Annotated in this window: 53 protein-coding genes (2 of these 53 only partly in view); 22 read left to right on the top strand and 31 right to left on the bottom strand. The window is 76.4% G+C overall.

The annotated features are described in order from the left end of the window. From BM165_RS02795 to BM165_RS02815, 5 genes are all read right to left on the bottom strand, one after another. Positions 1-342 carry the beginning of a DUF881 domain-containing protein gene (locus tag BM165_RS02795; RefSeq protein ID WP_143107988.1) on the bottom strand. The gene continues 582 nt to the left of window position 1, outside the view, so the window shows 342 of its 924 coding nt (coding positions 1-342); its start codon is at positions 340-342; its stop codon lies off the left edge, out of view. After that, on the bottom strand, positions 339-1,061 hold the full coding sequence (locus tag BM165_RS02800) for a cardiolipin synthase ClsA (RefSeq protein WP_083426962.1): 723 nt from the start codon (positions 1,059-1,061) through the stop codon (positions 339-341). Before BM165_RS02800 ends, BM165_RS02795 begins: the two co-directional genes overlap by 4 nt. 166 nt (positions 1,062-1,227) lie before the next feature. Next, positions 1,228-3,297, bottom strand: a complete 2,070-nt coding sequence (locus BM165_RS02805) for an elongation factor G-like protein EF-G2 (RefSeq protein ID WP_075011947.1) — start codon at positions 3,295-3,297, stop codon at positions 1,228-1,230. Positions 3,298-3,422: 125 nt separating this feature from the next. Continuing rightward, a complete protein-coding gene (locus BM165_RS02810) occupies positions 3,423-4,301 on the bottom strand; it encodes a PP2C family protein-serine/threonine phosphatase (protein ID WP_177225071.1) in 879 nt (292 codons plus the stop codon). Positions 4,302-4,401: 100 nt separating this feature from the next. After that, a complete protein-coding gene (locus BM165_RS02815; RefSeq protein ID WP_075011949.1) occupies positions 4,402-5,412 on the bottom strand; it encodes a zinc metalloprotease in 1,011 nt (336 codons plus the stop codon). Between the two features lie 212 nt (positions 5,413-5,624). Between BM165_RS02815 and BM165_RS02820 the strand changes: the two genes are divergently transcribed. Then, positions 5,625-5,834 carry a hypothetical protein gene (locus tag BM165_RS02820; protein ID WP_075011950.1) on the top strand — a complete coding sequence of 70 codons (210 nt, stop codon included), beginning with the start codon at positions 5,625-5,627 and terminating at the stop codon, positions 5,832-5,834. 88 nt (positions 5,835-5,922) lie between these two features. On the opposite strand, the gene BM165_RS02825 is transcribed toward BM165_RS02820, so the two are convergent. Continuing rightward, positions 5,923-7,422, bottom strand: a complete 1,500-nt coding sequence (locus BM165_RS02825; protein WP_075011951.1) for a sensor histidine kinase — start codon at positions 7,420-7,422, stop codon at positions 5,923-5,925. 110 nt (positions 7,423-7,532) lie between these two features. Between BM165_RS02825 and BM165_RS02830 the strand changes: the two genes are divergently transcribed. Next, on the top strand, positions 7,533-10,079 hold the full coding sequence (locus tag BM165_RS02830; protein WP_075011952.1) for an HAD-IC family P-type ATPase: 2,547 nt from the start codon (positions 7,533-7,535) through the stop codon (positions 10,077-10,079). Here BM165_RS02830 and BM165_RS02835 read toward each other — a convergent pair. Together BM165_RS02835 and BM165_RS02840 are read right to left on the bottom strand one after the other, a co-directional pair. Further along, entirely contained in the window at positions 10,042-10,623 is a 582-nt protein-coding gene (locus BM165_RS02835; protein WP_143107989.1) for an AAA family ATPase, read from the bottom strand. The two genes, BM165_RS02830 and BM165_RS02835, sit on opposite strands and share 38 nt — an antisense overlap. A gap of 151 nt (positions 10,624-10,774) precedes the next feature. Further along, positions 10,775-11,362: a hypothetical protein gene (locus tag BM165_RS02840; protein ID WP_075011954.1), complete on the bottom strand. Its 588-nt coding sequence runs from the start codon at positions 11,360-11,362 to the stop codon at positions 10,775-10,777. A 171-nt stretch (positions 11,363-11,533) separates the two neighbouring features. On the opposite strand from BM165_RS02840, the gene BM165_RS02845 reads away from it, so the two are divergent. From BM165_RS02845 to BM165_RS02855, 3 genes are all read left to right on the top strand, one after another. Beyond that, positions 11,534-12,559, top strand: coding sequence for a serine hydrolase (locus BM165_RS02845; RefSeq protein WP_075011955.1), 1,026 nt, complete (start codon positions 11,534-11,536; stop codon positions 12,557-12,559). Between the two features lie 63 nt (positions 12,560-12,622). Further along, positions 12,623-13,234 carry a hypothetical protein gene (locus BM165_RS02850; protein WP_075011956.1) on the top strand — a complete coding sequence of 204 codons (612 nt, stop codon included), beginning with the start codon at positions 12,623-12,625 and terminating at the stop codon, positions 13,232-13,234. A gap of 57 nt (positions 13,235-13,291) precedes the next feature. Beyond that, positions 13,292-14,107 carry a PadR family transcriptional regulator gene (locus BM165_RS02855; protein ID WP_075011957.1) on the top strand — a complete coding sequence of 272 codons (816 nt, stop codon included), beginning with the start codon at positions 13,292-13,294 and terminating at the stop codon, positions 14,105-14,107. 30 nt (positions 14,108-14,137) lie between these two features. Here the strand turns inward: BM165_RS02855 and BM165_RS02860 are convergent, their stop codons facing one another. Further along, on the bottom strand, positions 14,138-15,028 hold the full coding sequence (locus BM165_RS02860; protein ID WP_075011958.1) for an alpha/beta fold hydrolase: 891 nt from the start codon (positions 15,026-15,028) through the stop codon (positions 14,138-14,140). Between the two features lie 129 nt (positions 15,029-15,157). Between BM165_RS02860 and BM165_RS02865 the strand changes: the two genes are divergently transcribed. Together BM165_RS02865 and BM165_RS02870 are read left to right on the top strand one after the other, a co-directional pair. Beyond that, positions 15,158-15,340, top strand: coding sequence for a hypothetical protein (locus BM165_RS02865; RefSeq protein ID WP_075012126.1), 183 nt, complete (start codon positions 15,158-15,160; stop codon positions 15,338-15,340). 80 nt (positions 15,341-15,420) lie between these two features. Beyond that, complete coding sequence (locus tag BM165_RS02870) at positions 15,421-17,082, top strand: CocE/NonD family hydrolase (protein WP_075011959.1); 1,662 nt, start codon at positions 15,421-15,423, stop codon at positions 17,080-17,082. 122 nt (positions 17,083-17,204) lie between these two features. Here BM165_RS02870 and BM165_RS02875 read toward each other — a convergent pair whose 3' ends face one another. From BM165_RS02875 to BM165_RS02895, 5 genes are read right to left on the bottom strand one after another with little or no spacing between them, the layout of a single operon-like run. Further along, entirely contained in the window at positions 17,205-18,449 is a 1,245-nt protein-coding gene (locus BM165_RS02875; RefSeq protein WP_075011960.1) for an ABC transporter substrate-binding protein, read from the bottom strand. Further along, positions 18,446-19,738, bottom strand: coding sequence for a branched-chain amino acid ABC transporter permease (locus tag BM165_RS02880; RefSeq protein WP_083426964.1), 1,293 nt, complete (start codon positions 19,736-19,738; stop codon positions 18,446-18,448). Before BM165_RS02880 ends, BM165_RS02875 begins: the two co-directional genes overlap by 4 nt. Then, entirely contained in the window at positions 19,731-20,621 is an 891-nt protein-coding gene (locus BM165_RS02885) for a branched-chain amino acid ABC transporter permease (protein ID WP_075011961.1), read from the bottom strand. Before BM165_RS02885 ends, BM165_RS02880 begins: the two co-directional genes overlap by 8 nt. Continuing rightward, positions 20,618-21,568, bottom strand: coding sequence for an ABC transporter ATP-binding protein (locus tag BM165_RS02890; RefSeq protein ID WP_075011962.1), 951 nt, complete (start codon positions 21,566-21,568; stop codon positions 20,618-20,620). Before BM165_RS02890 ends, BM165_RS02885 begins: the two co-directional genes overlap by 4 nt. Next, entirely contained in the window at positions 21,556-22,341 is a 786-nt protein-coding gene (locus tag BM165_RS02895) for an ABC transporter ATP-binding protein (RefSeq protein WP_075011963.1), read from the bottom strand. Before BM165_RS02895 ends, BM165_RS02890 begins: the two co-directional genes overlap by 13 nt. 235 nt (positions 22,342-22,576) lie before the next feature. On the opposite strand from BM165_RS02895, the gene phaZ reads away from it, so the two are divergent. Together phaZ and BM165_RS02905 are read left to right on the top strand one after the other, a co-directional pair. Then, positions 22,577-23,821, top strand: coding sequence for a polyhydroxyalkanoate depolymerase (phaZ, locus tag BM165_RS02900; RefSeq protein ID WP_075011964.1), 1,245 nt, complete (start codon positions 22,577-22,579; stop codon positions 23,819-23,821). Between the two features lie 37 nt (positions 23,822-23,858). Continuing rightward, positions 23,859-24,239, top strand: coding sequence for a hypothetical protein (locus tag BM165_RS02905; RefSeq protein ID WP_075011965.1), 381 nt, complete (start codon positions 23,859-23,861; stop codon positions 24,237-24,239). A 5-nt stretch (positions 24,240-24,244) separates the two neighbouring features. On the opposite strand, the gene BM165_RS02910 is transcribed toward BM165_RS02905, so the two are convergent. Continuing rightward, positions 24,245-24,514 carry a dodecin gene (locus tag BM165_RS02910; protein WP_244273975.1) on the bottom strand — a complete coding sequence of 90 codons (270 nt, stop codon included), beginning with the start codon at positions 24,512-24,514 and terminating at the stop codon, positions 24,245-24,247. Positions 24,515-24,673: 159 nt separating this feature from the next. On the opposite strand from BM165_RS02910, the gene BM165_RS02915 reads away from it, so the two are divergent. Genes BM165_RS02915 through BM165_RS02930 form a run of 4 tightly spaced genes read left to right on the top strand, consistent with a single transcriptional unit; the run spans position 24,674 to position 28,095 of the window. After that, positions 24,674-25,186 carry a sigma-70 family RNA polymerase sigma factor gene (locus tag BM165_RS02915; protein WP_143107990.1) on the top strand — a complete coding sequence of 171 codons (513 nt, stop codon included), beginning with the start codon at positions 24,674-24,676 and terminating at the stop codon, positions 25,184-25,186. Then, a complete protein-coding gene (locus tag BM165_RS25965; RefSeq protein WP_280140675.1) occupies positions 25,170-26,291 on the top strand; it encodes a hypothetical protein in 1,122 nt (373 codons plus the stop codon). Before BM165_RS02915 ends, BM165_RS25965 begins: the two co-directional genes overlap by 17 nt. 29 nt (positions 26,292-26,320) lie before the next feature. After that, entirely contained in the window at positions 26,321-27,253 is a 933-nt protein-coding gene (locus BM165_RS02925; RefSeq protein WP_244273976.1) for an ABC transporter ATP-binding protein, read from the top strand. Next, positions 27,253-28,095, top strand: a complete 843-nt coding sequence (locus BM165_RS02930; protein WP_075011966.1) for an ABC transporter permease — start codon at positions 27,253-27,255, stop codon at positions 28,093-28,095. The genes BM165_RS02925 and BM165_RS02930 overlap by 1 nt, the downstream gene beginning before the upstream one ends. 47 nt (positions 28,096-28,142) lie before the next feature. On the opposite strand, the gene BM165_RS02935 is transcribed toward BM165_RS02930, so the two are convergent. Then, entirely contained in the window at positions 28,143-28,994 is an 852-nt protein-coding gene (locus BM165_RS02935; RefSeq protein ID WP_075012132.1) for an MEDS domain-containing protein, read from the bottom strand. A 231-nt stretch (positions 28,995-29,225) separates the two neighbouring features. Between BM165_RS02935 and BM165_RS02940 the strand changes: the two genes are divergently transcribed. Both BM165_RS02940 and BM165_RS02945 read left to right on the top strand, forming a co-directional pair. After that, positions 29,226-30,194, top strand: a complete 969-nt coding sequence (locus BM165_RS02940) for a sensor histidine kinase (RefSeq protein WP_075011967.1) — start codon at positions 29,226-29,228, stop codon at positions 30,192-30,194. 82 nt (positions 30,195-30,276) lie between these two features. Beyond that, positions 30,277-30,747: an ATP-binding protein gene (locus tag BM165_RS02945; protein ID WP_244273977.1), complete on the top strand. Its 471-nt coding sequence runs from the start codon at positions 30,277-30,279 to the stop codon at positions 30,745-30,747. A gap of 17 nt (positions 30,748-30,764) precedes the next feature. On the opposite strand, the gene BM165_RS02950 is transcribed toward BM165_RS02945, so the two are convergent. Beyond that, a complete protein-coding gene (locus BM165_RS02950) occupies positions 30,765-31,247 on the bottom strand; it encodes a RidA family protein (protein WP_075011968.1) in 483 nt (160 codons plus the stop codon). A 74-nt stretch (positions 31,248-31,321) separates the two neighbouring features. Between BM165_RS02950 and BM165_RS02955 the strand changes: the two genes are divergently transcribed. Next, positions 31,322-33,565, top strand: coding sequence for a diguanylate cyclase domain-containing protein (locus BM165_RS02955; RefSeq protein ID WP_075011969.1), 2,244 nt, complete (start codon positions 31,322-31,324; stop codon positions 33,563-33,565). A 27-nt stretch (positions 33,566-33,592) separates the two neighbouring features. On the opposite strand, the gene BM165_RS02960 is transcribed toward BM165_RS02955, so the two are convergent. Together BM165_RS02960 and BM165_RS24615 are read right to left on the bottom strand one after the other, a co-directional pair. Next, the gene (locus BM165_RS02960) at positions 33,593-36,967 is read right to left on the bottom strand and encodes a pyruvate carboxylase (protein WP_075011970.1); all 3,375 of its coding nucleotides are present in this window, start codon (positions 36,965-36,967) and stop codon (positions 33,593-33,595) included. A gap of 88 nt (positions 36,968-37,055) precedes the next feature. Further along, positions 37,056-37,307: an ester cyclase gene (locus BM165_RS24615; RefSeq protein ID WP_177225072.1), complete on the bottom strand. Its 252-nt coding sequence runs from the start codon at positions 37,305-37,307 to the stop codon at positions 37,056-37,058. A gap of 280 nt (positions 37,308-37,587) precedes the next feature. On the opposite strand from BM165_RS24615, the gene BM165_RS02970 reads away from it, so the two are divergent. After that, positions 37,588-38,901, top strand: coding sequence for an alpha-amylase family glycosyl hydrolase (locus BM165_RS02970; RefSeq protein ID WP_075011971.1), 1,314 nt, complete (start codon positions 37,588-37,590; stop codon positions 38,899-38,901). Here BM165_RS02970 and cydC read toward each other — a convergent pair. Genes cydC through BM165_RS02990 form a run of 4 tightly spaced genes read right to left on the bottom strand, consistent with a single transcriptional unit; the run spans position 38,891 to position 44,694 of the window. Next, positions 38,891-40,537 (bottom strand): thiol reductant ABC exporter subunit CydC, encoded by a 1,647-nt coding sequence (cydC, locus tag BM165_RS02975; RefSeq protein ID WP_075011972.1) that lies wholly within the window; start codon positions 40,535-40,537, stop codon positions 38,891-38,893. The genes BM165_RS02970 and cydC overlap by 11 nt on opposite strands. Next, positions 40,534-42,219, bottom strand: coding sequence for a thiol reductant ABC exporter subunit CydD (cydD, locus tag BM165_RS02980; RefSeq protein ID WP_075011973.1), 1,686 nt, complete (start codon positions 42,217-42,219; stop codon positions 40,534-40,536). The genes cydC and cydD overlap by 4 nt, the downstream gene beginning before the upstream one ends. 13 nt (positions 42,220-42,232) lie before the next feature. After that, positions 42,233-43,267 carry a cytochrome d ubiquinol oxidase subunit II gene (cydB, locus tag BM165_RS02985; protein WP_075011974.1) on the bottom strand — a complete coding sequence of 345 codons (1,035 nt, stop codon included), beginning with the start codon at positions 43,265-43,267 and terminating at the stop codon, positions 42,233-42,235. A gap of 2 nt (positions 43,268-43,269) precedes the next feature. After that, complete coding sequence (locus BM165_RS02990) at positions 43,270-44,694, bottom strand: cytochrome ubiquinol oxidase subunit I (protein WP_075011975.1); 1,425 nt, start codon at positions 44,692-44,694, stop codon at positions 43,270-43,272. A gap of 247 nt (positions 44,695-44,941) precedes the next feature. Here BM165_RS02990 and BM165_RS02995 point away from each other — a divergent pair, with 247 nt between their 5' ends. Together BM165_RS02995 and BM165_RS03000 are read left to right on the top strand one after the other, a co-directional pair. Then, positions 44,942-45,931 (top strand): ATP-binding cassette domain-containing protein, encoded by a 990-nt coding sequence (locus BM165_RS02995; RefSeq protein ID WP_143107991.1) that lies wholly within the window; start codon positions 44,942-44,944, stop codon positions 45,929-45,931. Next, positions 45,928-46,770: an ABC transporter permease gene (locus tag BM165_RS03000; RefSeq protein WP_075011977.1), complete on the top strand. Its 843-nt coding sequence runs from the start codon at positions 45,928-45,930 to the stop codon at positions 46,768-46,770. The genes BM165_RS02995 and BM165_RS03000 overlap by 4 nt, the downstream gene beginning before the upstream one ends. 26 nt (positions 46,771-46,796) lie before the next feature. Here BM165_RS03000 and BM165_RS03005 read toward each other — a convergent pair whose 3' ends face one another. Beyond that, positions 46,797-47,636, bottom strand: coding sequence for a phytanoyl-CoA dioxygenase family protein (locus tag BM165_RS03005; protein ID WP_075011978.1), 840 nt, complete (start codon positions 47,634-47,636; stop codon positions 46,797-46,799). Between the two features lie 41 nt (positions 47,637-47,677). On the opposite strand from BM165_RS03005, the gene BM165_RS03010 reads away from it, so the two are divergent. Beyond that, positions 47,678-48,427, top strand: coding sequence for a helix-turn-helix transcriptional regulator (locus BM165_RS03010; protein WP_075011979.1), 750 nt, complete (start codon positions 47,678-47,680; stop codon positions 48,425-48,427). Positions 48,428-48,492: 65 nt separating this feature from the next. Beyond that, positions 48,493-48,987 (top strand): GNAT family N-acetyltransferase, encoded by a 495-nt coding sequence (locus tag BM165_RS03015; RefSeq protein WP_075011980.1) that lies wholly within the window; start codon positions 48,493-48,495, stop codon positions 48,985-48,987. A gap of 36 nt (positions 48,988-49,023) precedes the next feature. Here the strand turns inward: BM165_RS03015 and BM165_RS03020 are convergent, their stop codons facing one another. Both BM165_RS03020 and BM165_RS03025 read right to left on the bottom strand, forming a co-directional pair. Next, a complete protein-coding gene (locus BM165_RS03020; protein WP_075011981.1) occupies positions 49,024-50,214 on the bottom strand; it encodes an MFS transporter in 1,191 nt (396 codons plus the stop codon). Positions 50,215-50,368: 154 nt separating this feature from the next. Further along, the gene (locus tag BM165_RS03025) at positions 50,369-51,226 is read right to left on the bottom strand and encodes a LysR family transcriptional regulator (protein WP_075011982.1); all 858 of its coding nucleotides are present in this window, start codon (positions 51,224-51,226) and stop codon (positions 50,369-50,371) included. Between the two features lie 104 nt (positions 51,227-51,330). Here BM165_RS03025 and BM165_RS03030 point away from each other — a divergent pair, with 104 nt between their 5' ends. Beyond that, entirely contained in the window at positions 51,331-52,347 is a 1,017-nt protein-coding gene (locus BM165_RS03030) for an EamA family transporter (RefSeq protein ID WP_075011983.1), read from the top strand. On the opposite strand, the gene BM165_RS03035 is transcribed toward BM165_RS03030, so the two are convergent. The 5 genes from BM165_RS03035 to BM165_RS03055 all read right to left on the bottom strand — a co-directional run. Further along, positions 52,266-52,922, bottom strand: a complete 657-nt coding sequence (locus BM165_RS03035) for a cupin domain-containing protein (protein WP_075011984.1) — start codon at positions 52,920-52,922, stop codon at positions 52,266-52,268. The two genes, BM165_RS03030 and BM165_RS03035, sit on opposite strands and share 82 nt — an antisense overlap. Further along, positions 52,846-53,982, bottom strand: a complete 1,137-nt coding sequence (locus BM165_RS03040) for a DUF6807 domain-containing protein (protein ID WP_075011985.1) — start codon at positions 53,980-53,982, stop codon at positions 52,846-52,848. The genes BM165_RS03035 and BM165_RS03040 overlap by 77 nt, the downstream gene beginning before the upstream one ends. After that, entirely contained in the window at positions 53,979-55,082 is a 1,104-nt protein-coding gene (locus BM165_RS03045; RefSeq protein WP_075011986.1) for a Gfo/Idh/MocA family protein, read from the bottom strand. Before BM165_RS03045 ends, BM165_RS03040 begins: the two co-directional genes overlap by 4 nt. A 298-nt stretch (positions 55,083-55,380) precedes the next feature. Next, positions 55,381-56,490: an NAD(P)-dependent oxidoreductase gene (locus tag BM165_RS03050; protein WP_075011987.1), complete on the bottom strand. Its 1,110-nt coding sequence runs from the start codon at positions 56,488-56,490 to the stop codon at positions 55,381-55,383. A 12-nt stretch (positions 56,491-56,502) separates the two neighbouring features. Further along, positions 56,503-57,461: the 3' portion of an MFS transporter gene (locus BM165_RS03055; protein WP_075011988.1), read on the bottom strand. It continues 223 nt past the right edge of the window; the window shows 959 of its 1,182 coding nt (coding positions 224-1,182); its start codon lies beyond the right edge, outside the window — the gene reads right to left on this strand; its stop codon occupies positions 56,503-56,505.

Raw genomic sequence — 57,461 nt, forward strand, 5'->3', positions numbered from 1 at the left:
CAGCTGCTCCAGCTCGGCGGTGAGGTCGTCGGTGGTGGCGGAGGCGACCTGGATGTCCTCCACCAGGCCCGCGCGCACCGCCTCGCGGCCCTCGGCCCGCGACGCCGCCTGGTCGTAGGTGACGGCGAAGAGCACACCGGCGAGGGCCATGGTGGCGGCGACGGCCAGCGGCCCGAGCCGGTCGCGCTTGGCCGGGGGGTCCGGCGGCCCGCCGGCGGCCGACCGCTCCTGCCGGGCCTGCGCCGCGCGGGCGTAGGCGGGGTCGAGGGTCTCGGCGAGGACCTGGTCGAGCAGCGAGGCGCCCATCGAGCGCGGGCCGCTGCCGCGCCGGGCGCCGGTCACGGCTCCGGACGGGCCCCGGCGCCCGCCGCGGGAACGGGCGGCGCGGCCCGGTCGGCGCGGACCAGCCCCACGACCTGGACGACGTAGAGGACGCCGGCCAGCACGTACAGCGCGCTGCCCCAGATGGTCAGCGCCCAGGCCACCGGCGCCACCCACGCCCAGGCACCGCCGCCGTCGCCGAGCAGGAGCAGCGGGAAGGCGTACAGGAGGAGGAAGGTGGCCGCCTTGCCCAGGTAGTGCACCTGCAGCGGCGGGTAGCCGTGGCGGCGCAGCACCAGGAGCGCGATCCCGAGGACGACCTCGCGGCCGACGAGCACGGCCACCATCCACAGCGGGACGACGTCGCGCAGGACGAAGGCGACCAGGGTGGTGACGATGTAGAGGCGGTCGGCCGCCGGGTCGAGCAGCGCGCCGAGGCGGCTGGACTGCCCGAGCACGCGGGCGAGCTTGCCGTCGGCCCAGTCGGTGACGCCGGCGACCATGAGCACGACCACGGCCCAGCCGTCGGCCTCCGGGCCCAGCAGCAGGTACAGGAACAGCGGCACGCCGAGCAGCCGCAGCACCGACAGGGCGTTGGGCAGCGTCCAGACGCGGTCCGGCAGCTGGTTGCGGTCGGTCACCAGCGGACCCGGGTCGTCCTGCTCCGGCGACCCCGCCCCCGCGGCGACCCGGTCCGGGGACGCCGGGACGGCGGCCGACGGCCCCTGCGACGACGTCACTGCTCCTCCAGCCCGCTGCACACCGTGCCCGAGGCTAGTCGAAGGACCCCGCTGCCCCCGTCACTCGCCGGCCCGTGGCGGGCCCTCCGCCGCGGGGCCGTTCCCCCACGTCACCCGGCCCTCACCCGCGGGCCCGGAGCGGGCCCCTCCGCAGCGGGGCCGACCGTCAGGCCGGGACGGCGACCAGCGACGCGGGCGCCGGCTCGTGGCCCAGGGGCCGGCGGCCGAACGAGCCGGTGCCGTGGCTGACCGAGCGCAGCGCCCCGGCGTACCCGAGCAGCTCGATCTCGGGGACCTCGGCGCGGACGGTGGTGCGGTCGCGCAGGGGGTCGGCGTCGGTGCCGGTGACGCGGGCCCGGCGGGCCGACAGGTCGCTCATCACCGCGCCGACGTGCTCGCCCGGGACGACGACCTCCACCTCGCACCACGGCTCGAGCACCCGGGTGCCGGCCGCGGCGGCCAGCTCCCGCACGGCCAGGGCACCGGCGGACTGGAAGGCGGCGTCGGAGGAGTCCACCGAGTGCGCCTTGCCGTCGACGAGGACGAACCGGACGTCGACCAGTGGCCGGTCGGCCTCCACCCCCTTGGCGCACTGCGCGCGGATCCCCTTCTCCACGCTGCCGTGGTACTGCGTGGGCACCGCTCCCCCGACCACGCGCTGCTCGAAGGAGATGCCCGACCCGGGCTCGCCGGGCTCGGCCTCGACCACCACGACGGCGTACTGCCCGTGCCCGCCGGACTGCTTGACCAGCCGCCCGGTGGCCCGCGCGGGCCCGGCGAGGGTCTCCACCATCGGCACGCGGACCGGGACGACGGTGACCGCGACGCCGTGCCGGGTCCTCAGCCGCTCCAGCAGCACCTCACCGTGGGCCTCCCCCACGCACCACAGCAGCAGCTGCCCGGTCTGGCGGGACCGCTCGACCCGCAGGGTGGGGTCCTCGGCCGCGAGCCGGGTCAGCGCGGGGCCGAGCCGGTCCTCGTCGGCGCGGGAGGTGGCCTCGACGGCGACCGGGTGCTGGGGCACCGGCAGGTCCCACGGCGGTACCAGCCGCGGGTCGCCGGGTGAGGAGAGGGTGTCGCCGGTCTCGGCCGACGTCAGCCGGGCCACCGCGCAGACGTCGCCGGCCGGGGCGGAGGCGACCGGGCGCAGCGCCGCCCCGAGCGGGGAGGAGACGGCCCCGATCCGCTCGTCGGCGTCGTGGTCGGGGTGGCCGCGGTCGGCGCCGCCGTGGCCGGAGACGTGCACGGGCGTGTCGGGGGTGAGGGTGCCGGAGAAGACACGCAGCAGCGAGACCCGGCCGAGGTAGGGGTCGGTCGTCGTCTTGACCACCTCGGCGACCAGCGGGCCGTGCGGGTCGCAGGACAGCGCCGGGGCCGGCGACCCGTCGGGGCGGGTGACCGGCGGGCAGCCGTGCTCGCACGGGCAGGGGAAGGCCGAGACGAGCAGGTCCAGCAGCTCGGTCACGCCGACGCCGGTGAGCGGGGCGACGCACAGCACGGGGTGGAAGGAGCCGCGGGCGACGGCGGTCTCGAGGTCGCTGACGAGGTCGGTGACGGGCACCTCCTCCCCCGCCAGGTAGCGGTCCATGAGGGTCTCGTCCTCGCTCTCGCCGATCACCCCCTCGATGAGTTCGGCGCGCAGCCGGTCGGCCTCGGCGTCCTCGCCGTGCGGCTCGAGCAGCGACACCAGGCCGGTGACCGCGCCGTCGGGGCTGCGGCTCACCAGGTGCAGCGGCGCGACGCCGGCGCCCAGCTCCTGGCGGCACAGCCGGACGGTCTCCTCGACGTCGGCCCGCGGCCGGTCGAGCTGGGTCACCACGACGGCGCGCGGCATGCCGACCGCGGCGCACTCCTCCCAGAGCTGGACGGTGGCGGCGTCGACGCCACCGGCGGCCGAGACGACGAAGAGCGCGGCGTCGGCGGCGCGCAGCCCGGCGCGCAGCTCGCCGACGAAGTCGGGGCTGCCGGGGGTGTCGAGCAGGGTGATCCGCGTGCCGGCGTGCTCGACGGTGGCCACGCCCAGGGTGACCGAGCGCTGCTGGCGGGCCTCGACCTCGTCGCTGTCGAGGCAGGTGGTGCCGTCCTCGACGCGGCCGGCCCGCGGGAGGGCGCCGGTGGCGACGAGCAGCGCCTCGGCGAGGGTGGTCTTGCCGGCGCCGGAGCGGCCGACGAGTGCCACGTTGCGCACCCGTGTCGCCTCCCGCGGGGCCGGCGCGGGAGTCACCTCCCTACCCACGGGAGGGCCCCGGTCGGTCGCCGTCGGAGTGGGGTGCGGGCACGGGGACCTCCCGGGGTCGACGGGCTGTGGTCTGTGTCACACCCTGCCCCCGGACGTCGCCGTGCGGCAAGACCCCCGGGGGCTCAGTCGGCGGCCGCGGCGCCGACCAGCACCGGCCCGGCCGGGTCCGCCCACCCCGCCGGTGTCACGTCGGCGACGACGGCGGTGACGTCGTCGCGGGTGCCGGCGGCGAGGGCGGCCATGACGAGCCGGGCGGCCGCCGCGGCGGGGCGGCGCTCGGCGGCCAGGACGCGGCGCAGGGTGTCGTCGGGGACGACGCCGGACAGGCCGTCGGAGCAGAGCAGCAGGCGGTCGCCGGGCTCGGCGCGGATCGCCAGCAGGTCGGCGGGCCCGGGGTCGGCCGAGCCGCCGAGGGCGCGCAGCAGGACCGAGCGCATCGGCGAGGCGGCGGCCTGGGCGGTCGTCAGGTCCCCGGAGGCGACCAGCGCCGCCACCAGGGTGTGGTCGGTGGTCAGCCGGGTGAGCACGCCGGAGCGGAGCACGTGGGCGCGGCTGTCGCCCACGTGCGCGACGACCACCCGGCCGTCGCGGGTGAGCACCGCGGCGGTGCACGTGGTGGCCATCCCGGCGAGCGCGGGGTCGGCCGACGCGGCCCTCCGCACGGCGGCGTCGGCGGCGGCCACGGCCCCGGCCAGGCCGGCGTCCTCCCGGGCGTCGTCGCCGGCGGCGAAGGCCGCGGCGATCCGCCGGCCGACCTCGTCGACGGCGACCCGGGCGGCGACGGCGCCACCGGACCCGCCGCCCACGCCGTCGGCGACGACCAGCGCGGCGGGCCCGGCGCAGCCGGCGTCCTGGTCCTGGCCGCGCGGCCCGGCCAGCGAGACCGCGGCGGGGTCGAGGACGAACCGGTCGAGCGGCCCGTCCGCGCGCCGCCGTCCCGGGGCCGCGCCCGGTGCCTCGGCGGCCGGGAACCACGGCAGCGGGACGGCGGGGGCGGTCACGGGCGACAGCATGGCGCGGCGGGCCCGTCTCCGGGACGGTGCCGGCGCGCGCCACCCGCGGGTCACCCCCGCGGGTGGCGCGGCGCCGGGGGACGGCAGGTCAGCTGCGGCCCTGCCGGTAGGCCTCCCAGGCGTTGCTCATCCGGGCCACCTGGCCGGCGCTGAACCGGTCCATGCAGAAGTCCTCGGTGTAGTCCATGAAGTTGCTGAGGGGGTCCGTCCCCGGCTGCTGCGGGCAGCTGTCGCGCCCGGCGTCGGCCTCGCACTGGAAGGCCGGTGCGGCCTCGGCCGGGGTGTCGGTGACGTGGTCGCCGGGGCCGGTGCAGCCGCCCTGGAAGGTGTGGAACAGCCCCAGCCAGTGGCCGACCTCGTGGGTGGCGGTGTCGCCCTCGTTGTAGGGCGCGGCGCCGCCGCCGGGCAGCGACTGGTCGAGCACGACCACGCCGTCGCGGGAGAGCTGGCCGCCCTTGGCCGACTGGGGGAACGTCGCGTACCCCAGCAGGCCGCCGCCGATCGGGGCGACGTAGACGTTGAGCGTGGCGGCGTCACCCTGGCGCAGCGCCGCCTTGGCCGCCCGCTCCTCCTTGCTGCCGGGGACCAGCGACGCCCACGCCGCGTCCACGGTGTAGGTGGTGTCGGCGGCCTGCACGAAGCGGAAGGGCGTGTCCGGGGAGCCCGCCGCCGCGCCCTGCCCGCTGAAGGCGTCGTTGAGCACCACCAGCTGCCGGGCGATCTGCGCCTCGCGTTCGGCCTTCTCGGCGGTGGTGAGCTCCGTGGCGGTGAGGACGTGGAAGACCGTCGGGATCGTCACCGAGCCGGCGGGCAGCACCGGGCGGCTCTTGGGGTTGCCCAGCGCCGCGGCCTGGTCGGTGGAGACGGCGTTGGGCTCGGCGCGGGTGGCGCCGGGACGGACGCGGGCCTGCTCGGTGCCGTGGCTGACGTCGTCGGTGTGCAGGTCGTCGGTGTGCAGGTCGTCGGTGTGCAGGTCGGTGCACACCGCCGGGGCGACGGCCGCGGCGACGTCGCCGGTCGTGCCGGCCGCGGGTGCGGTGGTGAGGACCAGCGCCGCTGCGGCGCCGAGGGTGAGGGCGGTCCGGCGCAACCGGATCATGCGTTCCTCCGCAGGGGGATCGGTCGGCCCCAGGGGCCGGGGTGCGCGGAGCCAACCACACATCCGATACGGACCGGTCCGCCGGGTGTGTCGCAGCGCACATCGCCCCTGACGTTCGGTGATGGTCTGCGGGTCGGCGGCGTGCCTGGATCGACAATTTGTTCGGGATAACGGTCGGGGGGCCGTCGCCCGGGATCCGGGACACTGGGACGGTGACGGGAGCAGGGAGCGGGCACGCGGCCGGCCGGGACCAGGAGAGCAGCCGGGCGCACGCCGTCCCGCGCGAGGTCGCCGACGGGCCGCCGCCCTGGGTGGCCGCGTGCGGCACGCCGGTCGCCGTCGTCCAGGGCGCCTGGGGCGGACGGCGCGGGCTGGGCTCCGGCGACGTCTGCCCGGACTGCCGCCGGCTCGTCCCCGCCTGACCGTCCTCCTGCACCGCAGGGCGTCCTCCCCCACCGCAGCGCGTCCTCCCCCACCGCCCACCGTGCGGGAGGACGCCCGACGATCAGGTCACCTGATCGTCGCGGACTCCTCCAGCTCCGCAGGGTCGTCGTCCCCGGGCTCGGCGACGGTCGCGCCGGGCAGTCGCACGGTGAACACCGTCGCCCCCGGCGCGCTGTCGACGGCGACGGTCCCGCCGTGCCCCTCCACGACGGCGGCCACGATGGCCAGCCCCAGGCCGGTGCTGCCGCTGGCGCGCGACCGCGAGTCGTCGCCGCGGACGAACCGCCCGAACACCCCCGCCCGCAGGCCGGCGGGGACGCCCGGGCCGTCGTCGGCGACCTCGAGCACCGCAGTGCCGCCCTCGGCGCGCAGCCGGGTGGTGCCGGTCGTCCCGGGCGGGGTGTGCGTGCGGACGTTGGCCAGGAGGCCGGCCAGCACCTGGTGCAGCCGGGCGGCGTCCCCGGGGACGTGGACCGCGGCCGACGGCAGGTCGACCCGCCAGGCGTGTCTCGGCGCGGCGGCGTGCGCGTCGCTGACGGCGTCGAGCACGAGCGCGGTGAGGTCGACGTCGCCGCGCTCCAGCTCGCGGCCGGCGTCGAGACGGGCCAGCAGGAGCAGGTCGTCGACCAGGCCCGACATCCGCACCGCCTCGGCCTCGACACGGCGCAGCGCGGCGTCGACCTCCTCGGGCAGCCCCCCGCGGCGGCGCACCAGCTCGGTGTAGCCGCGGATCGAGGTGACCGGGGTGCGCAGCTCGTGGCCGGCGTCGGCGGCGAAGCGGCGCAGCCGGGTCTCCGACGCCTGCCGGGCGGCGATGCCGGTCTCCACGGAGTCCAGCAGCCGGTTGAGCGCGGCGCCGACCCGGCCGACCTCGGTGCGCGGGTCGGTGTCGGCGGCCGGCACCCGGTCGGGCAGGCGCACCTCGCCACTGGACAGCGGGAGCTCCGCGACCCGGCCGGCGGTGGCCGCGACCCGGTGCAGCGGGCGCAGGGTCCGGCCGATCACCACCGACCCGACCAGCCCGGCGGCCAGCAGCCCGAGCAGCCCCGCGGCGACCTCCACGACCGCCAGCCGCAGGAGCGCGGCCTCCACCGACCGCAGCGGCAGGCCGGTCACCAGCGCCCCGCCGTCGGCGGTGGGGGCCGCGACCACCCGGTAGGGACCCAGCCGGCCGAGGGCGACCGTCCGCGGGTCGCCGTCGGCGGGCACCCGCGCCAGCGCGACGACCTCGCGGGCGGTCAGGGCCTCGCCGTCGCCGTCGAGGCCGATGACGGCGGCCTCGACGACGACGCCGTCGGCCACCCGGGCGCCGAGCGTCCCGTCACCCTGCCCCGGGACCAGCAGGAAGTCCGGCCCGTCGCCCACCCCGCCGGGCCCGGGCTCGCCGTACGCCTGCGCCGAGCGGTCGACGGCGGCGGCCAGCCGCTCGTCGACCTGGCCGAGCAGCTCGCCGCGGACGGCGGCGGCCGCGGCCACGCCCACGACGGCGAGGACGACCGCGAGCGGCACGAGGAAGGCGCCGAGCAGCCGGGTGCGCAGCGACCACCCTCGCGCACGCATCGTCATGCACCCACGGTCGGCGCGGCGGCTGCACGTCGCCTGTGTGCCGGTGGGGAGTCGGCTGGGGACGTGCGCCACACCGCGCCCCGGACCCCTCCGCCTGTCATGGTCGACGGGTGCAGACGGGGACCGGGCGCGCGACCACCCGCACGGCCGGCCCCGGCGGCCTGACCGCGGCCGAGGCGCGGGAGCATCACCGGCGCGGGGAGGGCAACGTCGCGGTCAGCGCCTCCTCGCGCACCTACGGCGTCATCCTGCGGACCAACGTCTTCTCCTTCTTCAACGTCATCCTGTTCACCATCGGTGCGGCGCTGCTGGCCCTGGGCCGCTACAGCGACGCGTTCACCAGCGTGGGCCTGGGCCTGGTCAACGCCGCGATCAGCGCGGTCCAGGAGATCCGGGCCAAGCGCAAGCTCGACCGGCTGCAGCTGCTGGCGCGCGGCACGGTCACCGTCGTCCGCGACGGCACCGACGCCGAGGTGCCCCCGGAGGAGGTGGTGCGCGGCGACCTGCTGCGCCTGCGCCCCGGCGCGCAGGTCGTCGTCGACGGCCCCGTGCTCGACGGGCGGCTCGAGGTCGACGAGTCGCTGCTCACCGGCGAGTCCGAGGCGCTGCCCAAGGCGGCGGGCGACGACCTGCTGTCGGGGTCGTTCGTGGTGGGCGGCGAGGGGCTGCAGGAGGCCCGGGACGTCGGCGCGGCGTCCTACGCCGGCCGGCTGACCGCCGAGGCGCGCCGGGTCTCCACCGACCGCACCCCGCTGCAGCGGCGGATCGACTTCGTCGTGCGGCTGGTCATGCTGCTGGTGCTGCTGATGAGCGTCACCATCCTGGCGCAGGCCGCACTGGAGGGGTTCACGCTGGTGCGGACGGTGCAGACCACCGCGGTGCTGTCCGGGCTGGTGCCCTACGGCCTGTTCTTCCTCGTCGCGGTCGCCTACACGGTGGGGGCGGCCCGCAGCGCCGGCCGGGGTGCGCTGGTGCAGCAGGTCAACGCGGTGGAGTCGGTGAGCAACGTCGACGTCGTCTGCACCGACAAGACCGGCACCCTCACCACCGGGCAGCTGTCGCTGGCGGAGGTGCGGCCGGTCGGCCCGCTGCCGGCCGCCGGCGTCGAGCGGCTGCTGGGGTCGATGGCCCGCAGCGCCGCCGCTCCGAACCTGACGACGGCGGCACTGGCCGCGGCGCTGCCCGGCGAGCCGGTGCCGGTGACCGAGGAGGTGCCGTTCTCCTCGTCGCTGCGGTGGAGCGCCGTGCGGACCGCCGGCGCGGTGCTCGTGCTCGGCGCCCCGGCCACGCTCGCGCCGCAGCTGTCCGGGCCGCCGCTCGGCGGGCCGGTGCGGGACCTGACGGCCCGGGGGCTGCGGGTGCTGCTGCTCGCCCGCGCCGCTCCGGACGCCCCGCTGCGCGACGCCGCCGGCCGCGCGGCCCTGCCCCCGCTCGAGCCGCTCGCGGTCGTGGCGCTGGCCGACGAGCTGCGCCCCGGCGTGGCCGACACCCTGGCCCGGCTCACCGCCGACGGGATCGCGGTCAAGGTCGTCTCCGGCGACGACCCGTCCACCGTCGCGGCGCTGGCCCGGCAGGCCGGCCTCGAGCCCGGGGAGCCGGTGGCCGGGCCCGCCCTCGACGGGCTGGCCGACGCCGAGCTCGACGCCGTCGTCGCGCGGACGACGGTGTTCGGCCGGATCGCCCCGGAGCAGAAGGAGCGCCTGGTCGACGCGCTGCGCCGGGCCGGGCGGTACGTGGCGATGGTCGGCGACGGCGTCAACGACGCCCGCGCGCTGAAGCGGGCGCACGTGGGCGTGGCGATGGCCAGTGGCAGCGCCGTCACCCGCGACGTCGCCGACATCGTGCTGACCGGCGACTCGCTGGGCGCGCTGCTGCCCGCGGCGCACGAGGGCCGGCGGATCATCACCGGGATCAGCACCTCGATGCAGGTCTTCCTCGCCCGCGTCGGCACCCAGGGGCTGGTCATCCTGGCCGTCACCATGCTGGGGCTGGGCTTCCCCTACTCCCCCGCCAACGTGGGCCTGACGCTGCTCACCGTCGGGGTCCCGACGCTGTTCCTCACCGCCTGGGCCCGCCCGACGGCGCCCGACCCCCACCTGCTGACCACGCTGTGGCGCTTCGTCGTGCCGGCGGTGCTGGTGACCGCGGCCGGCGGGGTGGCGGTGTACGCCCGCCACTACACCGACCTGCTGCAGGGGTTCACCGACGACGCCGTCCCGTCCTTCGTCGTCGAGGACTTCGAGTCCTACACCGGGGTGCCCTCCGACGACGTCGGCTTCGCGGAGGCGGCGGCGACCATCGGCGCCCAGACGGCGCTCTCGACGTTCGTGTCCTACGCGGCGTTCCTGCTGATCCTGTTCCTCAAGCCGCCGAACCGGTGGTTCGCGGCCTGGACGCGGCCCGACGGCGACCGCCGCCCGGCGCTGCTGGTCGCCGTGCTCGTCGTGGTGTTCTCCGCCGGACTGTTCTGGCCGGCGTTCACCACCTACTTCGGGCTCACCGAGGCGGCCGACCCGGTGTTCGAGACGGTGCTGCCGTCGCTAGTGCTGTGGTTCGCGCTGCTGACCGCGGCCTACCGGCTCCGGCTGCTGGAGCGGGCGCTGGGGCTGACCGGCCCGCTCAGTCCGCCGGGCGTCCGAGGAGCTCGGCCAGCGTGAGCCGCGCCGCCCGCCGGCGGTCGAGGACGAGGACGCCGGGGCCCTCGGGCGCGGTGCGCAGCAGCCGCGCCCAGCGCAGGCCGTGGCGGCGCATGCGGCCCTCGGGGATCCGCCGGCCGCGGATGCGCTGACCCTCGGCGGCGTCCTCGGGCGAGACGTCGAGCAGCACCAGGCGCACCGCCCGGCCGGCCGCGCGCGCGGTGCCGAGCACGACCGGGCGCCACCAGCGGCTGGTCCAGGGGTCGGCGATGACGACGACCGGCGCCGGCCCGGTGAGCTCCCGCAGGACCCGCAGGCGGTGCTGGGTGTGCACCAGCGGGCGCATCAGGCGGTAGGGCACGCGCGAGCCGGTGCGCCAGCGGGCGGCGACCTGCTCGGAGTCCAGCGAGGTCACGCCGGGGACGCCGTCGCCGAGCAGGCGCCGCACCATGGTCGTCTTGCCGCCGCCGGGCAGGCCGCCCACGACGACCAGCGCCCGCGGGGCATCGCCCGCGGGCGCGGGTCCCTGCGCGGGCCCGGGCACGGGCACGGTCGCGGTCGGCACCGCCGCCTCCTCGATCACCCCCGTGGCACCGGACGCGCCGCGCGGGATGGCGGCGGACGTTACCCCGCGGTAGCCGCGCGTGGCGCCGGCCGGCGCGCGGGTCGACACCCTCGTGGAGCCCGCCGGCGGTGGGGGGCAGGGGGGTCCGTGATCAGTCGCCGTCGCGATCGCCCCAGGGTCCCCAGCGGCCGTTCCAGGGCGCGCCGTCGACGTCGGCGGACTCCACGGCCTCGGTGACGCGGGCCTCCAGGTCGGCCAGCACCTCGTCGGCCCGCTCCTGGGGGATGTGGCCCTCCTCGACGCCGGCGGTGATGCGCTCCCGCGCCTCCCCGACCAGCGCTGCGACGAGGTCGGACACGGCGACGCCCTGGTCCTCGGCGACGGAGGCGAGGGTGGCGCCGTCGGCCTCCAGCGCGGTGAGCAGCTCGTCCTCGGTCAGGCCGAGGGTCTCGGCCGCCACCGACAGGCCGCCCCAGGCACCACCGCGGTCACCGCCCCAGCCGTGGTGCCCGCCCCACGCCACGCCGGCGTCGTCGAGCGTGGTGGCGACCTCGTCGGCCTGCTCCTGCGTGAGGGACCCGTCGTCGACCAGGCCCGAGAGGGCGTCGCGGATGCGCTCCTCGGCCGAGGCGGCGGAGGGGGTGGGCGTCTCGTCGTCGGCCAGGGCCGGGACGGCGACGGCCAGGCCGCCGAGGGTCAGGACACCTGCGGCGGTGGCGAGCACGATCTTCCTGCGCACGGGGACACTCCTCGATCGGACTGCCGGCTGCGCCGGCGGGTCTCCCCCACCATCGGGGCCGGACCTGTGAGTCGCCTGTCAGCCCGCCGTGGCCGGGCTGTGGGTCCCGCGCGACGGCAGCCGTCACACGGAGTTCACCCGCCTCCCAGGAAGGAGGTGCAGGCTGGGGGCGTGTTGCTCCTCCCCCCGTCCCGGCAGCGCCGCCGGGGCCTCGCCGCGCGGGCGGCCACCGCCGCCCTGGCCGTGGTCCTCACGTCGCTCCTGGTGGTGGGCGGAGCAGGCACACTCGTCGTGGTGCTGGCCGGCGGACGCGGTACTCCGGCGCCGGCCGTCGCGGCCGGTGTCGCAGGCTCCCTCGGAGATGCTGCCGGGCGCTCCGTCGCGGGTGCGGCGACGCTCCCGCCGGCGCCCGACACGGCCGAGGACCGGCTCCTGCGCGTCGGCACGCCGGGTCCGCGCGCGTCGTCCCCGCCGGTCGACGCCGCCGCGGTGCTGGCCGCCGTGGAGGCGGCGGCGACCGCGGCGGGCGGGTCGATCGCCCTCGCGGTGGTCGGCACCGACGGGACACCCCTGGTCACCTCCCCGGACGCCGGCGACCCCGTCTACACCGCGTCGCTGGTCAAGCTGCTCGTCGTCGGCCGGCTGCTGGCCCTCGAGGCCACCGGTGCGGTCGCCCTCACCGACGGCGACCGGTCGCTGATGGAGCGGGCGATCGTGCGCTCCGACGACCCGGCCATGAGCGTGCTGTGGGACCGGTGGGGCGGCGCCGCGCTCGTCACCGACACCGCGTCCGCCGCCGGACTGACCGGCACCGGCCTGCCCGCCGTCCCCGGCCAGTGGGGCGAGGCGACGACCACCGCCGCCGACGTCGCCGGCCTGCTCGCCCGCCGGGATGCCGTCCTCGGCCCCGGCCCGGCCGCCATCCTGCTCGACTGGATGCGCGCCACCTCCCCCACCGCCGCCGACGGCTTCGGCCAGGACTTCGGGCTGCTGGCCGGGGACCCGGCCGGGACCGTGGCGGCCAAGCAGGGCTGGATGTGCTGCGTGCGCGGCACCCGGCAGCTGCACTCGGCCGGGGTGCTGCCCGGCGGCCAGGTGGTCGTGCTGCTCGGGGACTTCCCGTCGGGCACCTCGTGGGGACGGGCGCGGACGGCGCTCGACACCGCCGCGGCCGCCGTCCGCGCCGCGGCTGGCTGACCGTCCGGCAGCCCGGCAGCGGTCACCCAGGCTCCGCACAGGTCCGGGCGGCAGCGTCCGGGCATGGACGGCGACACCGACCACCGCACCGACCACCGCACCGACCACCGCACCGACCACCGCACCGACCACCGCACCGACCACCGCACCGACCACCGCACCGACCACCGCACCGGCCACCGCACCGGGCACCGCACCGGGCACCGCACCGGGCACCGCACCGGGCAGGACACCACCCGCTGGCTGTTCGACCCGGCGACGACCCGCGCCCTCGTGCTCGCACGCCGACCCGCCGGCGGGCGCCCGGTCGAGGACGTCGTCTCCGACGTGGTGTGGGGCGAGGTGGTGCGGCTGCTGCGCTGGGCCTCCGCCGGCACGCAGGGGTCGGCGGCGCTGCGTGCCGGCTCCTGGTGGCGCCTGGCCGCCGGGTGCGCCGCCCTGCTGCGCCGCCTGCCGGCGCTGAGCGCGGAGATCGCCGAGCCGTGGACGGTCGTGCCGCCGCCGTCCTCCCTGGACGGCGTCCCCGCGGACGCGCGCGTCGGCGTCGTCGCCGGCCGGCTGACCGCGCTGCTGCGGTCCGGGCAACCGGTCCCCCTGCGCCGGCTGGCCGCGGAGGTCGACGCGCTCGGCGAGGCCGCCGTCCAGGCCCTCGCCGCCGACTCCCTCGATGGGTAGCCGCGCGACATATAACGATATATCGTTAATGTCATCCGCTACATCGAGGAGGACGACGTGTACGACGATCCACGCTTCGAGGGCTGGCGGCGCGGTGCACGCGGCGGCCACGGGCACGGCCACCGTCACCACGGCCGCGGCTTCGGCTTCGGGTTCGGTGGGCCCGGCGGACCTGGCGCGCACGAGAGCCGCCCGGGACCCGGCTTCGAGCCCCCCGTCGGCCCGGGACCCGGCTTCGGTCCCGGCTTCGGACCCGGCGGCGGCTTCGGCCCAGGCGGCTTCGGCCCCGGCGGCCCCGGCGGCCCCGGCGGCTTCGGCCCCGGCGGCTTCGGCCCGGGCTTCGACCCGGGCGCGCGCTGGCGGCGGCGCGGCGGCGGCCGCGGACGGGCGCCGCGCGGCGACGTGCGCGCTGCCGTCCTGCTGCTGCTGGCCGAGCAGCCGATGCACGGCTACCAGCTCATGCAGGCGATCGGCGAGCGCAGCGGCGGCCGGTGGACGCCCAGCCCGGGTGCGATCTACCCGACGCTGGCCCAGCTGGAGGACGAGGGCCTGGTGAGCGTCACCGCCGAGGCCGGCCGCAAGCTGGCCACCCTGACCGAGGCCGGCCGCGGCGCCGTCGAGGAGCTGCGCGGCAGCGGCAACGACCCGTTCGCCGGTGCCGCCGACGGACCGCCCGCCGCCGACGTGCGGGGCCTGCTCGAGCAGCTGCACGGCGCCGTCCGGCAGGTGGCGCGCACCGGCACCGAGGCCCAGCTCACCGCCGCGGCCGAGGTGCTCGCCCAGGCCCGCCGCGCGCTCTACCTGCTGCTCGCCGAGGGCCCCGACGACTCCGGCGGCTCCGGGACGCCGTCGGCCGGCGCGCCCGACGCCTGACCGGGCGCCGGCCGCGCGGCCGGCGCCGGGTCAGAGCGCGCCGTCGAGCACCCGGCGCAGGGTGGCCGCGAAGGCCTCGGGGTCGCCCGTCTGCCCGTACTCGCCGCCCAGGAAGCCGGCGTGGCCGCTGGGGAAGACCACCGGCTCCGTCCCGAGCCGCTGCGCCATCGCCGCGCCGGCGCGGTGGGCCAGCTCGCCGTCGGACTCCGCGCCGACGGCGAGCACGACCCGGGTCGGCGCGGCGCGCAGCGCGTCGAGGTCGTGCTCGTGGTGGGTGCAGGTCATCAGGTTCTGGGCCAGCATCACGTCGTCGCGGGAGCCGTCGTCCTCGGTGGGCAAGCCGAACATGGCCGGGTCCGGCACGGGTTCGGTGGCCAGCGAGGCCGGCACGGGACCCCGGTGGGACACCAGGCGGATGAACCCGGCCATGCCCGGCCCGGTGCCGCCGGCGCGGTAGGCCTCCTCGATCGCGGAGGTGGCGGCCGAGGCCTCGGCCCGGTCGGGCAGCACCGGGATCGCCGGCGGCTCGTGGGCGACCAGCGTGCGCACTAGGTCGGGACGCCGGACGACGAGCTCCAGGGCGTTGACCGCCCCGCCACTGCTGGCGAAGACGTCGGCCGGCCCGCCGCCGACGGCCTCGACCACCCGGACGAGGTCGTCGGCGTGCTCCTGCGGGGTGCTCCGCGCGGCGCCGTCGGTGCGGCGGCTGCGCTCGACGCCCCGCGGGTCGTAGGTGACCACCGTGCGGTCGGCGAAGGAGCCGGACAGGGTGCCGAAGCCGGCCGCGCCCATGGGCGAGCCGACCAGCAGCAGCACCGGCGCCTCCGCGCTACCAGGGGCGGCGGGCCGGACGTCGTAGGTGAGCTGTGCGCCGGGCACCTCGAGGACCTCGGTGCGGATCTCGCGGGTGGGTGCGGTCATGGCTGCCTCCAGGGGCGGTGGTGTGGTGCTCTCGGGAGGGAGACCGCCGCCGCACCCGTTTCTCATCGCCGGTCTCCCACGCCCGTGCGCCGGACCTGCCGGCTCCCGACCGGCGTGCCACCCTCCGGCATGGCCTTCGACCTGCACCGCACCGACGGCGAGGTGATCCGCTACGACGACGCCGCGCGGTTCAGCTTCACCGCCACCGGCCACCTCGTCGTCTACGACGCCCACGGCAACAAGACCGTCTACAGCCACCACAGCTGGGACCGGATCGAGGAGCCGGTGCCGCCGCCGCGCCCCATGCGGTGAGTCCTCCGCCCCGCCCGGCGGGCCCGCTCGCCGTCGGGCAGGGTGACCGGCCGGTGCCGGCGACGGGGAGGACACGGGCGATGGGTGCACTGGGCAGGCTGGGCGGGCTGCTGGCCGACGCCGCACTCGGCCTCCCGCTGCGGGCGGTCCCGTACACGGTCGCGCGCGACGTCGCCGTCCCGATGCCCGATGGCGTGACACTGCTCGGCGACCACTACCGCCCCTCCGGCGCGGCCGGCCCGCTGCCGGTCGTGCTGGTCCGGCTCCCCTACGGCCGGGCCGGCGTGTTCGCGCACGCCTTCGCCGCCCCCTACGCCCGGCGCGGGCTGCAGGTGTTCGTCCAGTCCACGCGCGGCACGTTCGGCTCGGGCGGGCACTTCCGGCCGTTCACCACCGAGCACGAGGACGGGCTGGCCACCCTCGCCTGGGTGCGGGAGCAGCCGTGGTGCGACGGGCGGGTCGCGATGACCGGCGGCAGCTACTTCGGGCACACCCAGTGGGCCGTGGCGCCCTACGCCGACCCGCCGCTGGTGGCGGTCTCGCCGCACATCACCGGCGCGCGGATCACCACCGCCTTCTACGTCTCCGGCACCCCGGGGCTGGAGAACGCGCTGCGGTGGTCGCTGGCGATCGGCCGGCAGGAGGCCGGCGGCGTCCCGGCGCCGCTGCTGCGCCCGCTGCTGCGCCGGCGCGTCGAGCGGGCGCTGCGGATGCTGCCGCTGCAGGCGGCCGACACCGCCGCGGTCGGCGCGCCGGTGGCCTTCTGGCGGGACTTCACCGCGCACGCCGCACCGGGTGACCCGTTCTGGGCCGTCGCCGACCACGACGGCGCCGACCTCGCGCGCATGCCCCCGGCGAACATGGTCACCGGCTGGTGGGACCTGTTCGCCGCCGCGCAGCTCGCCGACGCCGTCCGCCTGCAGGCCGCCGGGGTCCCGCTGCGCCTCACCGTCGGGCCGTGGCTGCACGGTGAGCCCGGTGAGGTCCGGGAGGTGCTGCGCACCGACGCCGCCTGGCTGGGTCACCACCTGCAGGGTGGGCCGGCCCCCTCCGGCGCGCCGGTGCGGCTGTACCTGCAGCAGGCCGGCACGTGGCTGGAGTCGCCGACCTGGCCGCCGCCGGGCACCACGACCGTGCACTGGCACCTGCACGCCGGCGGGACCCTCGGCGAGGAGCCCGGCACCGGCGGGGAGCCGAGCAGCTTCACCTACGACCCGGCCGACCCCACCCCCGGCGTCGGCGGGCCGCTGCTGGAGCGGCCGGGCGGGCAGGCCGACAACCGGGCGGTCGAGGCCCGCGACGACGTCCTGGTCCTCACCGGGCCGGTGCTCCCCCGCGACGTCGACGTCGTCGGGCAGGTGCGCGCCCGGGTCCACGTGCGGCCGGAGCTCGGGCACGCCGACCTGTTCGTGCGGCTGTGCGACGTCGGCGCCGACGGCGTCTCGCGCAACGTCGTCGACGGGATCCGCCGGCTCGCCCCCCGCAGCGTGCCCGCCGACGACGTCACCGTCGGCCCGGACGGGGTGCTCGCCGTCGACGTCGAGCTGTTCCCGACCGCCTACCGGTTCCGCGCGGGCCACCGGCTGCGTCTGCAGGTCGCCGGCGGCGCGTTTCCCCGGTTCGCCCGCAACCTCGGCACCGGCGAGCCGTTCGCGACGGCGACGACCGGACGCCCGTGCCGGTTCGAGGTCTTCCACGACGCGGCGCACCCCTCGCGGCTGGAGCTGCCGGTCCTGTCCTGACACACGTCCGGCGCCCCCTCTCCGGGGAGAGGAGGCGCCGGACGGTGAGGTGCTGCAACGGCCCCCTCGCAGGGACCCGGCCCGAGCGTCAGCGAGGGACGGGGGGCGAGGGGGTCCTTCCGTCAGCCCGCCAGGTCGGCGGAGAGCTCGCCCTCGAAGGCGTCCTGCACGAGCTCCGCGCCGCCGGGGACGTCGGCCGGCCGCAGGATGAAGCTCTGCGTGCTGGGCGAGACCCCGGTCTCGAAGGCCTCGATCGGCACGAGCAGACCGCCGGTGTCGATGTCGGAGAGCTCGCCGAACGCGGTCTGGACGCCCTCGCGGGTCAGGTCGCCGCTCTCGCAGGCGGCGTCGAGGACCTGGTTCATGACGTCACCCATGGCGTAGCCGAACACCACGCCCAGGCTCGGCGTCGTGTTGGGGTAGGCCGCCTGGTAGGCCTCGAGGAGCTCGGGCTGGGTGTCCCAGGAGGTGATCGGCGAGGCCACGTAGAGGTGGTCCTTGAGCCACTGCGCCGAGGGGCCCTGCAGCAGGCCCGGCGCGAACACCGGGTTGCTGCCCAGGATCGGGACGTCGAGGCCGGAGGCCTGGGCCACCGCGGCCGCCGAGGCGGTCTGGGTGGGCGCGGTGGTCAGCACGATGGCGTCGACGCCCTCGGCGGCGAACTGGGTGACCTGCGCGGACATGTCCTGGTCGGTGGACTTGATCTGCGCTGGGATGACCGTCAGCCCGCGGGCCTCGGCGACGGCCTCGCTGCCGGCCAGCCCGTTCTCGCCGTACTCGCCCTCGAAGTAGATGTGCCCGACGGTGTCGCCGTCGGCCAGCAGGCCCTGGTCGAACAGGTACTGGTAGCCGTTGGCCAGCTCCACGTCGTAGGTGGCGCCGAGGACGCCGGTGCCGGGGATCTCGGTGAGCGTCCGGGCCCAGGCCGACGAGAAGTTGGTCATCACGTCGGACTCGAACTCCGGCGCGAGCGCGGTGTTGATCGGCGAGCCGATGGTCTGCTGCATCGCCAGGACGTCGGGCTCCATGGCGCTGTAGAGCTGCACGCCGGTCTGCGGCACGTACCCGGTGTCCTGGACGACGAGCTCGACGTCGTAGGTGTCGCAGACCTGGTTCTCGTCCCAGTACAGCGTGTTGCCGTTGGTGATGTCCTGCCCCAGCGCGGCGAAGACGCCGGTCAGGTCGGTGAGCACCCCGAGGCTGATGGTGGTGCCCTCGACGCCGACGTCGGTGGTGACGTCCTCGGCCTCCGCGCCGCCGCCACCACCGCCGCTGCTCTCCGGTGCCCTGGTGCTGCAGCCGCTGACCGCGACGACCGCAGCGGCGGCGAGGACGGTGGCTCCCCGTAGACGCGTTCCTGCTCTCATGTGGCGCTGCTCCTCCGTACGGGTGGATCGGTCGGGTGGGGATCGGTGGTGCCGGGTCCGGTGCTGCCGGGTCCGGTGGTGCCGGGGTCGGGGCCCGGTGAAGGACCCCCGGACGGGCGCGGGGAGGCACCCGGCGATCCGCGGCCGGGTCTGCGACCCCTGCTGCGGAAGCGCTGGGCGAACCCGGCGAGGCCGCCGGGCTCGAAGAGGACGACCAGGACGATCGCCAGGCCGAACAAGTAGCGGGCGGCGATGCCGGCGGAGACGCCACCCTCACCGGGGGCGCTCACCAGCGGCAGCACGTCGGCGAACTGCTGGAACACCAGCGGCAGCGCGGTGACGAACGCCGCGCCCAGCGCCGCGCCGGCGACCGACCCGAGCCCGCCGAGGACGATCATCGCCAGGTAGAGGATGGAGACGGTGAGACCGAAGGACTCCGGCGCGATGCTGCCGATCGACAGCGCGTACATGACCCCCGACAGCCCGGCGTACATCGAGCTGACGAGGAACACCCGCGCCTTGTAGGCCTGCACGTTGACGCCCATGACCGAGGCGGCGACCTCGCTGTCGCGCAGCGTCTGCAGCGCCCGGCCGGGCCGGCTGCGCAGCAGGTTGCGGGCGAACAGGTAGGCCAGCAGCGCCAGGACGATGCCCAGGTACCACAGCCGCTCGGCCTCCCGGAACGGGATGCCGAGCACGAACAGCTGCGGGTCGCTGTTGCCGAAGGTGAAGCCGAACAGCGAGAACTCCGGCACCGACCGGCCGTTGAACCCGCCGGTGACGGGGGTCCAGGTGTTGAGCACGTGCACGCCGATGAACACCAGGCCCAGCGAGGCGACGCCGAGGTAGATGCCGCGCAGCCGCGCCGCGATGGGGCTGAACAGCAGCCCGGCCAGCCCGGCCAGGAGCACGCCCACGACCATGCCGACGATGGGCGGGAGCTCCAGCCCGCGCAGCGCGGCGCGGGTGCCCAGGCCGCCGGACTCCCCGGAGATGAACGTGTAGCTGACCGCGCCGACAGCGAGGAAGAACGCGTGCGCCAGCGACAGCTGCCCGGTGGTGCCGACCAGCAGGTTCAGTCCGATCGCACCCACGATCGCCCCCGCGACGGCGAAGCCGGTGCGCAGCCAGAACTCCTCGACGTAGATCGGGAGGACCAGCAGGACGACGAGGAACGCGACCAGCAGCAGCGGCTTGAGGAACCGCAGCGGCGAGCGGCCCGGCACGGAGGCCTCGGCCGGCGTCGTCCGGCGGGTGGCGCCGGCCGGGACGGAGAGCGTGTCAGACACGTGTCAGCTCCTTGGTCCCGAACAGCCCGGAGGGGCGGACCAGCAGCACGATGATCATCACGACGTAGGGGGCGACCTCGCCGAACCCGCGGCCGAGGAAGGACAGCTGCTCCTGGTAGCCGGCCGCCATCGCCTCGGTGATCCCGATGAGCAGCCCGCCCACCAGCGCACCGCCGGTGGAGTCCAGGCCGCCGAGGATCGCCGCGGGGAAGGCACGGAGCGCGACGGTGTAGGCCGCGGCGCTCACCCCGGGCGTCGGGGCGCCGACGAGGAACAGCGCGGCCACCCCGGCGAGGACACCGGCGACGATCCAGGCCAGCGCCGACACCCGCCCCTGGCGGATGCCCATGAGCGCGGCGGCCTCGCCGTCCTCGGCCGAGGCGCGCATGGCCACGCCCCAGGACGAGTACTTGAAGGCGACGAAGAAGGCGACGATGAGGACGCCGGCCACGCCCATGGCGATCAGCCGGTTCTCGCTGATGCCGACGCCGCCGATGCGCACCGAGTCCCCGCCCCACGGGTGGGGGACGTTGAGGATGTCCGGGCCGATCCGCCGGATGAGCTCGGTCAGCAGGATGATGTCGACGCCGATGGTGACGATCGCCAGGCTGATCACCGGCGCCCCGCGCAGCCGGTTGATGATGAGCCGCTCGACGAGGAGCGCCGCCAGTGCGGTGACCAGCAGGCCGACGAGCACGGCGGGCAGGAAGCCGATCGAGTCCGACAGCCGGGCGATCGAGTAGGCGCCGAGCAGCAGCAGCGAGCCGTGCGTGAAGCTGACGACCTCGCTGGCCTTGAAGATGATCACGAAGCCCAGGGCGATGAGCGCGTAGATGGCGCCCAGCGAGATGCCGTTGAGCAGGAGGGACAGGAACTGGTTCACGGCCGGCCCCCCGGGGCGTCGGTGTCGTGGTGGGCGGCGGTCGCGCCGGACGTGGCTCCGGTGGTGGACGCGCCGGTCGTGGGTGCGCCGGCGGCCGTCCCGTGGGCGGCCGTCCCGTGGGCGGCGGCCTCGGCCGGGTCGACCTCGGTGCCCGAGCCCAGGTAGGCGCGGATGACCTCGGGGTCGGCCTGGACCTCGGCGGGGCTGCCGTCGGCGATGCGGCGGCCGAAGTCGAGGACGGTCACCCGGTCGGCCAGCGACATCACCATGCCCATGTCGTGCTCGACGAGGATGACCGAGATCCCCAGCGCCGAGCGGATCTCGCGGATCGCGTCGGCCATCCGCTCGGTCTCCTGGGCGTTCATCCCGGCGACCGGCTCGTCGAGCAGCAGCAGCCGCGGCTCGATGCACAGCGCGCGGGCCACCTCGACCCGCTTCTGGTCGCCGTAGGACAGCACGCCGACCGGGGTGTGCAGCTTCTCGCCGAGGTCGAGGAACTCGGCGATCTCGCGGATCCGCTCGCCGTGCCGCCTCCCCTCGCGGGTGGCCATCGGCAGGCGCAGGCCGGAGGAGAGGAAGCCGGCCTTCGTGAGGTGGTGCCGGCCGAGCATGAGGTTCTCGGCGACGGTCTGCGCGCCGGACAGGGCGATGTTCTGGAACGCGCGGGCGACGCCGACGCCGGCGATCTGGAAGGGCCGCATGGCGCTCAGCCGCGCGTCGCCGAAGCGGACCTCGCCTGCGGTGGCCCGGTAGACGCCGGACAGCACGTTGAACAGCGTCGACTTGCCGGCGCCGTTGGGGCCGATGACGGCGTGGATGGCGCCCGGGGCGACGGTGAAGGAGACGTCGTTGAGCGCCTTGATCGCGCCGAAGGCAACGCTGACGCCGTCGACCTCGACCGGCGGGACGTCCTCGCGGACGGCGGCCGGGGCGCTCACGCCGTCCACCGCGACAGGGTGCGGCGGGGTGCCCGCTCGACGCGCTGCTCGAGCGCGGCGCCGTGGCCGAGGTAGAGCCGCTGCACCTCGTCGGTGCCGGCGAGCTCCCGGGCGTCGCCGGACAGCGACACCCGGCCGACGTCGAGCACGTAGGCGCGGTCGGCGACGCCGAGGGCCATGGTGGCGTTCTGCTCGACCAGCAGCACCGAGGTGCCCTGGCGGTTGATCTCGGCGATCACCTCGCCGATCTGGCCGATGACCCGCGGCGCGAGGCCCAGCGAGGGCTCGTCGAGCAGCAGCAGCCGCGGGCTGGCCATCAGGGCGCGGCCGATGGCCAGCATCTGCTGCTCGCCGCCGGACAGCAGCCCGGCGCGCTGGCCGCTGCGCTCGCGCAGCACGGGGAACAGGTCGTGCACGCGGGTCACCGCCTGCGCCTTGGCCGCGCGGTCGCGGTTGCCCATCCCCCCGGCGCGCAGGTTCTCCTCGACGGTGAGCCGGCCGAAGATCCGCCGTCCCTCGGGTACCTGCACGATGCCGCGCCGCACGATCTGGCCGGGGTCGCGGCGGGTGAGGTCGGTGTCCTCGAACCGCACGGTGCCCTCGTCGACGCGGCCGCGGTGCAGCCGCAGCGTGCCGGAGATCGTGCGCAGCAGCGTGCTCTTGCCCGCGCCGTTGCTGCCGAGGACGGCCACGACCGCGCCGTCGGGGACCTCCATGGACACGCCGCGCACGGCCTCGACGGCACCGCCGTAGGTGACGCGCAGCGAGTCGATGCTCAGCACGGCGCCACCGGGAGTGATGTGACCCACATGCGGCGGAACACTAGGGCGGCCGTCAAGGACTGCCGCCCTGGTCACGCACACCGTGACCAGCCGGTGATACGGCCCCGGTCAGTATCGGGACGCCTCCCGGGTGACGCGGTGGGTCCGCGCGCGTGCCGACCGAGCCGGAGCGGCCGGCGTGGCCTACCGTCGGCCGTGTGGCCCGGGCCACACCGGACGTCGAGGAGGACGACCCGTGCTCTACACCGCCTACGAGTGGCAACAGCGGCTCGCCGCGCCGGCCCGGACGACGTCGGCGCTGACCGCCCGCGCGATCGGGGCGCTGCCCGGCCCGCTGGCCGCACTCCCCGGCCCCCGCCGGCTGCGGGCCGCGTGCCGGATCGTGGCCGACGCCCGGCCGACCCACGTCCGCCCCGACTGGGGCATCGACGAGGTGGCGGTCGACGGGGTGGCCACCCCGGTCGTCGTCGACGCCGTCTCCTCGACGCCGTTCGCCGACCTGCTGCACTTCGCCCGGCCAGCGGTGACCGGGCAGCCGAGGGTGCTCGTGATCGGGCCGATCTCGGGGCACTTCACCACGCTGCTGCGCCCCACCGTCCGGACGCTGCTGGCCGACCACGACGTGTTCGTCGTCGACTGGCACAACGCCCGCGACGTCCCCGTCGCGGCGGGGCGCTTCGGCCTCGACGAGTACGTCGACCACGTGCTGGCCGCGATGCGGCACCTCGGCGGCGACACCCACGTGGTGGCCGTCTGCCAGCCGGCGCCGCTCGTGCTCGCCTCCGTCGCGCTGCTCGCCGCCGACGACGACCCCGCCCAGCCGCGCAGCCTCACGCTGATGGCCGGCCCGGTCGACACCCGGGTCAACCCCAACCGGGTCAACGCCAACGCCGACCGCATGTCGCTGCCGCTCGTCGAGCGCCTCCTGACCACCACCGTCCCGGCGCGCTACGCCGGCGCCGGCCGGCGCGTGTACCCCGGCGCCGCCCAGCTGACGGCGTTCATGTCGATGAACGTGCGGCGGCACGTGGGGGCCCACCTGCGCATGTACCGGGCCATGGTCGCCGGCGACGAGGCGGCCGCGGCCGCCACCCGCGCCTTCTACGACGAGTACGGCGCCGTCATGGACGTGCCGGCGGAGTTCTACCTGGAGACGCTGCGGCGCGTGTTCATGGAGCACGACCTGCCGCGCGGGGCGTTCACCTGGCGCGGCCGGCGGGTGGACCCCTCGCGGATCGCGCGCACCGCGCTGCTCACCGTCGAGGGCGCCGAGGACGACATGTGCTCCCCCGGCCAGACCGAGGCCGCGCACGCCCTGTGCACCGGGCTCCCGGCCGGCAGCCACCGGCACCACCTGCAGGAGGGCGTGGGCCACTACGGCGTCTTCGCCGGCTCGCGGTGGGAGTCGGGCATCTACCCGGTCCTGCGGTCCTTCGTCGCCGAGCACGACCGGGCGCGGACGGCGGCGCCCGCCTCCTGAGCCGCGACCGTCGGGGGCCGGGGAGAGGATCGGCGGCGTGCCCGCCTTCTTCCTCCCCCGCGCCGCCGACGACGAGCAGGCCGAGCGCCTCTACGAGGCCCTGGCCGAGTTCGCCGGCTGCGAGCCCGCTCCCCCGGGCCGGCGGGTCGCGTCGATCACCTTCGCCCGGGACGGCGCCCGCTGGACCGCCGAGGTCGGGGCGGAGGTGTGCGGGCAGCGGACGACGTCGTTCCTGCGCCGCGGTGAGCTGGTCGAGCACACCGAGACGCTGACCGATGCCGCGCGGGTGCTGGCGATCTACCCGGGGACGCCGCACGTCGTGGTCACCGACGCCCAGCCGATCACCGGCACGCCGTCGCAGTGGGCCAACCCGTTCCCCGCGCAGCCCGACGAGGTCGTGCTGTTCGACGGCCGCTGAGCCGGTCAGTCCTCGACGCGGAAGCCGATCTTCATCGTCACCTGGTAGTGGGCGACGCCGCCGTCGACGACCTGGCCGCGGATCTGCTGGGTCTCGAACCACTCGATGTTGCGGACCGTCTGCGCGGCCTTGGCGATGCCGGTCCGGATGGCGTCGTCGACGCTGGTGGGGCTGCTGCCGACGATCTCGCTGAGCCGGTAGACGTGGTTGCTCATGTCGGCCTCCTGGCGCCGTGCCTGCGTGCGGTCCGGCGGCGGCCGGGACACGCCGGTCATCATGTCGCCTCCCCGGCCCCGCCGGGCCCGGTGTCACATCCGCGGCGCCGGCGGTGCTGTAGGGATGTGGACGTCGTGAGGCAGGCACCGGTCGCCGCCCTGGGGACCGCGGCGGTGCGCGGGACCGTCCGGGGGCGCCCGGGCCGGAGGGACGGCACGGTGACCGCAGCGCGCAGCGCCGTCCGGGCCGACCTCGAGCAGGTGTTCCGCGCCGGCTACCCGGCGGTGGTCGCCGTCGCGGCGCGGGTGCTCGGCTCCCGCGACGAGGCCGAGGACGTCGCGCAGGAGGTCTTCCTCTCCTTCGCCCGGTCCACGGTCCCGGCCGCCGAGGCCCCCGGCTGGCTCGCCGTCGCCGCCGCCCACACCGCCCTCAACCACCTCCGCTCGGGCCGCCGCCGCGCCGCCCGGGAGGAGGCCGCCGCCGACGGCTCCCGGCCCGTTCCCGACGTGGCCGAGGACGTCCTCCTCCGCGCGGAGCGCAGCCGCGTGCGCGCCGCGCTGGCCCGGCTGCCCCGCAGGCAGGCCGTCGCGCTCGTCCTGCGCCACAGCGGCCTGAGCTACGCCGACGTGGCCGCCGCCCTCGACCTCTCCCCCGGCAGCGTCGGCACCACCGTGCGACGCGCCGAGACCGCCCTTCGCGAGGAGCTGACCCGCCGTGCCCCTGTTCGCTGACTCCCTGTTCGCCGACCGCCACCCCCCCGACGGCACCCTGCGCCGCCTGCTCGACGAGCCGGCCGGCGTCGCCGACGGCGACCGCGCGCACGTCGCCGGCTGCACCACCTGCCGGTCGACCCTGGCCACCGTCCGGGCGGACGCCGAGGCCGCCCGTACCGCCCTCGCCGTCGGTCCCGCGCTCTCCACCGGCGTCGACACCGCCTGGCGGCGGCTGTCGGCCTCCGTGGACGCCGAGACCCGCCGCCGCACGCCCGCGGCCGCCCCGGCCCGGGGGAGCCGGTGGCGCACCGCGGTGCGCAGCCCCGTCGTCGCCGCATTCGGCGTGGTCGTCGTCCTCGGCGGCGCGGGTGCGGCGGCGGCCGCCGACTGGCTGGAGGTGTTCCGCACCGAGGAGGTCACCGCCGTCCCGGTGAGCAGCACCGACCTCGTCGCGCTGCCCGACCTCACCGCCTACGGCGAGCTCACCGTCGTCGCCGAGCCCGACGTCCGCGAGGTGGCCGACGCCGCCGCCGCGGCGGAGGCGACCGGCCTGGAGGTGCCGCAGGTCGACGCCCTCCCCACCGGGGTCACCGGCGAGCCGTCCTACACCGTCGCCGGCCAGGCGGTCGCGGAGTTCACCTACTCCGCCGACCGGGCCGCGCAGGCCGCCGCCGCGGCCGGCGAGACGCTGCCGCCCCCGCCGCCGGGGCTCGACGGCGCCACCTTCCGGCTGCAGGCCGGTCCCGGCGTGGCCGCCGTCTGGTCGGAGGCCCGCGGCGTGCCCGCGCTCGTCGTCGGCCGGGTCACCGCGCCCACGGCGTTCTCCTCCGGCGTGCCGTTCGAGACCGCCCGCGACCACCTGCTGTCCCTGCCCGGCCTGCCCGACGAGCTCGCCGCCCAGCTCGCCACCTTCGACGGGAAGGGGACGACGCTGCCGCTGCCGGTCCCGGCCGAGCTGGTCACCTCCTCCACCGCCGACGTCGACGGCACCGAGGCCACCGTCCTGGCCACCCGCGACGGCACCGTGACCGGCGTGGTCTGGGTGGAGGACGGCGTGGTGACCGCGGTCGCCGGCTCCCTGGGCGAGGACGAGGTCCTCGCCGTCGCCCGGGAGCTCGACTGACCGCCGGGAGCCCCGCCGCCGCCGGGGACGTGCAGCAGCTGCTCGAGCAGCTGCCGCCGTCCCCGGCGGTGTGGTGCTCGGGGCTGCGCAAGCGGTACGGGAAACGCGCCGCGGTCGACGGCGTCTCGTTCACCGTGGGCCGCGGCGAGGTCGTCGGCCTGCTCGGCCCCAACGGCGCGGGCAAGACCAGCGTCATCAAGATGCTGCTCGGCCTGGTCCGCCCCGACGACGGCGAGGTGCTGCTGCTGGGCCGGCCCGGCCGCGACCCCCGGGCCCGCGCGCGGGTGGGCTACCTGCCCGAGCTCTTCCGCTACCAGCCGTGGCTCACCGCCGCCGAGGTGCTCGCCCTGCACGTGCGGCTGGCCCGCGAGGCCGTCCCCGAGCCCGAGCAGCGCGACGTGCTCGGCCTGGTCGGGCTCGCCGAGCGGGCCGGGGACCGCGTCGGCGGCTTCTCCAAGGGCATGCAGCAGCGGCTGGGCCTGGCGGTGGCGCTGGTCGCCCGCCCCGAGCTGGTCGTGCTCGACGAGCCGACCAGCGCGCTGGACCCGCTGGGCCGCGTCGACGTGCGCGACGTCGTCCTGTCGCTGCGCGAGCGCGGCGTCGCGGTGCTGCTCAACTCCCACCTCATCGGCGAGGTCGAGCGGGTCTGCGACCGCGTCGTCATCCTCGACCGCGGCCGGGTCGCCGCCGCCGGCACGCTCGCCGAGCTGCTCGGGCAGCGGGAGCTGCGGCTGCGGCTGACCGGGCTCACGCCCGCCGCCGAGGCCCGGCTGGCCGCCGTCGGCGCCACGCACCGGGCCGGGCAGGACGTCACCGTCACCCTCCCCGCCGACGACGACGGCGCCACCGTGCCCCGCCTGGTCGCCGACCTCGTCGGCCTGGGCGTGCAGGTGCACGCGGTCGAGCCCGGGCGGATCAGCCTCGAGGAACGGCTGCTCGGCATCCTCCGGGAGGAGCACTGATGGTGGCGCTGACGTTCGCCGCGCTCACGCTGCGGGAGGCCGCCCGCCGCAAGGTGCTGCGCGCCCTCGGCCTGCTCACCCTCGCCCTGCTGGGGCTGTCGGCCTGGGGTTTCGCCGAACTGGCGACCGTCGACCCCGAGTTCGGCGCGCTGACCAGCGGCGAGGCCCGCCTGTTCGCCTCCCAGGTGCTCAACCTGGTCATGTTCGGCTACAGCCTCATCGCCGCGTTGGGCACGGCGTTCCTCGCCGGGCCGACGCTGTCCGGCGAGGTCGAGTCCGGTCAGGCGCTGTCGGTGCTCGCCCGGCCGGTCCGCCGGTCCACCGTGCTGCTGGGCAAGTGGCTGGGGCTGGTCGCCTTCGGCACCGGGTACGTGTTCACCGCGGGCCTGGCGCAGTTCGCCGTCGTCCGGTGGGCGATCGGCTACTGGCCGCCGGACCCGCTCACCGGGCTGCTGCTGCTCGCCGCGCAGACCGCGGTGCTCATGACGCTGGCGCTGCTGCTGGCCACCGCGATCTCGCCGATGGCCTCGGGCATCGTCGCCGTCGGCCTGTTCGGCGCCACGTGGGTGGCCGGCGTCGTCGGCTCCGTGGGCGACCTCCTGGGCAACGAGGGCGTGGCGCGGGTCGGCGAGGTCTCCCGGATGCTGCTGCCGACCGACGGACTGTGGCGGGGGGCGATGCACGCCTTCCAGGACTCGACGTCGCTGGTGGCCGCCGGGTTCGAGGGCTCCCCGTTCCTCGCCGTCGCGCCGCTGAGCCCCGGCTACCTGGTCTGGGTGGCCGTCTGGCTGCTGCTGATCGGCGGGCTGGCCGCGCTGTCGTTCGGCCGCCGCGACATCTGACCGACGCGGGAGCGGGAGCGGGCCGGGACCCGCGCGGGCGGACCGGCTCAGGCCGGCTCGGCCACCAGGTCGAAGAGGTCCAGGCAGCGGCGGACGTGCCGGCGGGCGCCGGTCAGCCGCAGGCCGATACCGCTGCCGGCCAGGTCGCTGCGCGCGCCGTACAGGGCGCGCCCGCCGGCGACGTCGAGGAAGTCGAGGTCGCTGACGTCGAGGACGACCTCGCCGGGGCGGTGCCCGGTGGGCAGCTCACCGGCGAGGTCGACGAGCGCGGTCCGCACGTGCGTGGCCTCGGTGGTGTCGACCTCGCCGTGCAGGGCCAGCCGCCGTCCGCGGCCGGACAGGTGGGCCAGCGGCTCCCGGTCGCCCAGGTGCTGCACCGGGTGCAGGACCGCGACCGGGCCGAGGGCCTCCGCGCCGACCGACCGGTCGTAGAGGCACAGCGCGGTCATCGGCACCGTGCCCATGAAGGCGTCGACCAGACCCTCGTAGGCGTTGAGCCGGCGGCGCCCCGGCCGTCCGGCCTGCAGCAGCGGGGTGACGTCGGCGACCACGCGCAGACCGGTGCGCCCGCCGGCGAGCGCGGCCTGGACCGCGGCGCGGTAGCGGCCGACCTGCTCGAGGGGCACCAGCCCGGTCCCGGCCGAGTAGGTCTCCCCGGTCGTCTGCAGCCCGAGCTGCCCGCTGGCGAGGAGCGCGTCGCGGTGCGGCAGGCCGGCGAGCAGGGCGGGCAGCGACGGGCGCGGCCCCCCGACGAGCAGCAACTGCTCGTCGCGGCGGCGGCCCTCGTCGAGGTAGGCGACGACGGCCTCGGCGAGGTCGGCCGTGCCGTCGAAGCTCCAGCAGACGTGGTCGCCGGGGCGGAGGCCGGTCAGGGAGTCCAGTCCCCGGGGCGCCGTCACCACCGGGACGCTACCGGCGGGCACGTGCGGTGTCAGCGCTGTCCGTCACCATCCGGACACCCATCTGTGACGGGCCCGGCAGGCGTCCGGATCCGGGGATCCGACGTTCCCCGCGTACGAAAGGGTACCGTCTGTGCCGCGCTCGTGCCGGACGGCCCGGGAGGACGGCTCCCCCGCGTCGGCGACCGCCGGGCGCGTACTCGTCAGAGGTCGACCTTCGGGAGTCCACGGGTGTCTGCTGCGCGCAGGGGCGGAGGACCGGGCGTCGTCGGCTTCGCGCACGACGCACTGCTCTACGACGACCCCGCCGAGCTCCTCGCCGTGGCCACCCGCTTCCTCCGCGAGGGCCTGGACGCCGGTGAGGGGGCGGTCGTGGCCGTCGGCGCCGACGTCGCCGCGGCCATCCGCGACGCCCTCGGCGACGACCCGCGGCTGCACGTCGTCGACCGCGCCGAGGTGTACCGGGTCCGCACCCCGGCGGCGATCACCGGCCTGCGGCGCACCGCCGGGCGCCTGACCGCCGGCGGGGTGCCGCGCGTCCGCGTCGTCGGCGAGCCGGACTTCGGCGGCACCGAGCAGGACCGCTACGAGTGGCAGCGCTACGAGGCCGTCGTCAACGCCGCACTGGCCGACGCGCCGCTGTGGGGGCTGTGCGCGTTCGACGCCCGGCAGCTGCCCGGGCCGGTCCTCGACACCGCCCGCCGGACCCACCGGGCCCTGACCACCGGTGCGGGACGGGCCGCCAACCCGGAGTTCACCGAGCCGGCCGACGTCCTCCGTGACCTGCCCGTGCCGCGGGAGCCGCTGGAGGACACCCGGCCGCACCTGGTCGCCCGGGACGTCACCGACTTCATCGGCCTGCGCCACGCCGTGGCCGCCGAGCTGGCGGCGCTGCCGGGTCCGCGCGAGGCGGTCGAGGACCTGCTGCTCGCCGTCGACGAGATGACGTCCAACGCCGTGCGGCACGGCCGGCCGCCGGTCGACCTCGAGCTGTGGACCGGCGACGAGCGGGTGGTCTGCCGCATCACCGACCGCGGCAGCGGCCCGCAGGACCCCTTCGCCGGGTACGGCCCGGCCCACGGCGCGGACCTCTCCCGGGGCGGCATGGGCCTGTGGCTCGCACGCCAGCTGTGCGACCACGTGCACGTCGCCCGGACCGCCTCCGGCACGTCCGTGCGCCTGGTGACCCGGCTGCGCTGAGGGCACCGGACGCGCCGACGGTCTACCGGACACGACGCGCCCGGTAGACCGCCCGTCGCCGTCCCGGTTCGCGGGAGCGCCGGTGGGGCACCACGTGGAGAACAGCCCCGACCGGAACGAGCAGATGCAGTCGGACACCTGGCCGCGACGGCCGCCTCCCGAGACCACGGGACCCCGCTACGAGTGCGAGATCTCCCGGGCCGCCGAGCTCCGGGCGGTGCGCGCCGGCCTGCGCCGCTGGCTGCCCGGCGTGCTCGAGGACGACGGCGACGGCGCCGTCCTCGACACCCTCCTGCTCGCCGTGGACGAGCTGGCCTCCAACGGCCTGCGGCACGGTGCCACGCCGGTCCGGGTGCAGGCGGCGGCCACCGGGGAGGGGCTGCTGCTCGACGTGAGCGACGAGGACCCGCACCACGGTCCCGAGCCCGCGGTCGACCGCGACCCGGCGCTCGGCGGCATGGGCCTGCACATGGTCGCCCGCCTCACCGGCGAGCGGGGATGGACCGTCTCCGGCGACCGCAAGCACGTGTGGGCGTGCCTGCGCACCCACTGAACCGGGCGGCGCCGGGCTCAGCCGGTCACCTGGACGACCGCCTCGATCTCCACCGCGATGTCGAAGGGCAGCTCGGCCATCCCCACCGCCGAGCGGGCGCCGCGCCCGCGGTCGCCGAGCACCTCGACCAGCAGGTCGGAGCACCCGTCGATCACCGCAGGCATGCGGGTGAAGCCGGGACGGCAGTTGACCATCCCGAACAGCTTCACCACCGCGCGCACCCGGTCGAGGTCGCCCAGCCGGGCCTGCACGGCGCCGAGCAGCTGCAGCCCGGTGAGCCGGGCGGCCTCGCGCGCGGTGTCCAGGTCCAGCCCGCCGTCCCCCACCTTCCCGGTGACCAGGCCGCCGTCGGGCGTCACGGGTCCGGTGCCGGAGAGGTACAGCAGGTCCCCGGCCAGGTACGCCGCGACGTAGTTGCCCGCGGGGCCCCGGGGCTCGGGCAGCTGCAGTCCCAGCTCGCGCAGGCGTGCTCCGGTGCGGCTGTCGGTCGGTCCGTCCACGGGGAGATGCTGGCCCCGCCCACCCGGACGGGGGAAGCACCCTGGCCCCGCCGGGGACGTGGGACGCTCGGTCCGTGACGTCGCCCGGGTCGCCGTGGCGCACCGTCCGGTCGGTCTACCAGCCGATCGTCGACCTGCGGGACCGGTCGCTGGTCGCCGTCGAGGCGCTGGCCCGCGGCGGGCCGGGCACGGCGGACTCGGCCGGGGACCTGTTCGCCGCCGCGCGGGCGTCCGGGACGGTCGACGAGCTCGACGCCGCCTGCCTGCGGGCGGCGCTGCTCGGTCTCGGGGAGGTCAGCGGGGAGGTGACCGTCTTCGTCAACATCGAGCCGGCGACGCTGTCGACCCTCGGCACGCGGCGGCTGGCCGAGCTGGCGGAGCTGACCGGGGACGGCGTGCACGTGGTCCTCGAGGTCACCGAGCGCGACCTGCTGGAGCGGCCGGCCGAGCTGCTCCGCGGCGTCCGCCGCGCCCGGGACAGGGGGTGGCGGGTCGCCCTGGACGACGTCGGCGCCGAGCAGCGGGGCCTGGCGCTGGTGCCGTTCCTGCGCCCCGACGTCATCAAGCTCGACCTCGCGCTGGTGCGCGGGCACACCACGCTGCGGACCGCCGCGGTGCTCAACGCCGTCCGGGCGGAGGCCGAGCGCTCCGGTGCGGTGCTGGTGGCGGAGGGCATCGAGACCGAGCAGCACCTGGAGCGGGCGCTGGCCATGGGCGCACAGCTGGGCCAGGGCTGGATGTTCGGCCGCCCCGGAGCGCTGGACGTGCGGGGCATGACCGCGCTGCGGCTCCCGCGGCCGCCGCCGGCCCGTGCCCGCGGCCCGGTGGAGGCCGGGTCCGCGTTCGACCTGCTCAGCGCCGGGTCGGCGCCCCAGCGCGCCACCGAGCCGCTGATCGCCTCGATGACCCGCCAGCTGGAGAGCCAGGCGCTGCTGCTCGACGAGCAGACCGTCGTGCTCGCCACCTTCCAGACGCCGGAGGCGATGACCCCGCGCACCCGGCGCCGCTACGAGTCGCTGGCCGCCGTGTCCGCGCTGACGGCCGTGACGGGCCCGGGGATGCCCGACCACCCGGCTCCCGGGGTGGTCGGCACGGCCCTGCCCCCCGGCGACCCGCTCACCGGGGAGTGGGTGGTCGCCGTCGTCGGGCCGCACTTCGCCGCCGCCCTGGCGGCCCGCGACGTCGCTCCCGCGGGGAGCGGGCCGGGTGCGCGCCGGCTGGACCACGTGCTGACCTACGACCGGCCGCGCGTGCTGGAGGTGGCCGGGCTGCTGCTCGACCACCTCCGCCCGCCCTCCGCCGCGCCGGCCCGGCCGCCCGCGGCCGGCGAACCGGTCGCGGGCACGGGGACCGGCGCGGACGGACCGGCGGAGCAGGCCGCGGACCGGGCCGCGGTCCAGGAGGCCATCGGGGTCCCCTCGGCCGACCTGCCGCAGCTCCTGCTGCGCGCGATCGCCACCGCCAGCAGCGGCATCGTCATCGCCGACGCGCGGCTGCCCGACCTGCCGCTGGTCTACGCCAACACCGCGTTCCTGCAGATGACCGGGTACGCCGAGGACGAGGTGCTGGGCCGCAACTGCCGCTTCCTGCAGGGCCCGGACACCGACGCCGGCCAGGTCGGGCCCATGCAGCGGCGGATGCTGGCCGGCCGCGACGTGCACACGGTGCTGGTCAACTACCGGCGGGACGGCTCGCCGTTCTGGAACGACCTGCGCATCAGCCCGGTCCTGGACGCGGCGGGCGAGATCACCCACTACATCGGCAGCCAGCTCGACGTCACCGACCGGGTGGACCGTGAGCGGCGGGCGACCTACCTCGCGCACCACGACGCGCTCACCGCGCTGCCCAACCGGGCGCACGTCCTCGAGCACCTGGACCTGGAGCTGCGGCGGGCGCGCCGCAGCGGCGCGAGCGTGGCCGCCGTCATGCTCGACCTCGACGGCTTCAAGGCGGTCAACGACCGCCTCGGTCACGCCGCGGGGGACGAGGCGCTGACCTGGGCCGCCCGCCGCCTGCGGTCGGCCGTGCGCGCCGGGGACCTCGTCGGCCGGCTCGGCGGCGACGAGTTCCTCGTCGTGCTGGCCGGGCTGCCCCCGACCGGAGGGGCCGGGAGCGGCAGCGGCTCCGCCGACGAGACCGTCCGCCGGGTGCAGCAGCACCTGCACCGCGCCCTCGCCGCCCCGCTGGAGCTCTCCGGCGCCCCGGTCCGGCTCAGCGCCAGCTCCGGCGCCGCGCTGTTCCCCCGCGACGCCGACGACCCCGCGGCGCTCATCGCCCGGGCCGACGCGGCGATGTACCGGGACAAGACGGCGTCGTGACGGCGTCCGGCGCCCCGGGAGGGACCGTCAGGCGAGGACGACGAGCAGGTCACCGCCCTCCACCTGCTGCACCGGGCCGATGGCGAGGCGCTCGACGGTCCCGGCGACCGGCGCGGTGATCGCCGCCTCCATCTTCATCGCCTCGATGGTGGCGATCGCCTGGCCGGCCTCCACGGCGTCGCCCTCGGCCACCTGCAGGGTGACCACGCCGGCGAACGGCGCCGGCACCTGCCCCGGGCTGCTCCGGTCGGCCTTCTCGGCGGCCTTCACCTGCGCGTCGACCGAGCGGTCGCGCACCGACACCGGCCGCAGCTGGCCGTTGAGCGAGCACATGACGGTGCGCATCCCGCGCTCGTCGGGGTCGCCGATCGCCTCGATGCCCATGAGCAGCGTGACGCCGGGCTCGAGGTCGACCGAGTGCTCCACCCCGGAGCGCAGGCCGTAGAGGAACTCCTTGGTGGGCAGCACCGACACGTCGCCGTACTGCTCGGTGTGGGCGGCGTACTCGCGGGCGGGTCCGGGGAACAGCAGCCGGTCCAGGGTGTCCCGCGGGGACTCCGCCAGGCCGCGCTCGTCGTCGGCGGACAGCTCCGCCGGCGGCTGGGCGGGGCGGCGGCCCTCGAGCGCGCGGGTGCGGAACGGCTCGGGCCACCCGCCCGGCGGGTCGCCGAGCTCGCCGCGCAGGAAGCCGATCACCGAGTCGGGCAGGTCGTACTTCGCGGGGTCGGAGGCGAAGTCGTCGACGCCGACACCGGACCCGACCAGCTGCAGCGCGAGGTCGCCGACCACCTTGGAGCTCGGCGTCACCTTCACCAACCGGCCGAGCAGCCGGTCGGCGGCGGCGTAGGCGTCCTCGACCTCCTCGAACCGCTGCCCGAGGCCCAGCGCGATCGCCTGCTGGCGCAGGTTGGACAGCTGCCCGCCCGGGATCTCGTGCCGGTAGACCCGGCCGGTGGGGGCGGCCAAGCCCGACTCGAAGGGCGCGTAGACCCGGCGCACCGCCTCCCAGTAGGGCTCCAGGTCGTTGACCGCGGCCAGGTCCAGGCCGGTCGCCCGGTCGGTGGCGTCGGTCGCGGCCACGATCGCCGACAGCGGCGGCTGCGACGTCGTCCCGGCCATCGAGGCGACGGCGCCGTCGACGGCGTCCACGCCCGCCTGCCAGGCCGCCAGCAACGTGGCCAGCTGCCCGCCGGCGGTGTCGTGCGTGTGCAGGTGGACGGGGAGGTCGAAGCGCTCGCGCAGCGCGGTGACGAGCGTGGCGGCGGCCGGCGGGCGGAGCAGCCCGGCCATGTCCTTGACGGCGAGCACGTGCGCGCCGGCGTCGACGATCTGCTCGGCCAGGGTCAGGTAGTAGTCGAGGGTGTAGAGGTCCTCGCCGGGGTCGGACAGGTCGCCGGTGTAGCACAGCGCCACCTCCGCGAGCGCCGTCCCGCTGGCGCGGACGGCGTCGATCGCCGGGCGCATCTGCGACACGTCGTTGAGCGCGTCGAAGACCCGGAAGACGTCGACGCCGGTGCGCGCGGCCTCGGCGACGAACGCGTCCGTCACGGCCTGCGGGTACGGGGTGTAGCCGACGGTGTTGCGGCCGCGCAGCAGCATCTGCAGGCACACGTTGGGCACCGCCTCGCGCAGCGCGGCCAGCCGCTCCCAGGGGCTCTCGTGCAGGAAGCGCAGCGCGACGTCGTAGGTGGCCCCGCCCCAGCACTCGAGCGAGAGCAGCTGCGGGGTGGTGCGGGCGACGTGCCCGGCGACGGCGAGCAGGTCCTTGGTGCGCACCCGGGTGGCCAGCAACGACTGGTGGGCGTCGCGGAAGGTGGTGTCGGTGACCGCCAGCGCCGTCTGCGCGCGCAGCTGCGCGGCGAAGGCCTCGGGGCCGAGCTCGAGCAGCCGCTGCCGGGAGCCCTCCGGCGGCGCCGCGCGCAGGTCGGCGTGGGGCAGCTTGGTCACCGGGTCGACCAGGTGCGGGCGCTCCCCGTGCGGCTGGTTGACGGTGACGTCGGCCAGGTAGGTCAGCAGCCGGGTGCCGCGGTCGGCGGAGCTGCGCGCGGTGAGCAGGTGCGGCCGCTGCTCGATGAACGACGTCGTCACCCGCCCGGCGGCGAAGTCGGGGTCGTCGAGCAGCGCCTGCAGGAACGGGATGTTCGTGGCGACGCCGCGGATGCGGAACTCCGCCACGGCCCGCCGGGCGCGGGCCACCGCGGTGCCGAAGTCGCGGCCGCGGCAGGTCAGCTTCACCAGCATCGAGTCGAAGTGCGCGCCGACCTCCGCGCCCAGCGACGAGCCGCCGTCGAGCCGGATGCCGGCCCCGCCCGGGGAGCGGTAGGTGGTGATCCGGCCGGTGTCGGGGCGGAAGCCGTTGGCCGGGTCCTCGGTGGTGATCCGGCACTGCAGGGCGGCGCCGCGCAGCACGATCGTGTCCTGCGACAGGCCGAGGTCGGCGAGGGTCTCCCCCGCCGCGATCCGCAGCTGCGACTGCACCAGGTCGACGTCGGTCACCTCCTCGGTGACGGTGTGCTCGACCTGGATCCGCGGGTTCATCTCGATGAACACGTGCCGGCCCTCGCGGTCGAGCAGGAACTCCACCGTGCCGGCGTTGACGTAGCCGATGGCGCGGGCGAAGGCCACCGCGTCGGCGCAGATCCGCTCCCGCAGCGCAGGGTCCAGGTTCGGTGCGGGGGCCAGCTCGACCACCTTCTGGTGGCGGCGCTGCACCGAGCAGTCCCGCTCGAACAGGTGCACCACGTCCCCCTGCCCGTCGGCGAGGACCTGCACCTCGACGTGCCGCGGCTCGACGACGGCCTGCTCGAGGAACACCGTCGGGTCGCCGAAGGCCGACTCCGCCTCCCGCATCGCCGCCTGCACCGCGCCGGCCAGCTCCTCGCGCGTCCCGACCCGCCGCATGCCGCGCCCGCCGCCGCCGGCGATGGCCTTGACGAAGACCGGGAACGGCAGCTCCTCCGCCGCGGCCAGCAGCGTGTCGACGTCGGCGCCGGGCTCGGTGGAGGCCAGCACCGGCAGGCCGGCGTCGCGCGCGGCCGCGATCGCCCGCGCCTTGTTGCCGGTCAGCTCCAGCACCGCCGCCGGCGGGCCGACGAAGGTGATGCCGGCGTTCGCGCAGGCCTCGGCCAGCTCCGGGTTCTCCGAGAGGAACCCGTACCCGGGGTAGACGGCGTCGGCGCCGGCGCGCTGCGCCGCGGCGACGACCTCCCCGACCGACAGGTAGGCGCGGACCGGGTGGCCCTCCTCGCCGATCTGGTAGCTCTCGTCGGCCTTGAGCCGGTGCACCGAGTTGCGGTCCTCCCAGGGGAAGACCGCCACCGTCTGCGCGCCGAGCTCGTAGGCGGCGCGGAACGCCCGGACGGCGATCTCGCCGCGGTTGGCGACCAGGACCTTGCTGAACATGGTGGCTCCCGGGGGCTCGCGCGGGCGAGGGTCCCGCCGAGCCTCCCAGACGGGGAGGCGGGACCGGGAGGCCCCGTGGGGCGGGCGGTCAGCCGGGAGGCACCAGCCGGACGGCGTCGACGGCGGCGAGCGCGCCGAGCTCGTCGGCGACCACGGAGATCCCGGTGATCCGGCCGCCGGTGAGCGTGAGGTCGTCGACCACCCGCAGCTCCACGCGCCGGCCGGTCGCCGGGAGGGGCCCGGCCGAGGTCGGCAGCGGGCCCACGTGCCGGCCGCCCATCCGGAAGGCCACCACGACCCGGTCGCCGGCCTCGACCACGGAGACGACCTGCCGCTGCACGTCGGCGAAGGCCGCCGACAGCGACCGGGCGCGCGACCAGGTCGGCGGCGCCCAGGGCGGGACCGTTGATCGTGACCGGGTCGGTGTAGACGGCGCGGAAGGCCCGCTCCGTGTCGGGCCCCTCGAGCAGCGGCTCGGTCCAGAGCCGCAGCAGCCGGTCCACGTCGAAGACCATCGCGCCATGGTGGTCCCTCCCGGAGCCGGCACCCGGCCCGGCGGCGGGGACGGCCGGGGCGGCACGGATGCTGGGCGCCGAGCCGTCACCGACGAGAGGGGACCCGTGCCCGCCTGGACGTCCGACGCGATCTGGTGGCAGGTGCACCCGCTGACCTTCACCGGCGCCGAGCCCGCCGCCCTCCCGCCCGGGGAGGTGCGGCACCGGCTGCCGCAACTGCAGCGCTGGCTGGACCACCTGCTGGCGCTGGGGTGCAACGGCCTGGCCCTCGGCCCCGTGTTCGCCAGCAGCACGCACGGCTACGACACCGTCGACCACTTCCGCGTCGACCCGCGCCTCGGCGACGACACCGACCTCGACGCGCTGTTCGCCGCGGCACGCGAGCGCGGCGTCCGGGTGCTGCTCGACGGGGTGTTCAACCACGTCGGCCGCGACCACCCCGCCTTCCGCGCCGTCGTGGAGCAGGGGCCCGACGCCCCGACGGCGGACTGGTTCCGACTGTCCTGGCCGGAGGACCGGACGCCGGGCACGCCGCCGCGGGCCGACGTCTTCGAGGGCCACGACATCCTGGTCGAGCTCGACCACTCCTCCCCCGCCGTCGCCGACCTCGTCACGCGGGTGATGACCCACTGGCTCGACCGCGGCGCCGACGGGTGGCGCCTGGACGCCGCCTACGCCGTCCCGCCGTCGTTCTGGGCGCGGGTGCTGCCCGCGGTGCGCGCCGCGCACCCGGACGCCTACGTCGTCGGCGAGGTCATCCACGGCGACTACGGGCGCGTCGTGGCCGACGGCGGGCTGGACGCGGTCACCCAGTACGAGCTGTGGCAGGCGGTCTGGCACGGCATCGCCGAGCGCAACCTGTTCGAGCTGGCCTGGTCGCTGCAGCGGCACGGGCAGTTCCTGCGCTCCTTCGTGCCGTGGACGTTCGTCGGCAACCACGACGTCACCCGCATCGCCAGCGCGGTCGGCGACCCGCGGCACCTGCCGCACGCGCTGGCCGTGCTGTTCACCGTCGGCGGCACCCCGGCGGTGTGGTCGGGCGACGAGCACTCCTTCACCGGCGTCAAGGAGCACCGCGCCGGGGGCGACGACGCCGTCCGGCCGCCGTTCCCGCCCGACCCCACCGGGCTGTCCCCGCTCGGCGCCCCGACGTTCGCGGTGCACCGGGAGCTGATCGGGCTGCGCCGCCGGCACCGCTGGCTGCACACCGCCGCCCCGGAGCAGGTGCACGTGGCCAACGAGCAGCTGGTCCACGCCGTCGCGGGGGACGGGCAGCGCCTGCTGGTCGCGCTCAACCTGGGCGACGCCGCCGCCCGGGTGCCCGCGCCCGGCGCCGGGGCCGTGCTCGCGGGTGCGGCCACGGTGGGGCGCGGCGAGGTGGAGCTGCCCGCGCACGGCTGGGCGGTGCTCACGGGCTGACCGGCGCCCCGGTGTCCGCACCGGCCTCCGCGAGGTCGACCACCCGCCAGCGGCCGTCGAGGGCGGCCGGGTCGTGCGTCACGAGCAGCACGGTGCGCGGGTCGCGGGCGAGCCGGTCGAGCACCCGCGCGGTGAGCCCGGGGTCGAGGTGGGCGGTGGGCTCGTCGAGCAGCAGCACGTCGGCGCGGGCCAGCAGCGCCCGCGCCAGCCCCACCCGCGCCCGCTCGCCGGCCGACAGGCGCTCACCGCCCTCCCCCACCCAGCCGTCGAGTCCGGGGGTCGCGGCCACGCGGTCGAGCCCGACGTCGGCCAGGACCGCGTGCAGCTCGGCGTCGGTCGCGTCGTGCCGGCCCAGGCGCAGGTTCCCGGCGAGCGTGCCGCCGAGCACCTGCGGTGCCTGGGCGCTCCACGCCGTCCGGGACCGGACGCCCTCCAGCGGCAGCCGGCGCAGGTCCACCCCGCCGAGGGTGACCCGGCCGGTGTCGGGGTCGCGGGCGCGCAGGGCGAGGGCGAGCACGCTGCTCTTGCCCGCGCCGCTGCTCCCCGTCAGCGCCACCTTCGCGCCGTCGGGCACGGCCAGGTCGAACCCGGCCAGCGCGGGGCGGGTCGCGCCGGGGTACGTGAGGGTGACGTCGTCGAACCGCAGCGCGGAGCCGGCCGGCAGCGGCCGCGGGTCGGCCGGGTCGGCGACGGCGGGCCGCCGCTCCCCCAGCTCGCGCACCCGCCCGGCCGCCGCGCGGATCCCGCCCGCGGCGCTCCAGGCGGCCCCCATCCCGCCGACCGCCTCGAACGCGCCCAGCACGCCGAGGGCGCAGGCGGCCAGCAGCAGCGGGTCGGTGGTCCCGGCGGCGACGTCGGAGCCGACCAGCCACAGCGCCGCCCCCAGACCGAGGGCCGGGACGCCCTCGCGGCAGACGGTGGTCACCGCGGTCAGCCGGGCCGCCGCCCGCTCGGCCGCCTCCTGCCGGTCGAGGTGCCCCAGCAGCCCGCGCAGGGCGGTGGCGCCGCCGTCGCCGCTGAGGGCGTCGGCCAGCCCGCGCACCAGGTCGAGGGTGTCGGCGGCGACGTCGGCGTCGGCCCGGGCGACGGCCACCGCCGCACGTCGCCCGGCGCGGGCGGCGACCGCGGGCACGGCGATCCCCAGGACGGCGAGCAGGACGGCGAGGACGGCGGCCGTCGGCGGGGACACCAGGGCGGTCAGCCCGACCGCCACCCCGCCGGCCAGGACGGCGACGCCGGCCGGGGCCACGAGGCGGACGACGACGCCCTGCAGCTCGTCGACGTCGGCGCGCACCCGGGACAGCAGCTCGCCGCCGCGGGCCCCGGTGAGCGCGGCCGGTGCGAGCGGGACCAGCCGCTCGAGCACCCGCGCCCGCACCCGGGTGACCATCCGCAGCGTGACGTCGTGGGTGACCAGCCGCTCGGTGTAGCGCACCGCGGCCCGCGAGACCCCGAAGAAGCGGACCGCGGTGATCAGCGGCATGAGCGCCAGCAGGGTCGAGGGCCGCTGCGCCGCGCCGGTGATCAGCGCGCCGGAGGCAGCGAGCAGCGCGGCACCGGAGAGCACGGTCCCCGCGCCGAGGACGACCGCGAGGGCGGTGCGGGGCCACCGCAGCAGCGACAGGGCCTCCCTCACCGCGGCACCGCCGGGACCGCCGGTACCCGCACCCGCCCGTCCTCCAGCACGACCACCCGGTCGTGCAGCGCCAGCGGCGCCGTCCGGTGCGTGACCGTGACGACGGTGCGCCCCCGCGCGAGGTCGTCGAGGGCGGCCAGCACGCCGGCCTCGGTGGCGGCGTCGAGCTGGCCGGTCGGCTCGTCGAGCACCAGCACCGCGGCGTCCTTGACGAAGGCCCGCGCCAGCGCCAGCCGCACGCGCTCCCCGCCCGACAACCGCGCGGCGTCCTCGCCCAGCGGCGTGGCGGCGCCCTGCGGCAGCCGGCCGACCAGCCCGGCCAGCCCCGCCCGGCGCAGCGCGTCGGCGACCTCGGCGTCGGTGGCGCCGGGACGGCCCAGGCGCACGTTGTCGGCGACCGTGCCGGGCAGCAGCCAGGGCCGCTCGGGCACGTAGGCCACCCGTGCCCGCCAGCCGTCGGGGTCCAGGGCTGGCAGCGGGACGCCGTCGACGAGCACCGCGCCCGCGTCGGGGACGGTGAACCCGAGCAGCAGCCGGACGGCGGTGGTCTTGCCCGCGCCGCTCGGGCCGACCAGCGCGGTGCGCGAGAGCGGCGGCAGGTCGAGGTCCACGCCGTCGAGCGCGGCCCGGTCGCCGTGCCGGACGGTGACGCCGCGCAGCTGCACGTGCGGCACGCCGGCCGGGGCCGCCGCGGTGCCGCGGACCGGCTGGGGGGCGTCGAGCAGCGCGAACACCCGCTCGGCGGCCGGCCGGCCCTCCAGGGAGGCGTGCCGGTCGGCGCCCAGCGCCCGCAGCGGTGCGAAGAACTCCGGGGTGAGCAGCAGGACCAGCAGCGCGCGCTCGAGCTCCATCCCGCCCTGGAACAGCCGCACACCGACGGTGACCGCCACCAGCGCCGTGCACAGCACCGCGCCGAACTCCAGCACGAAGCCGGAGAGGAACGCGGTGCGCAGCACCCGCATCGTGCTCACCCGGTGGGCCTCGCTGACCTCGGTCAGCCATCGCGTGCTGCCCCGGGCCCGGCCGTAGGCGACCAGCGTGGGCAGCACCCGCAGCGTGTCGACCAGCACCGCCCCCAGCTGGGCGAGGGTCTCCCACGACCCGCGGGCGGCCCGCGCGGCCAGCGTCCCGGTCAGCCACAGGAAGACCAGCACCAGCGGCCCGGTGAGCAGCAGGAGGCCGCCGCTCGCCGGGTCGAGGACGAGGACGGTGACGGCCACCAGCGGCGGGACGACGGCCGCCGTCGCCACGCCCGGCAGGTACCGGCCGACGACGCCGTCGAGCTTGCCGACGCCCTCGGTGACGGTGGTGACCAGCTCACCGGCGCGCTCCCCGGCGACGGCGCCCGGGCCGAGGACGAGCAGCTGTCGCAGCAGCGCCTCCCGGAGGCCGCGCCGCACCCGGGCCGAGGTGCGCGCGGCGGCGCGGTCGCGCACACCGACGAGCAGGGCGCGGGCGCCCCAGGCGGCGAGGGCCCCGGCGAGGGTGCCCGACAGCTCGGCCGGCGTCGCCCCGCCGGTGGCGACGGTGCTCACCACGGCGGCGACCAGGGCCCACTGCACCACCAGCAGCACCCACACGCCCACCCCGAGGAGACCGCAGACGACGACCAGCCGCCGGGAGCCGGGCAGCGCGAGGACCCGGCCGGTCGGGCTCCGCTCCCCCGGGCGCCGGTCCCTCATGCGCGGTCCGGCCTCAGTACCCGTGGCTCAGGGCGCCCTCGTCGGGCCGCACCCGCTCCCGGAAGACGTAGTAGTTCCAGATCTGGTAGCCGATGATCAGCGGCAGGAAGATCGCGCCGACCCAGGTCATGAGCACCAGCGTGTACTGCTGGGCCGCCGACTCCCGCAGGACGAGCCCGTACTCCGACTGCAGGGTCGACGGGAGCACCTCACCGCGGGTGTACAGCGCGAGGAACACCGTGACCGTGGCGAACAGGATGGTCAGGCCGCTCATGGTGAACGCCAGGGTGTCGCGGCGGCGCACCAGCGCCAGCCAGATGCTGGCCAGCGTCAGGAACGCCGCGATCGGGAAGACCCACGGCACCACACCGAAGTCCTCGAACAGGTCCTCGGTCACGTAGCCCATGACGACGAACGCGACGATCGCGGCGGTGGCCAGCGCGCCCCACCGCAGCGCCGCGGTGCGGGCCCGCTTGTAGAGCACGGTGTCGGTGTGCAGGCGCAGCAGCAGGAAGTTGGCGCCGTGCAGCATGAACAGCAGCAGCGTGGTGACCCCGCCGACCAGCGAGAACGGGGTGAACAACTCCGCGAAGCCGCCCTGCACGTCGCCGTCGCGGCCCACCGGCAGCCCCTCGATGAGCTTGGCCATGATGACGCCCCACAGGAACGACGGGACCACGCTGCCGCCGAAGGACATCCAGTCCCAGAAGGCGCGCCACCGCTCGCTGTCGACCTGGTTGCGGTACTCGAAGGAGACCCCGCGCAGCAGCAGCGCCAGCAGGATGAGCACGAACAGCGGGTACATGCCGCTGAACACCGCGCCGTACCAGACCGGGAACGTGGAGAACATCAGCCCGGCGGCGGCGATCACCCACACCTCGTTGCCGTCCCAGAACGGCCCGATGGTGCCGGTGAGCGCCCGCTCCTCGGCCTCGGTGCGCGCCAGCGTCGGCCGCAGGATGTCGACGCCGAAGTCGAACCCCTCCAGGAAGAAGTAGAGGGTGAACGTCAGCGCGATGAGCCAGAACCACAGCGTGACCAGGTCCACCGTCAGTTCCGCCTCTCGTACTCCTGGAACCCGGCGCCCTCGTAGTCCGGCGCGGGGGCCGAGATCAGCTGCGCGCCGGGCTTGCGGTGGATGCCCGCGCGCGCGGTGACGCTCAGCAGGTAGACGTCGAGCCCGATGAGGGCCAGGTACACCGCCCACAGGCCGATCAGGCCGGCGAGCACCTCCCCGGCGGTGTTGGCGCTGACGCCCTCGGTGACGGTGAGCTCGCCGTAGACCATGAACGGCTGGCGGCCCATCTCGGTGACCATCCACCCGGTGAAGTTGGCGATCCAGGGCAGCGGGATGAACAGCACGAGCGCCCTGAGGTACCAGCGGGTGGTGTCCAGCCCGCGCCCCCGGCGCCACCAGAGGAACAGGCCGAGGAACGCCGCGGCGAGGAGCAGCGACCCGATCGCCACCATGATCCGGAACGACCAGTACACCCAGGCCACCGGCGGGGTGTAGTCGTCCTCGCCGTAGGCGGCGTCGTACTGCTCCTCGAGCTGGTTGATGCCCTCGTAGCGCCCCTCGAGGCTGTTGTAGGCGAGGATCGACCCGACGTAGGGGATCTCGATGTTGAACGGGTTCTCCCGCTGCCCCTGGTCGATGATCGCGAACAGCGACCACGGGGCCGGGGAGTCCGACGTCTCCCACTGCGCCTCCATCGCCGCGAACTTCATCGGCTGGTCCTCGCGGGCGACCTGCCCGGCGGTGTGGCCGCTGATCACGGAGAACACCGTGCCGATGGCGGCGAAGACCAGGCCGATGCGCAGTGACCGGCGGTAGACGTCGGTGTCGCGCCCGTGCAGCAGGTGGAAGGCGCTGATGCCGAGCACGAAGAACGCCGCGACCACCCAGGCGCTGCCCTGCACGTGGGCGAAGTACAGCCAGGCCTTGTAGTTGAAGACGACGGCGGCGAAGTCGGTGAGCCGGGCCTGCCCGTCGACGACCTCGTAGCCGACGGGGTGGTGCATCCAGGCGTTGGCCAGCACGATCCAGAACGCGCTGATCTGGGTGCCGATCGCCACCAGCCAGATGCTGGCCAGGCGCATCCACGGCTTGAGGCGGTCCTTGCCGAACCACCACAGCCCGATGAAGGTGCTCTCCAGGAAGAAGGCCATGAGCACCTCGAGGGCCAGCGGGACCCCGAAGATGTTGCCCACGAAGAAGGAGAACTCGCTCCAGTTCATCCCGAACTGGAACTCCTGCACGATGCCGGTCACCACGCCGACGGCGAAGTTGATGAGGAAGAGGTGGCCGAAGAAGCCGGTCATCTTCCCGTACACCTCGCGCCGGTCGGCGCGGACGTAGGCGATCGTCTCCATCACCGCGATGAGGAACGCCAGACCGACGGTGAGCGAGACGAAGAAGAAGTGGAAGATGCTCGTCGAGGCGAACTGGAAACGGGAGAGCTCGACCACGTCCACGTGCGCACCACCTCGTTCCGGGGGCCTGGCGGGGCGGTGGGGCGCGCTGCTGCGCCGAGGGGCCCGGCCGTTCGCGCACACAGTTGCACGCAACCGACCCGGGTGCAGCCCGAACGGGTGAAGGGTACGGCGGCGGCGCCCCGGAAATGTCGTTGCCCTCCTGTGCACTGCAGGTCTCATGCTGTCGGCCACGAACCCGCCGGGACCCACCCCCGCGCGGCCCACGGCACCCGGACCGAGGAGCGCCATGAGCACCCATCCCGCGGTCGAGGCGATCGACCTCGCCAAGCACTTCGGTGACAACCGCGCCGTCGACGGCGTGAGCTTCGTCGTCCCCACCGGCTCGGTCCTGGGCCTGCTCGGGCCCAACGGGGCCGGCAAGACCACGCTCGTGCGGATGCTCACCACGCTGAGCGTCCCCACGAGCGGGACCGGCCGGGTGGCCGGGTTCGACGTCCGCGAGCAGCCCGACGCCGTCCGCCGCAGCATCGGCCTGACCGGGCAGGCAGCCACGGTCGACGAGATCCTGACCGGCCGGGAGAACCTCCGGCTGATCGGCAGCCTGTACGGCCTGTCGCGGGGCTACGTGCGCCGCGCGAGCGACGACCTGCTGGAGCGCTTCGACCTCGCCCGCGCCGCCGACCGGCCGGCGAAGTCCTACTCCGGCGGCATGCGCCGGCGGCTCGACCTCGCCGTCAGCCTGCTCGCCGCCCCGCCCATCCTCTTCCTCGACGAGCCGACCACCGGGCTGGACCCGCAGAGCCGGTCGGGGCTGTGGGACGTGCTGCGGGAGCTCGTGCAGGAGGGCACCACCCTGGTGCTCACCACGCAGTACCTGGAGGAGGCCGACCACCTCGCCGACGAGATCGTGGTGGTCGACCGGGGCAGGGTCATCGCCGCCGGCACGCCCACCCAGCTCAAGGACCGCGCCGGTCAGGCCAGCGTCGTGGTGACGCTGACCCACGCCGCCGACCTCGACGCGGCCGCGGCGCTGATGCGCGACCACTCCCCCGCGGTGCACGTCGAGACGGGCAGCCGGCGGTTGACGGCGCAGGCCGGCGGGCTGGGCGACATGACACGCATCGCCGCCGTCTTCGAGCACAGCGGCATCGAGCTCGACGACCTCGGCCTGGCCCGGCCCAGCCTCGACGACGTCTTCCTGCACCTCACCGGGCACCGCGCCGAGTCCGACACCGACACCGCCGCCACGAACACCCCTGAGGGAGCCGCCTCGTGACCGCCATCCAGACCCGGCCGCCGGCCACCGCCCGGCCGGAGATCCACCCGCCGTCGCTGCTGCGTGCGTCGTCGACGATCGTGTGGCGCAACCTCGTGCACATCCGGCGGATGCCGGAGATGCTGCTCGACGTCACCGTCCAGTCGGTGATGTTCGTGCTGCTGTTCGCCTACGTGTTCGGCGGCGCGATCGCCGTGGCCGGCACGAGCTACAAGGAGTTCCTGCTGCCCGGGATCATGGTGCAGACCATGGTCTTCTCCTCGGCCGTGGTCGCCATGGGGCTGACCAACGACCTCCAGAAGGGCATCGTCGACCGCTTCCGGTCACTGCCGGTCCCCCGGTCCTCGGTGCTGGTGGGGCGGAGCATCTCCAGCCTCATCCACTCCAGCATCGGCGTCGCGGTCATGGCGATCACCGGCCTGCTCATCGGCTGGCGGGTCCGCAACGGCGTCGTCGACGGCGTCCTGGCGTTCCTGCTGCTCCTGCTGTTCGGCTTCGCGATGATCTGGCTGGGCATCTGGGTGGGCTCGCTGATGCGCACCGTGGAGGCCGTCCAGGGCTTCATGTTCACCGTCATGTTCCCGCTGACGTTCGTGGCCAACACGTTCGCGCCGCCGGAGAGCATGCCCCAGTGGCTGCGCACCGTCGCCGAGTGGAACCCGGTGTCGGCGCTGACCCAGGCCTGCCGGGAGCTGTGGGGCAACGGGTTGCCGGCCGCCGCCGACGCCGCCTTCCCCCTGCAGCACCCGGTGGCGTTCTCCGTCGGCTGGTCGGTGCTGCTCACGGCGGTCTTCGCGCCGCTGGCGGTCGCGGCGTTCCGGCGCCGCTCCCGCGACTGACGGGCTCCCGCGACTGCGGGCCGGTCTCAGCCCGCGCTGCACCACTCCCCCGGCGTGTGCACGCCGTGGACGACGCGCAGGTCGACGCCGTCGTCGACCGGGCGCAGGTGCGGCGCGGGCCGCCAGTCGTGGCGGGGTGCGTCCGGGCGGGCGGCGGCGTGCGCGGCCAGCGCGGCGGGCAGCAGCCGCATCCGCGCGGCGAGCCAGTCGTCGTCCCAGGGGCCGTCCTCGAGCACCGAAGCGGCGGGGCGGAACTCCAGGTAGACGGTGCGCCGCAGCGGCGAGCCGGCGGTGGGCGGCGAGCCGTGCACGACCATGTCGTCGTGCACCAGGACGTCCCCGGGCGCCATGGGGACCTCCACGGCGCCCGGGACGTCCCAGCCGTGCTCGTCGCGCAGGGCGCAGGCGTCGGCGCGGGCCCGCTGGGAGCCGGGCACCACCCGCAGCGCGCCCTGTCCGGGGAGCGCGGCGTCGAGGTAGACGTCGACGTTGAACAGCCGGTGCCGCCGGGGGTGCACGGCGTCCTGGTGCCAGGGCACCGCCGCGCCGGCGCCCGCGGCCTTGACCACCAGCGACTCGTAGGTGGGCACCAGGTCCGGCCCGGCCAGCGACTCGGCGATCCCCAGCACCTCCGGGCTGCCGAGCAGCTCCAGCGAGGCGTCCTCGCCCTTGTCGTGGAGGTGGTCGACCCGCCAGAGCACGCCACCGGAGAGCAGGTGGTCGCCGGTCGGTGGCATGGCCGTCCACCGGTCGGCGGCGGCGCGCAGCCGGGTCAGCAGGTCGGCGGGGACCCGGTCGCGCAGGACGAGGTACCCCCCGGCGTCGAACCGGTCGACCTGGGCGGGTGTCAGGGACAGCGGCGTCATGCCTCCGATGCTCGGCCGGGCCGGCGGGGCAGACTCCCGGCATGGACGGCGGTCCTTCCCGGATCCTCGCGACCCCCCTCCCCGAGCCGCTGGCCGGCCCGGTGCACGAGGAGCACGGCCTGGCCTGCCGGCTGAGCACCCGACCGGTGATGCGGCGGGCGCACCGGCACGACGACGTCGAGCTGGCGCTGGCCGTGGGCGGGTGGGTCGAGCACGAGCACGCGGGCCGGCCGACCGCGGCGCTGCTGCGGGGCGGTCGGCTGGTGCTGCCGGGGCGGCACGACGACGCCGCCCGGTTCGCCCGGTGGGCGGCCGACCTGGCCGGTGGCGTGCCCGCCGAGGCCCGCGCGGCGCGGCTGGAGGCCCGGGCGCTGCTGGAGCGGCTGTCGGTCGCCGCGCCGGGCCCGGGGGACGACGCCCCCGTCCCGGTCGCGGGCACCGCCGGTGAGCGGCACGCCCGGCAGGTGGCGAGGATGACCGCCTTCGTCGCCGCCCGGTTCCGCGAGCCGATCGGGGTGGCCGAGGTCGCCGCCGCCGCGCACCTGCACCCGGCCACCGCGACCGCCGCCTTCCGCGCCGTCACCGGCACGACACCGGGCGCGTTCCTGCTGCACTGCCGGCTGGCCGAGGCCCGGCGCCTGCTCCTGGTCACCACCGCCGACGTCGGCGCCGTGGCCCGCCGGGCGGGGTTCGGGTCGACCAGCAGCTTCTACGCGGCCTTCACCCGCGAGGTCGGCGAGCCCCCCGCGGCCTGGCGGCGACGGCGGGGAGCCGTCCGCGCCGTCGTCTGAGGGGCCGGACCTTGACGGTCCCGCACCACCGTGCCACGGTTTGACATCCCAACTGAGGAGCTGCCGTGGACCTCGAGGTGCTCACCCGGCCCGTGCGACCCGACGACGAGCCGCGCTTCGTGCGGCTGTGGCCGCGGCTGTCGGCCGAGACCCGCTACCGGCGCTTCCACGCCCCGGTGCACCGCTTCCCCCTGTCGTTCGTGCGGCGGCTGGTCGTCGTGGACCACGACCTGCGCGAGGCCGTGGTCGCCGAGATCGGCGGCGAGGTGGTGGGCGTGGCCCGCTACGACCGGCTGCCCGGCGACCCGGCCACCGCCGAGCTCGCCGTCGTGGTCGAGGACGCGTGGCAGGGCGTCGGGCTCGGCCGCCAGCTGCTGACCGAGCTGCTCCGCCTGGCCGCCGAACGCGGCGTGCGCACGCTCACCGCGACGGTGCAGGCCGACAACGAGCGCATGCTCGGCATGCTCCGCCGGCTGCTGCCGTCGGCGCGGCTGGTGGCCGAGGACGGCGTCTACGCCGTGACCGCCGCGGTGGCCGACGCCGCACCGGTCCGGCGGTGACCTCCGGCCGGTGGCGGTCCCGCGCACCGGCCCCGGTCAGGGCAGGACGCCCGCCGACCGCGGGCGCGGGGACGCGCGGAGGACGTCGACGCTGAGGGCGGCGCCGGCCGCCGCCACCAGCCCGGCGAGCAGGAAGGGCAGGAGGAACCCGCCCGCCGTCTCGGCGAGGTAGCCGCCGAGCGGAGGGCCGCACAGCTGCGCCAGGCCGAAGGCGAGGGTGCAGCGGCCGAAGGCGCCGGCGAACTCCCGCGGGGTCAGGAAGTCCGACAGGTGGGCGGCGATCACCGCCGGCAGCCCCGACATCATGAGGCCGAACAACAGGGCCGACGCCGAGGCCAGCGGTTCCACGCCCAGCGGCACGAGCAGGATCGCCGCCGCCATGGCGAGGTAGCCGCCGACCAGCGTGGGACCGCGCCCCCACCGGTCCGACAGCGGCCCGAGCACGATCCCGCCGGCGACCAGCCCGATCCCGACCAGCGTGTAGACGGCCGAGGCGTGGCCGGCCGAGAAGCCGGCGTCGTCCTCCAGCGCGGTCACCAGGTAGCTGGTGTAGACGGAGTAGGCCAGGCCGTAGGCGGCGTAGCCGCCGGTCAGGCCGATCCAGCCGGGCACCCGGCGCAGGGCGCCGGCGCGCACCGGGGAGTCGTCGTCGCGGTGCCGCGCCGGCCGGAGCAGCAGCAGACACAGGACGAGCGTGACCAGCGCGAGCACCGTCTCCACCAGGTAGACCGTGCGCCAGGAGGCGTCCCCACCCTGCGCCTGCAGGATCCAGGTCAGGGCGCTGGCGAACACGATCCCGCCGCCGATGCCCGAGCCCGCGACGCCGATCGCCGCGCCGCGGCGCGAGGGCCGGACGACGGAGCCCGCGAGCCCGGGTGCCGGCACCCAGATGAACGCACCGCCCACGCCGGTCAGGGTCAGTCCCACGGCCAGGCCCCCGGCGCCGCCCGCCGCGGTGAGCAGCGCCAGGCCGACCGTGCTGCAGGCCAGACCGGCCTGGATGAGCGCGGCGGGCCGGGCCCGGCGCGAGAGCGCACTGACGGCGACGGTCCCGAGGAGGTAGGCGGTGACGTTGGCCGTGGCGACCAGCCCCGCCACGGCGTAGGAGCCCAGCAGGTCGCGGTTGATCGCCGGCAGCAGCAGGGCGTAGGAGAACCGGCCGAAGGACTGGGCGACGGCGGAGGCGAGCGCCACCAGCAGGACGAGCGCGCGGGGCCGCACCGGCACGACACCACCTCCGCCCACGCCCGCGGACGGTGCCGCCTCGGCCGTCCGACGGGCGCAGTCCACCACCTCGGCGGCTGCGGCGCGCTCCGCCCGTCCGCCGGGGGCTCCGGGGACGCGTGCCCCCGGGCGGGACGCCGGCGCGCCTGCGGCGCCCTCAGTGGCCGGGGCCCAGCACGTCGGCGGCCAGGCGGAGGAAGTCGGGCAGCGACGGGTGGGCCGACGCCGCTCTCCAGGCCAGGAGCAGCGGCACCGGGGGCGCGTCCCGCAGGGGCGTGTAGCGCACGTCCGGCCGGCCGTGGAAGTAGGCGGTGGACGCCGGCGTCACGCCGACGCCCCGGCCGAGCGCGACGGCGGTCAGCCACTCCTCGGTGTCGGCGACCTCGACGGTGCGGCCGGGTCGCCGGTCGGCCGGCCAGAGGTCGAGCGTCGTCGTCCCGTACTGCCGGTTGAGCACCACGGGCTCCGCGGCCAGGTCGGCCATGGTGAGCTCGTCCCGGTCGGCCAGCCGGCCGTCGGCCGCGACGGCGGCGAGCCGGGGCTCCTCGCGCAGCAGGCGGACCTGCAGTGCGCCGTCGTCGACCGGGCCGCGGAGCAGGGCGACGTCGACCTCTCCCCCGGCGAGGCCGGCGGTGCGGTCGCCGATCCGGCGCACCTCGAGCGGCCGGTCGGGATGGGCGTGCGACCACGCCCGGAGCAGTTCGGTGGTGTGCTCGCCGGCCGCGGCCCAGGCGTGCCCCAGCCGCAGGGGACGCAGCGGTGCGGCGACCGCGAGGGCGTCCTCGACGGCTGCCAGGACGGCCCGGCAGCGGTCGCGGAAGGCCTCGCCGGTCGGCGTCAGCCGCATCGACCGGGTCGAGCGCTCGACCAGCACCACGCCGAGCTGCTCCTCGAGCCTGCGGAGCGTGCGCGACAGGGCGGGCTGCGTCATGTGCAGGCGCGCCGCCGCCCGGGTGATGGTCGGCTCCTCGGCGATCGCGAGGAACGCCCGGACGTGGCGGAGCTCGAGCTCCATGCCCGCGGAGCATAGATCCGGGTGGATCGGCATTTCCCTCCGCGGCCGGACGGTGCCTAGCGTCGGGGTGCCCACCCACCGCAGCATTTCCGGGACGCCTCGCCATGAGCACCACGCCCGCCGCCACCGCCACCGCCTCCGCCCACGGCCGCGCAGCCGCGCGCCGCACCTGGGCCACGCCCGGGCGCGGCGGCGCGGTCGGCATGGTGCTCGCGGGCATCCTGTCGGTGCAGTTCGGTGGCGCGCTCGCCGCGACGATGTTCGACCGGGCCGGGCCCGCCGGGATGGTGACGCTGCGGCTGTTCGGCGCCGCACTGGTGCTGGTGCTGCTGGTCCGCCCCCGCTGGCGGGGTCGTTCCCGCGCCGACTGGGCGGTGATCGCCGCCTTCGGGCTCTCGCTGGCGGTCATGAACGGGCTGTTCTACGAGGCGCTCGCCCGGATGCCGATCGGCGCGGCGGTCACCGTGGAGTTCCTGGGGCCGCTCGGCCTCGCCGCCGTCCTGTCGCGTCGGCTGCGGCACCTCGGCTGGGTGCTGATGGCCGCCGTCGGCGTGTTCCTGCTCGGGTACGGCTCGCTGACCGGGCTGGACCCGGTCGGCGTGCTCTTCGCCCTGGGCGCGGGCGCCTGCTGGGCCGGCTACATCCTGCTGTCGGCCGAGACCGGACGCCGCTCCACCGGGCTGGAGGGACTGGCCCTGGCCAGCGCGGTAGCCGCGGTGGCGGTGCTGCCGTTCGGGCTGGCCTCGGCCGGGCCGGCGCTGGCGGCGCCCGACGTGCTGCTGGTCGGGCTCGCGGTGGCCCTGCTGTCGTCGGTGGTGCCCTACGCGCTCGAGCTGACCGCGCTGCGCGCCCTGGCCAGCCGGGTGTTCGGCGTGCTGATGAGCCTGGAACCGGCCGCGGCGGCGCTGGCCGGGCTGCTCGTGCTCGGCCAGGTGCTCACGCCGGTGCAGCTCCTGGCGGTCGCGCTCGTCGTCGGCGCCAGTGTCGGAGCCGCCCGCTCCCCCGCCCGGGCTCCGCTCCCCACCGGTGGGTCCCGCCGTCAGCGACGACGGGCCGGTGCCGGTGTGTCCTCGCCGACGACGCCGACCGGGACGGGCGACGGCACGCACTCGGGCAGGTAGGGCGAGAGGAAGCCGCACGTGCCGAGGACGGGCTCGGCCTGCCGGGACAGTCGGTACGTCCCGGCGGCGCGCAGGTGGTCGGCCTCACCGAGCTCGAGGGCCGCCAGTCGTCCCCCGGTGCGCTTCGCCGCGGCGAGCGCGCCCGCCCGCCACCGTTCGCGCCAGTCCGCCACGCGCGGCCGGACGAGGGAGACGGCAGCTGCGTGGAAGGCTGCCAGCGCAGCGCTGTCCCCGCCCTCGGCGTGCCGCCGCAGCTCGAGGAACCCCTCGACGGCGAGATCGCGGCGGGCACGGGCCCGCTCCGGCGACGGGCTCCCGTCGGGTCCGGCCAGCGAGGTGGCCGGGGCGTAGGCCTCGGGGTCCCGCAGGTGCTCTGCGGGCAGGGTGAGCACGGCGTCGCCGGCCTCGGGCAGCCCGCCGTTCTCCATGACGACGACCACCTGCAGGTCCTCGTCGTTCACCGCACGGTGGATCGTCCCCGGGGTGAACTCGACGACGTCACCCGCGACGAGCGGCACCTCCGCGGCGCCGCCGGCCAGGGCGAGGGTCTGCAGCCGACCGCGACCGCCGACCACGACGTAGGCCTCCGAGCAGCACAGGTGCAGGTGCGGCGACCCTCCGTGCAGCCCGTCCGCGGTTCCCCACGGATAGACCGACAAGCCGGTCAGCCCCACGGCCCCGGGCAGCGGCGGCACCCGCTCTCAGCGCGTGCTCCGCCACGAACGCCTCCACCTCGGCGCGGTCCCACGGCCGGTCGGCGACCACGACCCGGTGCCGCAGGCCCAACGAGTCACCGGGCGCCACCGTCACCTCCTCGCTGAAGGCCGGCGAGGGGTTGACCGCGGGGAACGGCTCCCGGCGGACGAACCAGCGCAGCGGTACCGGCGCGGAACTGGTGCCGGCGAAGAACAGCAGCGTCGCGCCGCCGTCGACCTCGTCGTGCTGCCCGGTGTCGGCCGGCCACGGGGACGACGCGCCCATCGGCTCCGCCGGGGCGCCCGGGTCGGCCAGGAGCACCTCGCCCCCGGTGAACCCGCGGGGCCCGCGCCAGAAGAACCCGGTGTAGCCGGCGTCCGGACGGCCGTGCGTGGTCGGGCTGCCGACGTGCAGGTCGGCACCGCGCACGTTGCGCAACTCGGTGGCGAAGTCGAGGGTCCAGGTGCCCCGCTCGACGTCGAGGCCGTGCCAGCGCAGCTCGCGCCGCTCGCTGATCCAGTCCTCACCGGCCGCGGTCACCCAGGTGAGCTCCTCGACGAGGCAGACCTCGGCGTCGCCGGCCCGTATGGCGGCGAACCCGTCGTGCCGCATCCGGCCGACGTTGTCGACCGGCACGTAGCCCTCGCCGTGCCGGTAGCTGTAGCCGCCCCAGAAGTTCTGGTCGTCCAGGTGCGAGACGGTCATCTGCAGGCCCTTGTGCCACCGGTGGTCGTGCGGCCGGTAGGCCGACACCAGCGCGCCGGAGAGCGTGCGAAGCGGGTGCAGGTAGGGCTTGGGCGCCTCGAGGGCCGGCACCGCGGAGCCCAGGTCGTAGGTGGCGACGGCGACCCGCCCGGAGCCCTGCCCCACGCCGTCGCCCTCCACCGCGACGACGACCCGGCGGCCGTGCTCGTGAGTGACCCGGAACGCCGCGCTCACCGGGCACCGCCCGCGGTGAGCAGTTCGCCGCCGAACCGGTCGTAGTGCGGGCTGCCCGGCACCAGGTCGGCGCGGGCGACGCTGCGGCCGGTCGCGGCGGACCGGTAGATGCCGGTGACCAGCTCCATCGTCTCCCGGCCCTGCCGGCCGCTGACCAGCGGACGCTCGCGCCGGTCGAAGGAGTCGAGGAGGCTCCGCAGCTGCGCCGCGTGCCCGCTGGGCAACTCCACGGTGGGGTGCCCACCGAGGAGGTCGCGGTCGGTGGCGTGCGGCGCCGGGGTCCACGTCCAGTCGGCGTCGCCGTAGCCGTAGAGGTGCTGCAGCTCGACGGTCGCGTCGGTGAAGTCGAAGCGCAGGTAACTGGTCTCCCGGGGCGACAGCACGCTGTTCACGACCGAGGCCATCGCGCCGGACTCGAAGGTCACCACGGCCATCGCGACGTCCTCGGTCTCCACGGGGCGGTCCAGGGTGCCGGTGACCGCGGTGACCTCCCGCCAGTCGCCCAGCACGGAGAGCAGGAGGTCCATCGGGTGACTGCCGTGGCTCATCGTCGGCCCGCCGCCCTCGGTCCCCCAGGACCCCCGCCACGGGACCTCGTAGTAGGCGTCGTCGCGGTACCAGAGGGTGTGGCACACGGCGACGAGCGGGCGGCCGAGCTCACCGGTGCGCACCTGCTCGCGCAGCCGGGTGGCACCGGAACCAAACCGGTGCTGGAAGACGAAAGCCACGTACGGGCCGCCCTCGCGCTCGCGCCCGGCGACGGCGTCGAGCTCGGCGAGGGAGAGCATCGGCGGCTTCTCGCACCACACCCAGGCGCCGGCACGTAGGCACGTCGTGACGCCGTCGAGGTGCGCCGCGGGCGGCGTGCAGAGGGTGACGAGGTCGGGCGACTCGGCGGCGAGCATCGCGTCCAGGTCGCCGTACGAGCGGGGGACGTCCCACCGCCCGGCGAGCTCGGCCGCCCGGGCCACGTCGACGTCCACGAGGGCGACCACCCGGACGCGGTCCCCCATGTCCGGGAGGGCCGGGAGGTGCCGGTCGTGGGCGATCTTGCCGGCTCCGACGACCGCGACGCGGACCGGTTCGGTTGAGTGCTGCACGTGTCTCCTCGGACGTGGCTCCCGGCCGCCGGGAGTGGCCGAGGACGGAACGGACCCCGACTCGCGGCTCCCCGTACCGACGACCGCGCGCACCGGACGTTCCAGCGGACAGGAGCCGGTCCTGAGCTCGGGAGCCCGTCGGGCAACCGCTTTCCACGCCCAACGCAGGCGTGGGGGTGGTGTCAAGCACAGGCCATGCCGGCCACGGTGGGGCCGCGCGGCGGTGGCACCCGGCCCCGGCGTGCGGGGTCCGTTCCCCGGCCCGTCCCCCCGCTCCGCGCAGTGGCGACGTCGTTCCTCAGCGGTCGGCCCTGCCCGTCTCGTGCTCCTCACCGCGCGGAGCGGCCGGGAGACCGCGGACGGCCGCCACGGTCGGCGTGAGCTCGTAGCGCGGCCGGCGGCCGGCCGTGAAGCGGAGCAGCTCGTCGACCATGAGCGCGAAGAACTGCGGGCGCGATCTCGCGGTCACCCCGGCGATGTGGGGCGTCAGGAAGACGTTGCGGCAGGACTTGATCGGGTGGTCCGCCGGCACGGGCTCCGGGTCGAAGACGTCCAGCGCCGCGAAGACGTCCCCGGGGAGGAGCCGCTCGAGCAGCGCCCGACCGTCGACGACGGCACCGCGGCTGACGTTGACTAACGCCGCCCCCGGACGCAGCCGCTGCAGCTGCGCGGCTCCCACCAGCCCGCGGGTCGCCGGCGTGAGCGGCAGCAGGCACACCACGCCGTCGGCGTCGAACACCCCGTCCAGCGAGGTCAGCTCCACACCGAGCTCCTCGGCCAGGTCGCCGTCGAGGTGAGGGTCGTGGACGAGGACGTCGACGCCGAACGGCTGCAGGTAGCGGACGAGACGCCGCCCGATGTGCCCGCAGCCCAGCAGGCCGATCGTCCGCCCCTCGATGCCGCCGTGCACGAACCCCGGGTCGGTGCGCGGCCGCACGTACGCCTGCGGCTCGATCATCTCCCGGAACGCCGCCCCGGCGTTGCGGAAGCAGAGGATGAGCGCGGCCACCGCCCACTCCGCGACGGGGTACGAGGACGCGTTCGACGTGTCCACGGCGGTGATCCCACGAGCCCACGCCGCCTGGAGGTCGAGCCGCGGGGAGAACCGGTCGCCCTCCAGCTCGCCGACGAGGCGGAGACGTGGCGCGTCCGCGAGCACCGCCGCGTCGACGTACGGCGCCCCGGGACCGAGCACGAGTGCGTCGGCATCCCGCAACGCGCCCCGCAGCCGGTGGCGTCCGGCCGGGTCGGTGACCACGTGCCGGTGGGCGCCGGAGGCCGTGGCGGTCAGCACCAGGTCGCACGAGACCTTCTCGCGGAGGCGGGCCAGGTCACGCTCCGACACGTGCTCCCGGGCGTAGTCCTGGCCGACGCAGACCACCACGTGCGCCCGGCGGGGCGAGGCCATCACGTCGTCCTCCTAGACGTCGTGCCGGGCACCGACCACGGCGGCGCCCAGCAGTGCACCGAGCAGCCAGAAGGCGGCGGACACCCCGGCCGCGCCCGCCAGGAGGCCCGCCGCCGCCGGGGTGCCGACCAGGCCGATCCGGTTGCCGACCAGCCGCAGTGCCAGCGCGGCGCCGCGGGCCTCCTCCGGCACGGCGCGGACGATGACGGTCATCATCAGGGGTTGCCCCACTCCCAGCAGGAAGCCGATGACGGCCAGCAGGATCCCCAGCACCACCACGTCCCCGGTCGCCGGCAGGAACGCCACGGCCAGACCCGACCCGACGGTGCTCAGCAACACCAGGCGCGGCCTGCCGATCCTCGGCAGCATCCGTGGCACCAGGAGGCGGGAGGCGACCGTGGCGCCGGCACGGATGCTCAGCAGGATCCCCACCGTCGATGGCGCGATGCCGCGGTTCTCCCCGAGCAGGGGGAGGTAGGCGGTGAGCAGGTCCACGGCGGCGGCGAGGACCAGGCTGGTGAACATCCCGGAGGAGACACCGGGCAGTCGGAGGATCCGGTGTGCGGGCAGCGGCCGCTCCACCGGCCGCTCCGGCCGGGTGGGCAGCAGCCGCCGGACGAGCAGCCAGGTCGCCGCCGGGAGGGCCAGCCCGCAGAGCCCGGCGCTCACGAGCAGCGCGCGGGAGGTCCCGGCGGCCAGGTTCCCCGGCGCGGTGGACAGCACGAGCCCGGCCAGTGCGGGCCCCACCAGCTGGCCGCCGGAGACGACGGCGGTGAACAGCCCGAACCCGCGGTCCAGCTGCGCGGGAGGCAGCCGGGCGACGACGTTCTCGCCGCCGACGATGCAGCCGAGGTTGCCCAGCCCCAGGACGACGTTGCCCGCGGCGATCCCGGCCAGCGAGTCGCTGGCCGCCAGCAGCAGGCAGCCGCCCACCAGGAGGGCGACCCCCGCCCCGAGGATCGGCTCGGGAC

Origin of the sequence: Geodermatophilus obscurus (genome assembly GCF_900115395.1) — a bacterium.
GTDB lineage: Bacteria > Actinomycetota > Actinomycetes > Mycobacteriales > Geodermatophilaceae > Geodermatophilus > Geodermatophilus obscurus_B.

Coding starts and splice junctions, on each gene's coding strand:
- BM165_RS02815 (WP_075011949.1), bottom strand. CDS start 5,412: ATGATCCGGTTGCGCCGGACCGCCCTCACCCTCGGCGCCGCAGCGGCG.
- BM165_RS02825 (WP_075011951.1), bottom strand. CDS start 7,422: ATGACGATGCGTGCGCGAGGGTGGTCGCTGCGCACCCGGCTGCTCGGC.
- BM165_RS02850 (WP_075011956.1), top strand. CDS start 12,623: ATGGACGGCGACACCGACCACCGCACCGACCACCGCACCGACCACCGC.
- BM165_RS02860 (WP_075011958.1), bottom strand. CDS start 15,028: ATGACCGCACCCACCCGCGAGATCCGCACCGAGGTCCTCGAGGTGCCC.
- BM165_RS02865 (WP_075012126.1), top strand. CDS start 15,158: ATGGCCTTCGACCTGCACCGCACCGACGGCGAGGTGATCCGCTACGAC.
- BM165_RS02870 (WP_075011959.1), top strand. CDS start 15,421: ATGGGTGCACTGGGCAGGCTGGGCGGGCTGCTGGCCGACGCCGCACTC.
- BM165_RS02875 (WP_075011960.1), bottom strand. CDS start 18,449: ATGAGAGCAGGAACGCGTCTACGGGGAGCCACCGTCCTCGCCGCCGCT.
- BM165_RS02910 (WP_244273975.1), bottom strand. CDS start 24,514: ATGACCGGCGTGTCCCGGCCGCCGCCGGACCGCACGCAGGCACGGCGC.
- BM165_RS02930 (WP_075011966.1), top strand. CDS start 27,253: ATGGTGGCGCTGACGTTCGCCGCGCTCACGCTGCGGGAGGCCGCCCGC.
- BM165_RS02960 (WP_075011970.1), bottom strand. CDS start 36,967: ATGTTCAGCAAGGTCCTGGTCGCCAACCGCGGCGAGATCGCCGTCCGG.
- cydD (WP_075011973.1), bottom strand. CDS start 42,219: ATGAGGGACCGGCGCCCGGGGGAGCGGAGCCCGACCGGCCGGGTCCTC.
- BM165_RS02995 (WP_143107991.1), top strand. CDS start 44,942: ATGAGCACCCATCCCGCGGTCGAGGCGATCGACCTCGCCAAGCACTTC.
- BM165_RS03005 (WP_075011978.1), bottom strand. CDS start 47,636: ATGACGCCGCTGTCCCTGACACCCGCCCAGGTCGACCGGTTCGACGCC.
- BM165_RS03010 (WP_075011979.1), top strand. CDS start 47,678: ATGGACGGCGGTCCTTCCCGGATCCTCGCGACCCCCCTCCCCGAGCCG.
- BM165_RS03025 (WP_075011982.1), bottom strand. CDS start 51,226: ATGGAGCTCGAGCTCCGCCACGTCCGGGCGTTCCTCGCGATCGCCGAG.
- BM165_RS03030 (WP_075011983.1), top strand. CDS start 51,331: ATGAGCACCACGCCCGCCGCCACCGCCACCGCCTCCGCCCACGGCCGC.
- BM165_RS03050 (WP_075011987.1), bottom strand. CDS start 56,490: ATGGCCTCGCCCCGCCGGGCGCACGTGGTGGTCTGCGTCGGCCAGGAC.